Raw genomic sequence first — 57,671 nt, 5'->3', positions numbered from 1 at the left:
TCTCTGTTGACATCTTCTACATGAGCAAAAATGGCGGAATGTGGAGAAAGCTTTGACGGTTTTTCAAGATCAAGAAGACGGGGCAAAACCCTTCCGTAACCACTGGAATCAATTACAAATTTGGCATGGATCTCTTTGGTTTCTCCGTTTTTATTTTTTACGGTAGTGACAGAATCTGTTCCATTAAAATTAATACCAATAACTTCAGTTTCAAATTCAAGGTCAATACCTTTATTAATGACTTCATTAGCTAAAGTATTATCAAAATCAGCTCTGGGAACCTGCCACGTCCAATCCCATCCTTCACCGAATTTATCACTGAAATCAAAAATGCAAACCTCGTCGCCTCTTAAAAAACGTGCACCCAGCTTTTTTTCAAAACCCATTTTATCCAGCGCGGGAAAAAGCCCGGCTTCATCAAAATGGTCCATCACACGGGGAATCAGGCTTTCACCGACAACAAGTCTTGGGAATTTTGTTTTTTCAACAACTTTTACGTTGATGTTGTTCTTCTTTAAATATGAGGAAGATACGCAGCCGGAAGGTCCGGCACCGATTACAAGAACATCAACAAATTCTTTGCTCATCTTTGATTTTTTATTTTAATAATAACTTCTATCTTTGCCGCAAAATTAGTGACAAATAATCAATATTTTATAAAATTATCTATTATTACTTTTAATTGATGAAAATAAATAGCTTTTTAGAACTGAAAGATTTTCAGAATATCGTCGTAAATAATGAAAAAATAGAACTGGATGATACACTTTTAACCAGAGTGGATGCGAGTTTTCAGTTTTTGAAAGAATTTTCAAAGAATAAGGTAATATATGGTGTGAATACCGGCTTCGGTCCGATGGCACAATTCAAAATCAGCGATGAAGACACGCATCAACTCCAATATAACTTGATAAGAAGCCATTCTTCAGGAATAGGAAACCCTTTACCGGCACAGGAAGTAAAAGCCTGTATGCTGGCAAGACTGAATACCTTATCATTAGGAAATTCAGGGGTGCATCATTCTGTAATTAATTTACTTAAAGAATTAATTAACAGAGATATTACACCATTGATCTTCGAGCACGGAGGAGTTGGAGCAAGCGGCGATTTAGTTCAGCTGGCTCACCTTGCCTTGGTTTTAATCGGCGAAGGAGAAGTGTTCCATAAAGGAGAAAGAAAATCTACAAAAGTGGTTTTTGAAGCGGAAGGTTTAGAACCGATAAAAGTAGAGATCCGTGAAGGGCTTGCTTTAATGAACGGAACTTCCGTGATGTCCGGAATCGGGATTGTAAATGCTTATAAAGCCAATCAGTTAACCGAAATATCCATTCAGCTTTCCTGTGCAATCAATGAAATCGTTCAGGCTTATGATGACCATTTATCAGAAGCATTGAACGGAACCAAAAAACATTACGGCCAACAGAAAATTGCAGAAAGAATGCGTACGCATCTATCTGACAGCAAGCTGATCAGAAAAAGAGAAGATCACCTTTACACTCATTTTGAAGAACAGGAAAAAGTATTCAAGGAAAAAGTTCAGGAATATTATTCATTAAGATGCGTTCCGCAGATTCTGGGACCTGTTCTGGATACGTTGGAATACACCGAAAAAGTCCTTGAAAATGAGATCAATTCTGCCAATGATAACCCGATCATCAATGTAGAAGATCAGCATGTTTATCACGGCGGGAATTTCCACGGAGATTACATCTCATTAGAAATGGATAAGCTGAAAATTGTTGTTACCAAGCTGACCATGTTGGCAGAAAGACAGCTGAATTACCTTTTGAATGCTAAAATCAATGAAATCTTGCCTCCTTTTGTAAATTTAGGTAAATTAGGATTCAATTTCGGAATGCAGGGAGTTCAGTTTACAGCGACTTCTACAACAGCGGAAAGCCAGATGCTTTCTAATTCAATGTATGTACACAGTATTCCTAATAATAATGATAATCAGGATATTGTGAGCATGGGAGCGAATGCTGCCGTAATCTGCCGAAAGGTAATTGAAAATGCTTTTGAAGTATTGGCAATTGAAGCCATTACCATTGTTCAGGCTATTGAATATCTTGAATTTAAAGATAAAGTTTCATCTTCCACAAGAGAATTGTATGATGAAATAAGAAAAATTATTCCTGCGTTCTCCAATGATATGGTAATGTATCCTTATCTGGAGGAAGTGAAAAAATATTTAAAAACAGTGTAATTATTATCTGTAATTAATTGTCAATAAATAAAGAGGAAAACGATAGACTAAAAAAACTAACACTAAGACATGAAATGTGCAATTGTAACAGGAGGTTCAAGAGGAATAGGAAGAGCAATCTGTATAAAACTGGCCGAAGAGAAAAACTATCACATACTCATCAACTACACTTCAAACGAAGCTGCAGCCAAAGAAACGCTGGCTAAAGTTCAGGAACTTGGATCTACCGGGGAAATCCTGAAATTTGACGTTGGAAATGCCGAAGAAACCAAAGCCGTTTTAACAGAATGGCAGGAAAAAAATGAGGATTCAATCGTAGAGGTAATTGTGAATAATGCCGGAATTACAAGAGACGGCTTATTTATGTGGATGCAGAGTGAAGACTGGAACAGCGTGATCAATACAAGTTTAAACGGGTTTTTCAACGTAACGAATTTCTTTATTCAGAAATTGTTGCGTAACAAATACGGCAGAATCATCAATATGGTTTCGGTTTCCGGAGTGAAGGGAACTGCCGGACAAACCAATTATTCAGCGGCAAAAGGAGCTGTAGTAGGTGCTACAAAAGCATTGGCACAGGAAGTTGCTAAAAGAAATATTACGGTAAACGCCGTAGCTCCGGGATTCATCAGAACAGATATGACCCAGGAGTTTAATGAAGATGAATTGAAAGCCATGATTCCTGCCAACAGATTCGGGGAAGCAGAAGAAGTCGCGGATTTAGTTGCGTTTTTAGCATCTAAAAAATCTTCTTACATTACAGGTGAAGTAATCAATATTAACGGTGGAATTTACTCTTAAAATAATATAGCAGTATATCAATGTACCAGTGTAACAATGCTGGTTTAGTTTTAATACTATTGTTACATTGTTAAACTGATACATTGTTAAATTAATAAAAAATGGAAAATAGGGTAGTAATTACCGGAATGGGAATTTATTCCTGCATCGGAACCTCTCTGGAAGAGGTAAAAGATTCCCTGTATCAAGGAAAATCCGGGATTGTTCTGGATCAGAACAGAAAAGAATTCGGTTACAGATCAGGTTTAACGGGGCGTGTGCCAAAACCTGATTTAAAAGGTCTGCTCAACAGAAGACAACGTGTAAGTATGGGTGAGGAAAGCGAATATGCTTACCTTGCTACCGTAGATGCATTGAAGCAGGCCCAGATCGGACAGGATTTTCTGGAAGCCCATGAAGTGGGTATTTTATATGGAAATGACAGTGTTTCTCAGGCGGTAGTTGAAGCAATTGACATCGCCAGAGAAAAGAAAGATACAACCTTAATGGGTTCGGGCGCGATTTTTAAATCGATGAACTCTACGGTTACCATGAACCTTTCAACCATATTCAGCCTGAAAGGGATCAATCTTACCATCAGTGCAGCATGTGCTAGCGGATCCCATTCTTTAGGATTGGCTCATATGATGATCAAGAGCGGTCTGCAGGATATGATTATCTGTGGTGGTGCTCAGGAAACCAATAAATTTTCTATGGCAAGCTTCGACGGGCTCGGCGTTTTTTCAGTAAGAGAAGACCAACCTGAAAAAGCTTCGAGGCCATTTGACTCCGGAAGAGACGGTTTGATCCCAAGTGGGGGAGCAGCAACCTTAATCGTTGAAAGCCTGGAATCTGCACAAAGAAGAGGAGCACCAATTTTAGCGGAAATTATTGGCTACGGCTTTTCTTCCAACGGCGGGCATATTTCCACACCGAATGTTGACGGGCCGGCTTTAGCGATGGACAGAGCTTTGAAACAATCCGGCTTAACCGCAAAAGATGTAGATTATATTAATGCCCATGCGACTTCCACACCGATTGGTGATGCGAATGAAGCCAAAGCTATTTTTGAAATCTTTGGCAGTGAAATTCCGGTGAGTTCTACGAAATCAATGACAGGGCATGAATGCTGGATGGCAGGAGCAAGTGAAGTGATTTACTCTATTCTGATGATGCAAAACGATTTTGTAGCCCCGAATATCAACCTGGAAAATCCTGACGATGAGGCGAAAAGGATAAATTTGGTCGCCGAAACAAAAAGTCAAAAAATTGACGTATTTTTGTCGAATTCTTTCGGATTTGGGGGTACCAATTCCGCATTAATTGTTAAAAAGTTTGATTAAAAACATGGAAAGAGAAAAAATTGTTGCCATTGTTAATGATTTTTTAGTTAACGAATTTGAAGTGGATGGTGATGAAATAAGCAATGAAGCCAACCTTAAAACCACTTTAGGATTAGATAGCCTGGATTATATTGACATGGTTGTAATTATTGAATCTAATTTCGGCGTGAAATTAGGAGAAGCTGATTTTAAAAAAATGATCACATTTGATGATTTTTACACAACGATTGAAAATAAAATTGCTAACAAAAACGCATAATTATTGATTAAAACTTTATTCTTTTAATAATGTAACAATAGAACAATGTACCAGTGTAACAATGAATTTAAATTATTGTTGCACTGGTACACTGATAAATTGGTAAACTGCAATTATGAACAAGTGGAAAGGTAAGTCTAAAGGGACCATATCAGGATATAAAATATTTGTCTGGTGCATTAGAAATATCGGGATCAGAAGTTCTTACTTTGTATTGTATTTTGTAGCAAGCTATTATTTTTTATTCCTGAAAAAAAGCAATCAGTACATCTTCTATTATTTCCGCAAAAGATTAAATTATGGCTTCTGGAAAGCGAAAATTTCGGTATTCAGGAGTTATTTCGGCTTTGGAAAAGTACTGATTGATAAAACAGCAATTTCGGTAGGGCTGAGAAACCGTTTTACCTATGAATTCGATGGGGTTGAAAATCTGAAAAACCTGTTGGCAGAAAAGAAAGGCGGTGTCTTAATCAGTGCCCATATCGGAAACTTTGAAATTGCAGAACATTTTTTTGCCGATATCGATTTCGACTGTCAGATCAATCTGGTAACAACAGACCAGGAAGTCACCGTAATTAAAGAATACCTTGACAGTGTCGCTGTTAAAAAAAGTAATATCAAATTCATCTACGTAAAAGAAGATATGTCGCATATTTTCGATATTAATAAAGCTTTATCCGATAACGAGCTGATCTGCTTTACCGGTGACCGCTATTTTGAAGGCTCAAAATATCTGGAAACAGAGCTGTTGGGAAAAAATGCCAAATTTCCTGCAGGCCCTTTCCTTATTGCTTCCAGGCTTGGTGTTCCTGTAGTATATGTTTACGTAATGAAAGAAAACAACCTTCATTATCATTTATACGCAAGAGTTGCCCAAAACGTAAAAAAACGTGATGCACAGGGACTTCTTAATTCTTATGTACAGAACCTGGAATCCATGCTGAAAAAATATCCCCTTCAATGGTTCAATTATTTCGATTTTTGGGACGATATTGATTAATTTTTCTAATTTTACCCCGAAAACAAATAACAAACTCAAACCATCAAGATGTATCAAAGTTAAGATCATTAGATTTTATTTTGCTAAATGGCGTGTCTTTACACATAAAAACATTTGGTATTTGAAAAATCTTTGCTGCTTTTGCTTTAAAATTATATCTTAATCTCTAATATCTATTTCTCCTTTGAAAAAAGAATACGACATACTTGTAATCGGCAGCGGATTGGGAGGCCTTGTTTCAGCTCTGATTTTGGCTAAGGAAGGCTTAAAAGTATGCGTTCTGGAGAAAAATAATCAGTATGGTGGCAATTTACAGACCTTTTCACGGGATAAACTGATTTTTGATACCGGAGTTCATTATCTCGGCGGACTTTCAAAAGGCCAGAACCTGCATCAGTATTTTTCTTACCTGGAAATCATGGATGACCTGGAAATTGAGAAAATGGATGAAAGCGGCTTTGACAGAATTTCGTTTGATGAAGATGAAACGGAATATCCTCACGCCCAGGGTTATGAAAATTTTGTTTCACAGCTTACCCGGTTTTTTCCTGCTGAAAAAGACAATCTGGAACGGTATTGTGAAGAAATCCAATACGTATGCAGCCAGTTTCCGAGATACAACCTGATTGGAAAGGATAATTATAACGAAGAAATTTTACACCTCAATACCAGAAGATTTATAGAATCCGTTACTTCAGATAAAAAATTGCAGTCGGTTTTATTAGGCTCGAACTTTTTGTATGGCGGAGATTCTGAAAATATTCCTTTTTATGTGCATGCACTGACGGTGAATTCCTATATTCAGAGTGCGTATAAATGTGTAAAAGGTGGAAGTCAGATTTCAAAACTGCTGATCCGGAAATTAAGGGAATACGGAGCAGATGTGCACAAGCATTCCGAGGTTTCCGAAATGATTTTTAATGAAAATGAAATACTCACATCCGTTAAAACAAAATCCGGGAAAGAATACGCTGCAAAGCAATTTATTTCCAATATTGAGATTCGTTCCGTCGTTCAGCTGATAGGAGAAGAGAGACTGAAAAAATCTTTTCTCAACAGGGTTTTGAGCTGGGAACCTGTTTCATCCTGTTTTAGTGTTTATCTGGTTTTAAAACCGGGTAGCATCGTGGGATTCAATTATAATATCTATCATTATTCATCTGAAAACCTGGTATGGAATGCTCACCGTTATCAGAAAGAAAACTGGCCGGAAACATATATGCTTTCTTCTGCTCCTTCAAAACATCATCCCGGATTCGCAGAAAGCCTGACCGCGATTTCTTATATGGATTTTGATGAGGTTAATACCTGGAAAGACACGGTGAATACTGTTGCTGATGAGCATGAAAGAGGGAAGGAATATGAAAGGTTTAAACAGGAAAAAGCGGATAAAATGATTGATGCTTTAGAAAAGAAAATTCCGGATCTAAGAAAATCGATCAGGAGCGTATATACCTCTTCACCATTATCTTACCGTGATTATATCGGAAGCTTTGAAGGAAATATGTACGGTTACAACAAGAGCTCTGAAAATCCTTTGAAAACAATGGTTTCTCCAAAAACTAAAATCAATAATCTGTTTCTGACAGGACAATCAGTTAATATGCATGGAATTCTGGGCTGCACTATCGGTGCCTTCAGTACATGTGCGGAGATTTTGGGAAAAGAGCTGATCAATGAGCGTCTGGCAGAAATGATTAAAAAGAACAATGAAGAAAAATAGAAACCCTTTTGCCATTCAAAATGAAGCAAAACATAGCAGAGAATCCCGATTATTAAAAAAAGATTTGTTTTTCTGTCTGAAAAACAGGGGATTCGCCTTGATTTTCTTCAGCCTTTTTCTCATTCTTAGCCTTATATCTTGTGGAGTCAGAAAATCCATTCATCATATCCCGGATGTAAAACAATATTCTTTAGAGATCCCAAAAGTTAATACGATCAATGATTCAACCTTTACTTATAAACAAAATTATTTAACCAAAAATAAGCAGAAGCTCTGGGAGCTTTACATTAAAGGAAACCCGCTTCAGTTAGGATATAACAACGGCGCACTTACACAGGATTTAATGCAGAAACAGGAAGAAATTTTCTTTTCCAAAGTGGAAGGCTTTGTTCCGTCAAAGTTTAAGCAAAAACTATTGCGTGGATTTTTGAAATGGTATAACCGGAAAATGTATCTCAATATAAGAGAAGATTACCAGGCTGAATTATATGGCCTGTCACAATATTCATCGGATAAATATAATTTCATCGCCCCGAAATATTTAAGAAGTTTATATCTGCACGGGGCTCATGATATCGGTCACGCGATGCAGGATCTTGCGATGGTAGGATGTACCTCATTGGCAGTCTGGAGTGAAAATACGGAAGACGGGGATTTATTGATCGGGAGAAATTTTGATTTTTATGTAGGAGATGAGTTTGCAAAAAATAAGTTGGTTGAATTTATAGAACCGGAGCAGGGAATTCCTTACATGTCGGTGAGTTGGCCGGGAATGATAGGGGTGGTTTCGGGGATGAACAAAGAAGGAATCACAGTAACCATCAATGCCGGGAAATCTAAAATCCCATTGACTGCAAAAACGCCGATTTCTCTGGTAACAAGGGAAATCCTGCAATACGCGAAAAACATTGATGAGGCCATTGCCATCGCAAAAAAACGGAAAGTTTTTGTTTCGGAATCGATTCTGGTGGGAAGTGCCAATGATAAGAATGCTGTTATTATTGAAGTTTCTCCAAAGAATTTCGGAGTTTATAAAGTACAGAATTCAAGCCGGGTTTTTTGTACTAATCATTTTCAGTCGGAGGCTTATAAAGATGATAAAAAAAACCAGAAACATATTCTGGAAAGCCACTCTGAATACCGTTACGAAAAACTTCAGGAGCTTTTGGAAACAAATAAAAAACTGAATCCTGAAAAAATGGCAGTCGTTTTAAGAGACCGGTCAGGGTTGAAGGGCAAAAAAATAGGCAATGGAAATGAGAAAGCGATCAATCAGCTTTTAGCGCATCACGCGGTCATCTTCTCACCTGAAAAAAGACTGGTCTGGGTATCTTCCAATCCTTATCAGCTCGGTGAATTCGTATGCTATGATTTAAATAAAATTTTCTCTGACCAGCGATTGAAAACCGGTGAACTGGCCACATCACCGCTGAATATTGCCAAAGATCCTTTCGTAAACTCTGAAGAATTTGAAAATTACGAGCAGTATAAAACGATGAGCTCAGAAATAAATGAAGCCATTGACAATGTAAAAGGGATGGCCTTTACGGATGATTTTATACCTTATTACCAGTCCCTGAATCCTGATTTCTGGTTGGTATATTATCAGGCCGGAAAATATTATTTCAGCAGAAAAGAATATCAGAAGGCCGAAGCAGAGTTTAAAAAAGCTCTGACTAAAGAAATTACAACGGTTCCTGATCAGAAGGCCGTTGAGAAGTATCTGAAAAAAACACAGAAACATATAGATTAATAAGGCGTCCTGCCTTTTTTTTATTTTGACTCTGAAAATTTTTATTCCTGATAATAAACCTGAAAATTGCTATTTTGATGATCAATTTTCAGGTGATTTTAATTTGTGGTTTTTGAATGGTTTCTCGTGTTTGTTTATTGCATTTACATTGATATGTTTTATTTGTTTTTGTATTTTTAATGATTTAATCTATTCTTTGTTAAAATATTTTGTCAGGTATTGAATAATTATTTATATTCGTTCCGCTAATACCATTGAATGATAAAAATCTATTTTTTAACTGCTTTATGTTTTTTATTACTGTTTTCCTGTAAAGATGACGAGAAAATAGAAGGTGTAAAAGTTGAAAGTTCTTTCGTTAATTTTGACATTAACGCTGTTCCTTACGCTAAATTATCCACGTATTCTTTTTTTACGGGAGAATTAAAAAACTTAAATCCATCAAGCAAAGTGATTCCCTATGAACCTGCAAGTTCATTATTTACAGATTACGCTTCTAAAAAAAGGTTTGTCTGGATGCCGGAAGGTACCAAGGCAACTTACGATGCAGATGATAAAACATTGAATTTTCCTGTCGGGACTGTTTTAATAAAAAGCTTTTATTATACAACCATACAGCCGAATAATACCACTAAAATTATTGAAACCCGGCTGATGATCAGAAAATCCAGCGGATGGGTATTTGCAGAATACCTGTGGAATGACGATCAGACGGAAGCAAACCTGATAACGGGAGCTGATTTCACAAGTGGAAGTTCCAAGAATATTACTTTCAAAAAAGACAATAATAATGTGATTACAACAGATTACAGGATACCATCAGAATCAGAATGCTTTGCCTGCCATAAACTGGATAATAAACCTGTACCCATCGGTGTAAAACCTCAAAACCTGAATACGGGTTATGCTTATTCGGGAGGAATCAAAAATCAGCTGCAAAAATTAGTGGATGAAGGTTATCTGGTAAGCTATCCTTCCAATATAGTTTCCACTGTAAACTATAAAGATACGAGCAAACCTGTAGACATCAGATTGCGATCTTATCTGGATATCAACTGTGCCCATTGTCATCAGCAAAATGCACGCTGCGATTACCGGGCAATAAGATTAAGCTTTAGCCAGACGACGAGTCTTAGCAATATGGGAGTTTGCGTTAATGCAGATGAGCCTATCGATCAATCATTAGAAAAAATTATAACCCCGGGAAACCATAATAAATCCGTCATGAACTTCAGGCTTAATTCCGTAGATGAAAGCAACAGAATGCCTTTATTGGGAAGAACAGTCGTGCATGATGAAGGAGTTGCCCTGCTGCAACAATGGATTAATTCTCTGAATCAGTCCTGTCCGTAAATTTATATAATCAAATTGAAGAAAACATGAGAAAAAATTTATCCTTTTTTGTTGTATTGTTTAATATGACATGGGGATTTGCCCAATTGACGTGTGCTTCTGCTATAGATCTCACACAAGGACCTCATACCGCGCCGCCGGTTACGGGTACTGCACCCACTGCGACATGTGGTTTAGGAACTGCCGGCTCAGCCGGATTATGGTACAAATATACCGCTGTTCAAAACGCAAATATTACCATTTCCACGGTTGTCGGAGGACAAAACGTTGATACACGTGTCATGGTATACAAAGGAACCTGTGGCGCATTAAACTGTCTTGCTTCCAATGATGATTTTTCGGGAACTTCCGCACTGGTTACCTTTGCAGGAACCGCCGGAACTACTTATTACATAGCCTTTGACAACAGATGGTCAAGTTCAGGGTTTAATTTTACAGTGACTGAAACGGTAGCTGCACCCGACAGGCTTTCGTTTACTCCAACACCGGTTGCTGCGGCCGGAAATATGAATCATTGTGTGGTAGATATGAACGGGGATTATCTGGATGATATCGTCTCTGTAGTAAGTGCGACGCAGATCGTTATTTCATATCAACAGTCAGGGGGCGGATTTAATAATGTGACCTATACAGTACCCAATACGGTAATAACACCAAGCTGGAGCATTGCGGCCGGGGATTACGATAATAACGGCTTTAATGACCTTATCTACGGCTCAAGCAGTGGAGTGACTTTTGTAAAAGCCAATGCCAACGGAACAGGTTTTACATCCGACAGAAAACCCCAGTCATACCTTACCCAGCGTACCAATTTTATCGATATTAATAATGACGGAAAGCTGGATGCTTTTGTGTGTGATGACAATGCTCCAAACAGATTTTACATCAATGACGGAACCAATATGAACCATAACCAGGGCGGATTGGGAGATTTCCCTTCCGGAGGAAATTACGGCTCGATCTGGATGGATTATGATAACGACGGAGACCTGGATATGTTTATTTCCAAGTGTAGCGGCGGAGGTTCTGGGCCAGGAGGAAATATTGATGAGCTCCACCGGAATAATGGTAACGGAACTTTTACCAATGTAGCTTCTACAACCAATATGGCAAACCCGGTTCAGACATGGTCTGCTGCATGGGGGGATTTTAACAACGACGGCTGGATGGATGCCGTAGTTGGAATCAATTCTGTTTCTAACGGATTGAGCAAGGTAATGAAAAACAACGGCGACGGAACTTTCACCGATGTGAGCACAGGTTCGGGGTATGATACAACGAATAGCTTAAGCAGGGAATACGTGGCTTACGACTTTGATAATGACGGATTCCTTGATGTATTGGGAGCCGGAAATACAATTATGTTTGGTGACGGAACCTTTAAATTCACACCGAATGCCAATACCTATACTTTGCATTTCAACAACAGACCGATCGGGGATCTGAATAATGATGGTTTCCTGGATATTCAGAATGGAAATACCGTCCTGATGAATAACGGGAATACCAATAAATGGCTGAAAGTAACCCTGCAGGGAACCCAGAGCAACAGAAACGGAATCGGGGCAAGAGTGGAAATCTACGGGCCTTGGGGCAAGCAGATCCGTGATGTACAGAGTGGTGTGGGATTCAGAAATATGAATACGCTAAATGCCCATTTCGGAATAGGACAGGCTACAGAAATCACCAAAGTCATTGTAAAATGGCCTTCCGGAGTGGTGGATGTTATTAATAATGTAACCCCGAATACAACGGTATTTGTTTTGGAAGGTTCAACATTGGGAGTACATGATGTTCAAACCCCTAAAGAATTATTTACGATCTATCCGAATCCGGTGAATGACGTAATCAATTTTAAGCCGATTCAGGATTTTATACCTGTTGATGCAAAACTGTACGAAACAAGCGGAAGACTGGCATTACAGGCTAAAGTTGAGAGAAATTCAATTTCTGTTAAATCATTAAATTCCGGAATATATGTTTTGGTGGTAACCGATAAAAACGGAAAAATATATTCTCAGAAAATAACTAAAAAATAAAGTCTATAACCTATTGATATTACCATTGCTGCAAAGTCGAAAGGCTTTGCAGTTTTTTTGTTTTCTTAAGATAAAGATTAATTATTCTCAGGGTTAAACTTGCTCAGAAAAAGAAAAGCAGCCACCCCTGAAAGGACAGACATAGCACTGGCCAGAATAGCACTTCCGATAACATACTGAAGAAGATTGTTTTTAATCAGTTCAAAGTTCAGTTCCTGACTGAGAATATCACTGTTTCCATGCACGAAAGGTGCTCCCAGAAACAATGCCGCAGCAATGATAAAAGGAATAAAGGGTGGTAAACTCACATTGGAAGCAACAAAGGCCAATACCTTATTCAGTTTGAAAAGAACAGCCAGCGAAATCACCAGTAAGGTATGGAACCCCCAAAACGGAGACAGGCCGATAAAAACTCCTAAAGCAATAGAGAAAGCTTTCGTGCGGTTGCTCCCGTCACTTTCCAGAACATCTTCCTTTAAAAATCTCTTAAAGCTTTTTTTTTTGAAATTATTCACAAAATTTCTCGGAATAATATAAAACAAAGTGATCGTAACCAAAATCGTATTCAGAATGCTGATTCTTGTAAAATCTTTAAATGGCCTGAAGTGGGAAACCCTTTCAGAAGGGTCATATAAAACTTTTACCGGAACATTTTTCACCGGGATATGCCTCCATGCTGATCTTACAATTATCTCGATCTCAAATTCAAATTTCGGGGTAAAATATTTTTTAGGAATTCTAAGTAAAGGATAAAGACGATATCCGGATTGAGTATCTTCCAGCTTAATCCCGGTTTCAAACCAGAACCAGAAGTTGGAAAAACGGTTTCCGAAACTGCTTTTTTTAGGAATCCCATCCTGGGACATATTACGGTTTCCGATCAGTAAAACATCTTCCTTTTCCTGCAGTAATGCTTCTACAAAAACAGGAATGTCATCCGGATAATGCTGACCGTCCGAATCAATCGTGACAGCAAAATGATAACCCAGTTCTTTTGCCTTTCTGAACCCGGTTTTAAGACCGTTTCCTTTTCCTTTGTTTTCAGGTAAATTGATTACCGTAATTCCAGTATATTCATTTAAAATCTGAAGAGTCGAATCTGTAGAACCATCGTTTACCACAATAATGCCTGAGGTATAATCCAGAACACCATCAATTACCCTTTTCAGGGTTTTTTCGTTATTGTAGGTAGGTATTAGAATGCAGATTTTCTTTTCGATTATTGCATTCTGTACTTCAGGAAGAGTCATTGTTTTATTTTAATGAAGCTTTATCTGTTACCGTAAAGGTCTTGGACTGTGCCGCAAATTTTTTGATATAATTTTTTAAGGCAGTACTTTGCTTGCTGTAATTGTTAAGGATAAATGCCTTATCCTCTTTTAAACCACCTCTGTATCCTACAATTTTGGGGATATTTTCCTGAACACTTAATCTGATCACCCTCAGTTCTATATTATTAGGATTGCTTTTGACCAGGTTTTCAAGAGTAGTGGCACCGGTTTTTACAAAAGATTTCCGCTTGCCTTTTTCGGTCGTGATCTTAGCTTCCATGATCTGGGCAGCTGCTTTATAACCGGTTGTCACAGCATCAGATCCAGATTGTTTTTCAGCAGTACTGATGAAACTCCGGGTATTTTCATTAGACTGATTCGCTTTTGCATAGCTGTTTCTTAAAGTTTCCAGATCGGTCTGAAAGAAAAAAATAAAAGCAGTTAAGAATGACAGGATAAGTTTCATAATGTCAATTTTTTATAGTTCACTGACATTTTCAATGCAATAGTCTCGCCAAATGAAGTGGTGTTTTTTACCTTCACTTCATCTTCATTCTGATCAATATCCAATTGGAGTACTAAATCAGGGGTTTCAAACGGATTGATAATCGCCATAAATTTTACATTGGATGCTGACTTCAGAAATAATTTTAAACCGGTAAATTCTTCTGTAAGCTCCTTTACCATCTGCATCATACAAACTCCCGGAGTAACCGGATTTCCCGGAAAATGACCTTTAAAAATATCATGATCCTTATTCAGGGTGATATGGGCAATAAAGCTTCCGTTTTCCGTTTTATCGTGTGATTGTAAAGTGTAAAAATCCGTAAGAATAGACTGCATAATCCTATTTTTTCAAGTTAAATGTATAATAAACCCCAGCCTGAAGCAAAACATTGGTTCTGTTTTCACCATTGCTGTAAGCCACTTCTATAATTCCTTTTTTCACCCTTGCTTCAATTCCGAAATTAGGTGTAATATCATAGCCTGCACCCAGTAAAAAGCCTAAATCTACATTATTGGAAAGCTCAAAGCCTTTATTGTCAATGACGAAATCAATAGAAGGCCCTACATGGACATTGAATTTATTGAAATAAAACTTGTTAACCAGCTGAAATGACATATAAGACACCTTCGGGTCATAAGTTTCATTGCCAAGCTTTATTTTACTTCCCTGTCTTGAATAATTCAGTTCAGGCTGAAGCGCATAAAATTTTGTAAATCTGATGTTTCCAAAAACCCCGATGTAAAAATCTGCAATAAAATCTGTTTTTTCTTTCTGTAATCCGGATTCAAACGGATCATCATCGTCATCAAACCAGTTGTAAACACCTCTGTCAGATTCTGTAAATTTAGCAATATTAAGACCGGCTCTGATCCCGGGATTGAAGGTTACCTGCGCAAAAGACAGACCTGAGATGAACGTAATGAGTAAAAAGTATAGTTTTTTCATGAATAATTTTATTCGGTTTCGGTTATTTGAAATAGTTTTATATTGATTTTAAAATCTTTGTGCTGAAGATTTACACTATCCGCGAAGATATGTTTTTTTGCTTCAAAACTGAAATCGATTTTTTCCTTATTATTTTTGGTGTAAATCAGCTGATGAAGCAACCCGTTTTTCTTATTGAAGAACAGATAATATTTTCTTTTATCAATCTCTGAAAGATAAATTTTAGAATGGGTATTTTCAAAGCTTCCGGTCACAGGATATTTCTGCTTCAAAAGCTGTTGAAAATCGTTTCTTAAAAAATTGATAACGATTTTTTTATCCAGATCGGGAAGAACATAGTTAAGCTTAAAATCAGTATCGGAAATCTCAAAATCGATCAGCTTGTTTCCGAAATCAGAAGTTAATGCGACACGGTGCGTCGTATCATTCAGCTTTTTGATGATCAAAATTCCGCTTATATGATTTTTATAAATATCCATCTGGCATTTATAAACGTAATCTTCATCAGACGAAAAATAAAGGTTTTCAACGGTTTTCTCAGAGCTTGAAACTGGCGTTGCCTCCGTGAGCTGATAAGTTTTACAGGAAACCAGACTCAAAAGAAGAAAACTATAAAGAAAACTCTGAAGCAGGGATGGGCGCATTGATCTTTGTATTTTTGAAAACAATATTGGTAGTGTCTCCGGATGCCTCCGTCATATTGACTTGTGAAACCGTAGACTGGCCTTTAGGAAAACTCAGTTCGATCTGTTTGATATATTTTAATAATTGGGAAGATTTCGGGATAAACTTAGCGATGTTATAACCCGAACTTTTAAAATAAGTTACGGTAAATTCAGGATCATTAAACATTTTCCCGTTTGAGCTTCCTACAATCAGCTTATTGATCTTTTCAAATGTTTTGCTCTTGGCATCCACAGAAGATTTTTTCCCCTGATCGTTAATGAAAATCTTATTCTCTTTAAAAACAATGCTGTACTGATAAGGTTTTGTGTACCTCCAGCTTAATGTATTGGGTGATTTTAAAGACATTTTCCCGTAAGTAACAATACTTTTATCCAGAAAATCCAGTTTTTTGGTTTGGGTAAAATCACTTTGCAGGGTTTTGATCTCTTTGGTTTCCGAAGAAACTTTAGTTACAAAAGCCTTTGCTTCCGCTCCGCTCATTGCCGTATTTTGTGCAAAAAAGAAACCGGAAACCAGTAAAAATGCTCCGAGAGCTATATGTTTAATCATTTTTTCTTTAAATTTATAATTGAATCGATGGTAAAAGTCGAGTAATTTTTATCCTTCAAAAATAGCAATAAATCTACCAACACTTGGTACGTCTTTTCTGAAGTGTCATGCAGAAGAATGATGCCTCCGGGTTTTATTTTTCCGGTCACTCTTTTGTAGATCTTCTTTTCATCGTCGATTACGGTATCCAGCGAACGGATATTCCAGCCGATACTTTTTTTATCCGTTTTTCTGATGGCTTTTGCAATATTTGGATTGGTAACACCGAAAGGCGGCCTGTATAAATCAGTTTTAATATTTCCGGTTTTGAATATTATTTCGTCACATTTTTCAATTTCCGCAATCATTTTCGGAGTAGATAAAAATCCGGTATTGTTTGAATGAGAAAATGTATGGTTTCCAATGGTATGGCCTTCTTTAATGATCCTTGCAAAAGTTTCAGGGTATTTTTCAATCTGTTTTCCGATGCAGAAAAACGTTGCTTTGATCTCGTGTTCCCGAAGCAGATCTAAAAATTTCGGTGTAAATTCATTCGGGCCGTCATCAAAAGTAAGGGCGACTTCTTTAGTCTTCGTTCTTTTATGGGTAACGCTGTTGACAAAATATCCGAGTTCAATATCAAAAGACCCCCAGACCACAACAGCTGAAAAAGCCAGAAAACAAAATACATAAACCCAAAGACTCCCCTGAAACGCATAAATAAATACGTTGCAGAAAAGATAGAAGAAAATGAATGGATAATGTTTCATCTTTTTATGATTTGAATTTGAAAAAACAAAGTATAACGTAGAGTCTAATCTTAATATTCTTAACTTCTAAAGTGATTCTTAATGTTTTAAAAAGCTAACCATTAAGTTTCTTTTAAGCTATTAAGATAATTAAGGCCGTCCTCTTTTGTCAAAATACTAGACAAACTTTGGTCTGCAATTTAGCGATTTATGGAACCTGATCTTAATATTCTTAACTTCTAAAATGATTCTTAATGTTTAAAAATCTAGTCATTAATTTTTTAAGCGATTTTACAGTTTTACAAATCAGCGATTTCGCCTTTCAGCCGTTCTATTTAACTTTCCCTAACAACACCAAACTGTGATCATTTCCCAACAGGTGATTATAAAGAAGCACATTTTTAATGTTTTCTTTCTTTGTTGAATTGATCATCATGACTTCAGGAATCTGTTGACTTTTAAGGATATGACAAGCCATAAAAGTTGAAAAACCGCTTGCCGTATTAAATTCACCACTCAGATGTTTATAATACAATAAAGCTGAATCCGGAAATACATCCATTGCTTTTTTATAATAACCATCAGATTCTGAATCTCCACTGAAACCCAGAATTACGGCGTCAATATCATGGGATGTAAGATTGTTTTTCGCCAGAAAATCTTCAATAAAACTTTGAACTTTTTCTGTTTCCAATCTGTTACTGATTCGGATATCATTTAATTGGGCATAGGAATCTTCTGTTTTATTTTTTCCTAAAACGAAGAAGCTTGAGCCTTCACCCCAGATAACACCTTCTGTTTTTGAATTCAGAAAGTCACAAGGTAGATCTTCTGTTTTTTTGATGGTGTTGTTCAGCTGATAAAGCTCCATTGTTCTATCGGTCTGCTCATCGGTAGAGCCTACCAGAACATTCTCAGACTCTTCATCGTTGATCTGAAGCTTTGCATCCAGCATGGAAAATTCCAGTGAGGATGAGGTATTTACGTAAGTGAAATTATAAGCATGACATTGAAGACCTAAAGCGATCTGCCCGGCAACGGTATTATGGGTAGATTGAATAAAATAAGTCGGAGTCAGAAACTCTTCACTATTATCAATCACATTTTTTAAAAACTTTTCAGAATCTTGCGAACAGCCCATTCCGGTGCCTACGATAATCGCATCCGGCTTTTCAATTCCGGCTTCTTTTAAAGCATACTGGGACGCTACGGAGCTCATTTTTACGGTTTTAGACATTCTCCTGATCATCGCAGGCGGAATGAATTCCTTGTAATTGGGATCAATAGCTTTTATAATCGAAATCCCGTTTTGAGGTTTCAGATTCTGGAACAGATTTTCATTTAAAGTGTCCTGAGCGGAAATGCAGGATGCACTGTTGATGTAGACTGCATTCATGATTTAGAGAAAATTAATGTTGAACAATTCCCTCCAAATCCAAATGAGTTGGAAAGCACATGATGGATATTTTTCTCTTTCAGTTCTGTAACAGGTATCAGATCAAATTCTTCCATCCGGGTTTTAAAATTCAGATTCGGGAAAATGATATTATGTTGCAGGGCCAGGATTGAGTAAACAGCTTCAATTCCTGCAGCCGCAGCCAGAGTATGACCTGTAAATGCCTTTGTAGAGCTGAATTCCGGGACTTTATTTTCTCCAAAGATCCTGATCATCGCAATTCCTTCAGAAAGATCATTATTAGGAGTTGCCGTTCCGTGAACATTAATATAATCAATATCTTCTTTTTGAAGCCCGGAAATTTTTAAAGCCTGTTGCATCGCTAAGTAAGCTCCTTGCCCGTTTTCTGAGGAAGCCGTCTGATGATGGGCATCATTGGCATTTCCATATCCGGAAAGGTAACCTAAAACTTTTTTATTTTCTTTCTTTACCACCTCATCAGATTCAAGTACTAAGAAAGCGGCAGCTTCACCTAAGTTTAATCCTTTTCTGTTATTGTCAAAAGGAGTATTGTAAGAATCTGTGAGGATCATCAGGGTATTAAAGCCATTCAAAGTAAATTTTGAAAGCGAATCTGTACCACCCACGATCACACGGTCTAAAACTCCGTTTTTAATCAGTTTTGCGCCAATCATAATGGCATTGGCAGCGGATGAGCAGGCTGTGCTGATGGTAGAAACCATTCCTTTTAACCCCAGAAAATCTGCAATGGCTAAGGATGAGTTTCCGGCATCATGAGCGTCAATATATTTTTGCTTTTCAGGAAAGTCTTCGTAAGAGTAGAAATACTTTTCAGTGACATCCATTCCACCTACGCTGGTCGAGGAAATCAATCCGGTTTTGTATTCGTTGATATCCGAAATCCCGGCATTTTCCAGGGCTTCTTTTGCGGCAACCATTCCCAATAAAGTGGTTCTTGTGACATTGTTGTCTTCATCAAGCTGAAGCTGTTGTACAAGTTCTTCATTAGATTTTTTTATCTCACCTGTTTTTATTGTTCCTGCATGGCGGGTCTCAAACATCTGAATATCTGAAATACCGTGTTTGCCGGATTTAAGCGAAATAAAATTTTCCTCCACATTGTTTCCAATGGAAGAAATGATGCCCATTCCTGTTATGGCAATTTTTTGACCCATTTTATTTTATAATGTAACGATGCAGTAATCTGACAGTTTACCAATTGCCAGACTGTTAGATTACTACATTGGTATATTAATTTATTTTGTTCTGTTTTCTTCAATGAATTTCGCCATGGTATCGATTGATGCGAAAATTTCTTTTCCTTTTTTAGGATCGGATAATTTGATTCCATAATCTTTATCAAGAAGAACGATCAGTTCTAAAGCGTCAATAGAATCTAAACCTAATCCACCACCAAATAAAGGATCCGTATCTTTAATTTCATCAGCAGAAACATCCTCAAGATTAAGGACTTCAATAATTTTGTGTTTTAATTCGGTTTTTAAGTTTTCCATAAATATTAATTTCTTTAATAATGTACCAGTGTATCAGTATAACAATGTAACAATAATTGAAATGCTTTTATAATTGATAAACCGGGACATTGATATATAGTGTTACATTTTTTATAAGGTTAGCAAATATACAAAAGCTTTATAACTTTCCTGATAGAGTTCTACCCAGCCGCATAATACCTTTTCGGCTTTTCTGGACTGTAAAATCTGTTGGGAATAGTCGTTTAAAAATTTCTCATCAAACTCATCCAGAACAAAAAAGGCATTTTCTGTCTGCATCTGATGCCTGATGCTGATCTCACCTACGCAGATATTGGGTAAAGTGTACACGAAAACTGCCGGGCTCGGAAAAAAACTTTCCAGGGAATTAATACTTTCCTGATATCTGAAATCCGTGTCCAGACTGGATGATTTGTTGGCGAATACCAATGCCGTTCCGTTGTTGTCCTTATCTTTCAGAAGCATTTCTGCAGCAAGAAAAGCCAACTTACTCAGGTTATCCATTTTATGAAATTTAGGATAATTAAGTTCTAAAGCTTTATAGGCTTCTTTTGCAAAATCTGAGAAGGATTCTGTTTGGCTTTCAAAAATAACCTCTTCATTGACTGTTATTTTTGAATTTTCTATGGTGCAAAGGTCTGTTTTCTTCATGATTCCATTTTAACATTTTCCAAAACAATTGCCGCATTACACCCACCAAAGCCTGAAGCAGTCTTCAAAATATATTTGATTTCCGCAGGTTGGTTTTCTTTTATAATATTTAAAGGTTGGGAGGTTCCCGTTTCTTTAAAGTTTTTAGATGGAATCAAGGTGTTGTTTAAAGCAGATTCCATAGAAATAATACTTTCTAATAATCCTGAAGCTCCTAAACAATGGCCGTAATATCCTTTCATGCTGTTTAAAGGTACATTTTGAAGCTCCATTCTGTTGAAAGCAATTGCTTCCATTTCGTCATTATATAAAGTTGCCGTTCCGTGGGCAGAAATAAAATCGATCTGCTCTGCTGAAACACGGGCTTCTGTCATCGCGTTTTTAATACTTGCATACAATCCGTCGCCGGTTCTTGACGGGCCGGAAATATGATTGGCATCGTTGATGGCCGAGTCGCCTGAAACTTTAAACCTGAATTTTTCATTTTCAGGTGTTGAAGTAATATATACTGCTGCTGCTGCTTCACCAATATTAATTCCGTTACGGTTTTTGTCGTAAGGTTTGCATGGCTCGCTGCCGATAGCCTGAAATGAATTGAATCCGGAAATGACAAACTCTGATATTTCATCTCCGGCGATAACAAAGGCATCTTTATATTTCCCTGCCTGAATCATGTTTTTTGCAACCGAAATTGCCATTACTCCTGAAACACAGGCATTGGAAACTACAATAGGTTTTGTTTTAAATCCGAAAAAATCACCAATTTTTTGAGCAAGGGAAGAAAGATAAACGCCTTCCGGTAATGCGGTTTGATTTTTCAGCAGACTGATATTCCCTTTTGTAGTCGAAAGAATGAATGCTGTCTCATCTGTGATGTTATGTTTTTCCACTAAAGGTTTTAAACTTAACAGCAGCATTTTTTCCAGACGGGTAAAATCCTGATGATTAAAATTCCGGCTGAATTCTTTTTCCAGTTGTTCAGTATCAATCACAGATGTGTAAAAAGCATTCTGATTTTCAATGATTTTATGTTTTGCTACACCGGATTCACCTTTTAATAATGCATTCCAATTGGAAGTAACATCAAATCCTAAAGGAGTGACGCAGTTATAATCTGTAATATAAATTTCCTGCTTCATTATAATCCCATTTTATCTTTCCAGGTTTGAAAAAACTCAGGATTATACAGACATAAGTTTCCGTTGGAATCTAAAAATACCTGGATGGTTTCTCCACTGCAGACCAACTTGTTATCCTGATTGAAAATCTCGTATTTATAGATCAGCTTGGCAGAGGTTGAGTTGACAAAAGTCGTTACAATTCTGAAGGTTTCGCCATATTTTAAAGGCAGAAAATGTTCACAGGTGCTTTTTACGATCGGGGTTACAAATCCGGCATTCTGAATATCGAGATAAGTAAGCCCGTGCTGTCTTCCGAAAGCTTCTCTTCCGTCTTCAAAATAGACAATATAATGTCCGTGCCAGACAATTCCCAAAGGATCTGTTTCATTAAATCTTACCCTGACTTCTTCAGAACATTGTATTATTTTCTTTTTAGACTGCATTTTGTTTTCTTCTGATGTGTATTTTACTTGTTAGGTTAAATATTATGGAGTTTTCTTTCGTAAAAAATGGAAATGGTTACCATAACAAGATAAAATAAAAATAATAAAGCCAGTTCTTTGGCTATTCCTCCAATTCCACTGTCTCTGAGGATGATATCGTAATAAGCATTCAGACCCCAGTTCATTGGGGAGAATTTGGCAACATGCTGCATAAATTCGGGCATTAGGAATACCGGAACCCAAATTCCTCCGATCGCTGCAAGAACAACAACGGAAGTCGCTCCAAAAGGGGCAGACTGTTCCTGGGTATCTGCTAAAGTTCCCAATAAAACCCCAAAACCGATTGCTGCCAATCCGGCAAAAACAGTAACTACAATTAAATGGAACATTTTTCCGGTAACATCAAACTGCGGTAAATCCATATAAGGAAAAAGGTAGATTCCTACGGCAACCATCAATAAAAACTGAATGATGCAGATGATAAGATAAGTAAATGTTTTTCCCAGAATATGAATATAATATGGTGTAGGACTTATTCTGACCCTTACACTGGTGCCCTGGCTTTTTTCTTTCACCAGATTAATGGAAAGCGGAACAACAATAAAGAAGATGGCAAAAAGTGCCCATGCCGGAACATTATGCTGCACTGAATTCGGCATGATTTCGGCGGCTCCTTTTTTAGGGGTGATTTCTTTAAAGCTGATTAAATTTTTATTTTCTTCAAGATTGTCTGTAGTCCCAAGCTGATCCTGGAAAGCTTTGTAAATCTTTTTGTTTTCAATTTCAAAGACCATTTTATTCACGGAATTCATTACAGAATTTTTGAATCCGGCATTGGTTGCAGGGTCAAAATACAAATGAATTTCCTTGGTTTTTGAAACTGTTTTCTTAACTGCTGCAGAGTCGGTTTCTATTCCAAACGAGCTCACAATCGTCTGTACTTTGGAATCGATATTGGAATTGAGATCTTTCGTTAAGTTTTCGGGAATCACAATAGCCATCTGATAATCTCCTGAAAAAACGGCATCTTGAGCCGATTTTTCATTGAAATTCGTCAGTAACTGGAATGTTTTGCTGTTTTCCAGTTCTTTTTTTATGCTTTTTGCCACTTCAGACTTATCCTTATCAATAAAAATGATCGGAATTTTTGATCCTTCAAGGTTTTTGAATGTGGAATCCTGAATTAAAGTAATCGTTACAATCAGCAGTAAAGGCATTACGAAAATAATGACGATCCCACCGATATCTCTTTTTAATAAAAGGATTTCCTTGATAAAGCTTCTCCACAATTTATACAACAACATCTCTTAATTCTTTTCCGGTTAATGAAATGAAAACGTCTTCCAGGTTTTCTGCACTGGCAATCTGAGAAACAAGTTCTTCAGGTGTACCTACCGCATGGATTTTTCCTTTATCGATAATGGCAATTTTGGTACAGAATTCTTCCGCTTCCGAAAGATGGTGGGAAGTATAAATAATACACGTTCCGTTTTTATTGAGCTCCTGCAGGAAATCAATGATCACTTTTTTAGACTGTACGTCAACGCCTACGGTTGGCTCATCCAGGAAAAGGACTTTAGGATTGTGCAATGTTCCTGCGATAAGATTACAGCGGCGTTTCATTCCGCCAGAAAACTGTTCCACTTTTTTATCTGCAAATTTTGACAGGCCCATGATTTCCAGCGATTCGTTAATGGTTTTATGGAGGTTTTTATGTTTTAAACCATATAAGCTTCCGAAAAACAGCAGATTTTCTTTAGCAGTAAGAGTCGGATAAAGTGCGTATTCCTGTGGAACAATTCCGATGATCTGCTTTATTTTAAAGCTGTGCTTCTGTGGAGATAATCCGTTGATTTTGAATTGGCCGGAAGTGGGTTTTATCAGTCCCGAAAGCATGGAAATCAAAGTGGTTTTTCCGGCGCCGTTGGGTCCCAGAATTCCATAGATTTCATTTTTTTCAATATTCAACGAGATATCATTGACAGAAAATTCTTCTGCGTTCTTGTATTTTTTATACAGGTTTTTTATTTCAATGATATGATCCACCTTAAATCGCTTTTTTAAGTTTTTTATAGAAAGCTTCTTCCAGATCGGCAAGATGAAGCATCGATTTTGACAGTTCCTGGTAAATATTACTTTTTGAATTTCTGTTTTTATAAACTCTGGCAATATCTACGGCAAAGTCTCTCCAAAGGTCACCGATTGATGTGATTTCTTTGGATAGTTCTTTGAGTTGGTCATTCTTAAGGATTTCTGCGGCTTCCTGTAAAAAGGCTCCATAAATAAATCTGAAACCGCCACCGCCGGTTCCGATCTCCTCCTGCATTCTTATGAGTTGTCCTAAATAGTGATTGGTCACTTTGGTTCCTTTTTTCTCAGCCCATTTCGGGATGCTTTTTGCGACCCAACGCATTGCTTTCACTCCGATAAGAGGAACGGGAGCCAGCATATTTTTGCAGGTATCATGGATTCCTTTTTTAATGGCCCCTTCCAGGTCTACGTTTTCGGGAACATAGATAGGATAGTACATATGTCCTTTAGGAGGCAGGGCACCTTTGGCATATCGCACTTTTTCCAGTTCTGCTTCGGAAAGAGAGGTCACATAATCCATCACAGGATCACTGATCAGGAATCTGCCGTCTTCTTTTCCGTACACCACAAGATTGTGGGCATTGAAGTGGAATTTGTATTCTTCAGGAAAGTAAGTAAGGTTAAAAACGCCTACCTGCAAACCCGTTGGTATATTATTTTCCAGATTTCTTTCTAATGCGGTCTGCGCATCTTTAGGATTTGAAAATTTTTGTCTTTTGATTTTAATTCCCAATCTTTTGGCTGCTTTACTGAAAATAGCGCCGGGCATCGGGCGATAGCTGAATCCGGGAGCGAAATTCACTTTCAGAAAAGGAAGGTATACGAAAAATAGTCCGGAACCGATTCCGAAGATCATAGGTTCACTTAATTTTAAACCCTTATAGCGTAATAAATTGGAGGCAACACCATTTTCACAATGTGCGGTCTGGTGATGTTCAAAGTTCAGTTTCATCGGTACATTTTTGTTTTTCCGGGGAGCGAGGAATGCTGCATGGATGTATGCTTCATTTCATCATTTTCCGTCGAAATTTTTTAATTCTGTCACTGTGATTCCAAATGCATCGGCATATTTTTTCAGCACAGTATCGCTCAGTGTTTTAAATATTTTTGGTTTGGTGTGTCTTTTTACCCGCCATTGCCACATTCCTACGTAAGAGGCAAGCACACTTAGGTCCATTTTATTCAGTTCCATAAAATAGATAACAGGACTTACGGTGTGGTTGGCAACATTTTGTCTGGCTTCTTCTATTCTTTCATTGATGAGCTCCATCGATTCATCCAGAGCTGCTTTTTTAGCGTCCCATCCGATGCTGTTTGCTGTGGTGTAGTTGTCGTTTTCATCAGTAACATACAGTATTTCTGTCATGTTTGCTGATTTCAGATTGCTTTCATCCTGAGGAAGGTTTTGCTTTTTCATCTGTATTATTGTTTTATTTCCTGAATAAACAAATTAATTTCAGCTCTGATTAATAATTCATCCCGGTTGAAGGTTTCACAAAAGATATGACAGATATTTTCGTATTGAGAGATCAGGGATGCTTTTGAAATGATCTTATCGCCCGCTTTCGGTAACGAAAAAATTTCAATCTTCTTGATGTTGGTAATGAACCCAATCACCTTGGTGTCGGCTTCAGGATTTTCAAAGAAACTTTGCCCGAGAATTGACGAGCAGGTCTGGGCTAAATTTTCGATCAAACCTGCTTCAGCAAATTCATTCTGGTGAACAAAAATATTATCCTGAAGGATTTCAAAGGAAGTAACAACTTTTTCTTTGGTGAGTTCCAATATATAATCTGTCATCAGCATCGGAGCGCGATGGGGTAAAAACTGATGTATATTGATGATATTGTCTTCCTTAATTTCCATTAAAATTATTTTACAACGGTTTTCATCTGGGAACTTGCAATGGTTTCATCATTCATTTTAGTAATGATGTTCACCAGGGTAACTCCCATTACTTCATTGATAATGGTAACTTCCGATTTCAACTGGTCTCCTGCTTTCGGCAGGGTTTCCGTCTCAAAAGATTTAATGGCACCAATATATCCGGTAGGAGCTTCCTTACCCAGCAGATAATATTTGTATCCGGTGTGTAAAGCTACACTCTGAGCCTGATGCTCGATTAATCCGGAAGCCTGAAAAATTCCGTTATGAACAAAAATATTATCTTCCTGTATTTTGAATCCTGATATCAGGTGATTTTCAGAATAATCTGAAACTTCATCTACCATTACAAAAGGAAATCTTTGCGGAATAAGGCTTTCTACAAAATTTTTGTCTGATGTAGGGAGTTTAATTTCCATTAGCAAACAGTTAGTAATGCACAAGAATACGCAAATCTTCCACTTTCGGGAACGCAAAGAAGTACTTTTTCTCCTTTTTTCAGCTTCCCTGAATTCATTAATTGCTCCAAGGCAATGAAGATAGATCCGGCACCAATGTTTCCGACCTCCGAAAGATTGTAGAACCATTTTTCCCAAGGGAAATCCATTCCTTTTTTGGCAAATTCGTCTTTTAAACCTTCTTTAAAGTAACCTGAAGAAATATGTGCCAAAACATGATCTATTTTTTCAGGGTCTAAATTGTGCTTATCAAAAGATGCTCTTAAGCTTTCGGCACCTTTTACCAGAATATATTTATCTAAAAGTTTTGTATCTTGTTTTAAAGCAAAGATAGATTGCTTTAGCCACTCGTCAGACGGATAATCTGCCCATGATTGTAAACTTCCGTCTTCCTGTTTCTCACAACCGGCATACATACAGGCTTCAATTTCGTGAGAATAAGAGTAGAAATCAATGAATTCAATCTTTAAAGAAACTTCATTCTCTCTCGGTTTGTTTTCCAGTAAAAAAGCTCCTGCACCATCGGAAAGCATCCATCTCAGAAATTCTCTTTTGAAAGCGATAATAGGTCTTTCTTCCAGCAGGATTAAATTTTCTGCTTCATGGTTGAATTTATCGGCAGTCATCCAGGCAGACATTCTTTCAGATCCTGCACATACTGCATGCTTATGAACACCTGCTTTTACGGATAGAAACCCGTAATTCAACGCATTCATCCCTGAGTTACAAAGGCCGGTTGAGGTATTGATCGCTATGGATTTTCCAACGTTTAATTCACCGTGAACCATTGACGCATGGGAAGGCTGCATCTGATCCGGAGAAGTGGTTCCTACGGACAGTAATTCCATATCTTCTTTTCTGAAATTCTCATCAAAAAGTCCTTCTACAGCTTTAGCCGTGATCTGTGCGTTGGTATGGGTTGGTTTTCCTTCTTTGTCTAGAGCGTAATATCTCGTTGTAATCTTATTGTTTCTTAAAATTATAGCTTTAGCCTTTGACGGAGCGCCGTTTATATAACCAAGATACGTTTCCATTTCATCATTAGAAACCGGTTCATTGGGCAGGTATGTTGATGCTTTTGTTATAAATACGTCGTTCATTCTATTTTAAATTAATTCCTTGTAAATATTTTTCCTGTTTTTTTCTTTTAAACCAAAAAATTGGTGTTGTGAGCAAGTGTAGTACTAAAACTACGGGTGATATAATCCATATCGCTGCCATCAAATATACCTTAAAGAATTTTATCAGCAATGGTCGCTTCTCTTTTTTCTTGATAATCAGATTTGACCAAACTGTGAAAATTTTATTCCCTACTTTTTCCACTCTTACCAGGAAGGGCCTGATTTCAACAGCTCCGTTTTTTACCAGCTCCGGCTGAAGATTATTCAAATCATTATTACTGAAATGTTTTTCAATGATCGTACCATATTTTACGGATCCGGTGATTTCTTCATCGGATACTCCGGCAGCCGGCAGCATTCCTGATTTCTCTTTCTGCCCTGTTGTCATCCAGCGAAGGATGGTCAGTACACTTGTATAATTATCATGGCGGTCTACCAAAGCGATATTTCCAACCAGTTTTGCCTTAAGGTCTCTCAGATAAACTTTTAATTTTTCCTGAGAAAGCATCCACATATTTCTTGTTCCGGAAATGGTGACAACGGGAGTATCTTTCAAAATGCCTTCCGCATAGCTGCTCTTCAAAAATGAAATGATCGGAATAGATGGTGTTAAATACCAAACCTGATATCCGAATATAATCAGATCAAATTTTTTAATCAATACCTCCTCCGGTGGCGGAAGAATTTCACTTGGGATCTGAAGGTAAGATTCCGGAAATGTATTGAAAAAAACATCACTCGACCAGGGAAAAGCAAAGTCTTCCTTTAACTGAATATTGTAATAGGTAACGTCATATTCATCCTTTTTTGCTTCAAAAGGTTTAGCCACATTCTTCACAATATCTTCCAGCTGTCCGGTTTGTGAGTAATATATAACCAGTATGTTTTTTTTCATTACTATTTTTTAGCGTTTACAAAAATATGCTTTTCATATTTATTATGGAGTCTTAAATATTTTTAATGATTCTGAACTAAATTCTACTATATAATCATCATTGTTAAATGAATTATTTTTAATATTCATGAAAATGATGATTTCAGGAAGATCCGGTATTCTACTGATGTCGTAGCTTTCATCTGAGACCAGAAGCACATTGATTTCTTTGCCCGGCTCTGAAATATCTTTTATATAACTGATCTTTCTTCTTTTGACTATATAGCTTTGTGCTGCAATTTCTCTTTTTTCGGGATCAGCGATTAAGCTGAATATTTTTCTGCCGGCCTGTTGTAAGGTGAGTAAAACATCTGTCTGCCCGTAATCGTCTGCAATATGAAGAATGGTCGCATCTTTAGGAATATGCTTGTTCAGTTCAAAATAGACAGATTTATTGGTTTTGAAATCTTCTTTTACCTGTTGTACGACTTCAGTTTCTTTGTAAAGAAAGCTTAAGAAAAGTTTCTTCTTAAAATAATTCTCATCTTCTATCTCATTTCTGAGTTTTGCAAATTCTTCCCGGAAATATGCATTGATCTTTTTTGTCCTTTCGGAATATGTTTTCCCGAATTTAAGATCGTCTTTATGAATCCTGTCTCCTACTTTTACCGTAATGCTTCCGTCATAAATAACAAAATCTCCCTTCGGCAATACTTCTGAATTTCCGTGTATATAAACGGGAACCACATCAAGACCAAATTCTTCAGCAATATAAAAAGCGCCTTTATGGAATCTTTTGATATCGTTGCTGTAAGAACGCTCTGCTTCTGGAAATATCATTAAAGAATAGCCCTCATTTATTTTTTCTTTGAGTTGAGACATTCCGTTTTCTATGCCCTGGGAAACAGGGAAGAAACCTAAAGCTTTTACCAGTTTTCCGAATACCGGGGAATCATATACCCAGTCATTGACTAAATACACGATCTTATGGGTTGCCATGGCAAGAGCCAGAGTATCCAGGAAAGAGGTATGATTGGCAATAATCACAGAAGGTTTGCTGAAATCTTCTTCAGGGTTTCTAATAATGGTTTTCTTTACAAACGGAGTGATGTGCAAAACCGATTTTAAAAATAAAGCGATGCACTTTTTTATCGTATCCAAAGTTCTTCCTTTGGCCTTTCTTACAAAGAAATGTCCGAAAAAAGAAAAGAAAATTCCGCCTAAACCATAATATAAGAATGACAGGACAGAGCGAACAAATAATCTGAATGTAATGGGTGAAAGTCCTTTTTTTGCCCGGTTGGTAATTAAAAGCCTGAACCAGAAAGGATATAAGGTAGAGGTGATAATAATAACGGAGAACATTCCTATTAAAGCAACCAAAGCCAGGGAATGTAAAGCCGGGTGTTTGGCAAAAATTAAAGAGCCGATCGAAAGTATTGTTGTGAAAACCGCTAAAATAATCGAAATCCTGTAGGTAGGAAGTTCGTTTTTTCCTGTCGTATGCTCTTTCTGCATGGCTTTTGTAAGAAATATACTGAAATCGTCACCAACTCCGAAAATCAATGTACAGACCACTGTACTGAAAATATTTAATTCTAATCCTAAAAAATACAGAATACCTGCCGTTACAACTCCGGTTAAAACAATCGGGAACATGGTAAGGACAGTCAGTTCAAAATTTCTGAAAAAGATAATAATGGTAAGGATAATGGCCAGTAATGAATAGTTGATCAGCGTGTTGAAATCTCGTTTCAATAAGCCCAGGAAGTTTTCATTCATCTGCTGGCGGTCTATTGCCAGGGCATCATGTTTTTTCTCTACATCTTTTATGAAGGCATTTCTTTTATTTTCATCTACTTTTACAATATTTGAAACGGTGTAAAATCCTTTTTCATTACTTAAAAACTCCGAAACCTGAAGAGCTTTTACTTTTTCATAATCTTTAAGGCTCAGGGTAGAGTAATTTTTATTTAAAGTCTCGTTGAATTGGGCAAAGGCAGAACTGTTGAATCCAAACTGAGTTCCGATATCAATTAATTCGGAAATAGTCTGGTTTTTTTTCTGAGTATCCCAGAAATTTTTCCAGATTTCAATCTTTTTCTGCTGGTCCTTTTCTGATAAAACGACATTTCCCAGCGAATTGTAGCTTAAAATTTTTCCCTGCTGCTTTTCTCTTTCGAGAAACTGATTCAGTTGAGAATTTCGGGCTAAGGCTTCCTCTTCGGAATTACCGTAAGAAATGGTATAAATAGATTTTGAAGTGAGATCGGAAAGTTGCTGAAGTTTGGCTTCACTTACCTTTAAATCTTTCGGGATATAATTTAAATCTCCGATATCTTCATTGAAACCTACATGCCTGAAGCCAAATAAGCAGGCAATGATCACCAATGAACAACCTATGATCAGAGGTTTGTTTTTTTCGTAAGGATAAGAACCTATTTTATCAATAAAATTGGTGTTGGGTTTTCCCTCTTTCTCTTTAGGATGATAAAGCTGAGGTACGATAATTAAAGCCGATATGGAAGATAAAATAACGGTTATTGAAGCAAAAAGACCGAGATCCTTCAAAGCTTCCGAACGTACAAAAATCAGGCAGAGAAAAGATACTGCCGTGGTTGCACTGCTTAGAATAATAGGCTGCGTGATCTCTTTATAAAGCTCTTCAATATTGTTGTTGTGCTTGTAATGGGTAAGAATATGCAGGGCATAATCTATGGTGATTCCTATTAATATAGCGCCCACACTTAATGAAATGGCAGAAATTTTATCTTTAATAAAATACAGGATCAGCAATGCCAGCAAGACTGAAAAAACAGTAGGCAGGAAAATGATAAGCGGAGTAAAAATATTTCTGAAATAATAAATTAAAAGAATCAAAAGTACCGTCATTGAAATAATCACGGTATTCTGGATGTCTTTTTTGATCTGTTTGGCATTGGCTACGGCAATAACCGGTGATCCGAAATAGCTTAACTCTGTTTTTCCTTTAAACTGCTTGTTGATGCCGTCTTTTATCTCATTGAGTTTATCTACGAAAGCTTCATTGTTTTTGGTATCGTTACTTTTATTTTTAGGATCAATAAAGAGTAAAAGATGTTTGCCGTCTTTTGTAACGATATAATTGTCTTCAAGCCTGAAATCTTTACTGATATTGAGTGCGTTCAGTTTTTTTATCCCTAAAAAAGTAAACCCGAGCGGGTCTTTTTTTATAAATTCTTTTGTTACGAGGCTCGTTGGCGATACCAATGAAACATAGTTGTTTTCCACTTGCTTTGTAATGCTGTCTTTTTGGAGCTTCCTGCTGATTTCCTGATAATCATTTTCATCCAGAAATAAAGGCAGGTTTTGGTTGACAAAATCAAAAGTCTCAGAAATCTCGTTGTCATTTACTTTCCCCTGAACAGAACCGATGTATTTCTTAAGCGGCGAGATGTTCTCTAAAAAACGATCAGCCGTTTCAGAAAGCTGAAAATTGTTTTCTGCGGATTTGTTTTCTATAATAACGATGATTTTATCTGAAAAGTTAAGTTGTTTGAGAACTTTTGCTGTAAGATCGGATTTTTCGCTTTTAGGAATGATCTGATTGATATCTTCTTCGAAATTAATTTTTGAAGCAAAAAAAATGCATAACAGGGCAATTCCTGCTGCAGCAAGTACAGAAAGGAGCCTGTTTTTGGAAATCAGATAATATAAAAATATAAAAAAACGATGCATTACATTATAAAATCGAGTTTGCAAATTTAAATTTTTAAGAATTAGATCAAAACTTTTAAGGATAAGTTTAACTGAAAATCAATAAAATATTTCTAGGTGAAATGAAAAAAACTTCTACTTTTGCAAAAGTTCCCTATTAATAAAATACATTTTAAAACAAAAAACTCCTTAAGTGAGGAAACTTGGATTTTAGTATGTTTAAAATATTTGATGAAAAACTGAACGGATTTTTATTTGTAATAATTTTCCCTTTTCTGCTATTCTTTATGTCCTATTACGGGTTTGAATCTTCCTATGTAAGATTGAAATCAATGGAAAAGGCTCCGGACTTTATGTTCTCATCGGTGTATGCCTACAGGGTTATTCCCAATTACCTCAGTATTTATGTTACGGATGTTCTGAATTATATTATAGACCATTATCTGTATTCGCTTAAAAGTTTCCTGCTGAAAAACGGGACGGTATTTTATCACAGCATTTTCCTGATCAACAGCTTCTTTTTTATTCTGTCTTCCATTGTATTGAATTCTGTTTTAAAACTTAAGCCTGTTGAGATCCTTCTCGATACTAAGATAAGAAGGTTATTTCATCTGATTGCTGTTTTTATCATCGTTATTGTACAATATGTTCCTACCAACTGTGACTGTATTGCGATTTTCTTTTATCTGGCCGGTATTTTATTTACCCTGAAATATTATGAAGACAGAAAATCATCAGACCTTTTGATCCTGGGCCTTATTATTTTTATTTCAACATTTGTAAGGGAAACAGCCTGTTTGAATATCGCTTTTTTTGCAGCACTCTTTATTGATTTTGATCTGCTGAAAAAGAAAAATTTAATATATATAAAAGAATTGCTGATGCTTGTCGTTGCCTTTATTGTGCCCTACATTGGGTTGAGGTTGGCGATCCCTCAGGAAACATCTTTCTTTGAAGGAATTTATTTGATTAAAAACTTTACAAGCCCTTACAATCTGGCCGGGCTGATGTTTGGAATAATAGGATTGTATTTTATGTTTCTGTTATGCGATGAAAACGGAAAGGCAGTTTTTAAAAAATATCTTTTTTTCTCTTCGCCTTATCTTGTAATGATTACTTTAGTAGGTCTGTTTTGGGAGACAAGGCTTTTCCTGCCTTTGACTATTACGGGATTGATATTGGCTTCCTATCAGTTTAAAAACACCCACGTATCACAATGAGTTTATTACATCCGTACTATATAATTGCCATTATCTACATGCTTATTTTCAGCTTTCAGGAAGTGTATCGTGGAGGGGTAGATAAGAAATGGCTTTGGTTTTTAGGAGGCTATCTTATTGTTTTGGCCGGGCTGAGAGATAATGTGGGACCGGATTTCGGGAGTTATAAAGGGATTTATATATATTCTGATACCAAAGATTATATCTCTATTTTCTTTGCGGCACTCCATCTGGAACCTCCACAGCCAATGGAGCTTGAATGGCTCTTTGTACTGATCAATAAAATATTGCTTAATATATTCAATGCACCGTTTTACATGCTTACCCTTGTTATTGCGGCACTTGCAGTCTTTTTTAAAGTTGAATACATCAATGATAATACATTTTATCCGTTTACCTTTATTGCGCTCATGTTCATTCCCGGTTTCTTTATTGGTGAAAGCGGACAGATCAGACAGAATTTAGGCTCTTTCGTTGTTTATTTTGCCATCCGGTTTATCAAAGAGCGGAAACTGTTTTATTATCTCCTGTGCATCTATCTGGCGGGCGGGATTCATAATGTTTGTTATGTTTTTCTCCCGATGTACTGGCTCGTTCGTTTTCCTTTGAATAAAGCCTGGATGCTGGGATTGATCATTGCTTCCATTCTGGCTTCTCCATTTGAGGTCTACAGGGTTTTCGGAAATTTTTTAAATAATGTAGCTGCGGATAATATGCTTGTTGAAGGATTTAACGGATATGTGGATGAGACGGCAGAACGACTCAACGGAGGATTTGGAATCCCGGAAGCTATGATGGCAATTCTTACCTTTTTCCTGTTCACCTTCGATAACAAAATGGTTGAGAAATATCCCTACTACGAATATCACAGGATGTATGCGGTAATAGGAATCTGTTTTTATTTTATTTTCAGGAATAACCCTGTTTTTTCTTCAAGGCTTGCCGGCGCATTTATCGGGTTTGCCTATATATTGATCCCTAATGCAATGTATGTGGTGAATGTCGGAACGAAAAGACTGATCCACACATTTATTATTGCGCTCGTGGTTTTTAATTTCTTTGTATTTGCAAGTTTTAAAAATATTAAGGCAGGAAGGTTTACCATAGACCTTTACAAAAATCATATTCTACCTTAGTTTTTTAATTTAAGATATTAGGGCGGCTTTTTTAAGGCCGTCTTTTTTGTTGCTGATTTTATGATGAATAACCAGGATTTCTGTGTGTCTGAAAATTAATAATGCTATTTAAAATTAATAACGATAAAAGTGTACTTTTGTGTCGCCGTTAGCCGAAAGTTAATTTTTCATTCATATGATGTTTGCTTTGATTTATTTATATATTAATTTATTTATTGTGAAATTATTTATATAATTAATTGATAATTATTGGTGAGGGTTTAAAATTTGTAGTTGTGTTTAAACACCAAAATTTAAGGATATGAAAAAGAATGTAATCAAAAATGTGATGGCAGTTTTTTGCCTGGTATCGATCAATGCCTATTCCAGAAGTAATCTTGATTCTGAAGAAGGTCTGTCATTAAATAAACAATCAGAAAACAGATATTTATCAAAAACAGATTCCTTAATTAAAACCAAGAAAATCAATAGAGAAAAAACTATACTTTTTACTAAAAACCACATTAATTTACCCGATTCAAAAGATCTGGTAGCTGGTGAACTTGTTGTTCAGGACTGGACAAAAGCGCCCAACAGCTATATATTTGATCCTGCTCAGAACTATGGCGGATTGTATATCCCGGTACGGAAAGCTTATGCCATGTGGGATAATGATCAATACATCGGTGGAAGCGGGATTCCTGCAGGAAAAATAACTGCTGATGTGCTTTGGGAAGATGTTCCGGGGCTGATTACCTGCGGCGTAGATTACTCTTTGGAAGTTTTGGGCTCAGGAGAAGATGCTAAAATAAAAGTTCCTGTCAACAAAGCTAAAGAAGGAAATGCAGTGATTGCATTCAGGGTCGATGGCGAAGTTTTCTGGTCATGGCATGTATGGGTAACGGACGATCCTACCAATGGGTCCACTTATAAAAGCTTTGCAGGAGTAAAGAGAGAAAAAGATGACGGAACGGTAGAACTGATACCGGACTCCGACTGGCAATGGATGGACAGGAATTTAGGAGCAGTAAGCGGAACAATCACCGGTACGGAATGGAACAGAAACGGAGGGCTGTTGTATCAATGGGGAAGAAAAGATCCGATCCCGCCTCTTGTATATCGGGGCAACGACTTTTATGAAGTATCAGGTTCCATAGGGCATGTAAGGCACAGAGGAGCTAAAAACTTTACCAATGCGATCAGGATTGATGATCTCAGAAAATTTGTTCTGCTTTCCAATGCTGAGGTGACGGCTAACATTAAGCTGTCGGTGAAAAATCCATTAAGCCTTATCTACGTTAATAAAGATGATAATTCCGGTCCCGCCTACTATAATAACAATACCAATTTGATGGTTAACTGGTTTGGAAGGTCGATAAGCATGAAAGATAATCGCCTTCCGGAGCTTAATTTATGGTCTGACAATTCCAGAGGGATCATTGATGTAAATTACAATTCAGATAGCGGAGCCGAACCTTATAGGAATAAATCCTCCTATGATCCGTGCCCTAACGGGTGGAGGATACCATCAGTACTTGTCGCCAACCTTACTTCGGGGACATATGTAGATGACATCAGGATTGATTTTTCCCCTTATGGAGTAAGAACCGGTCTTTCTAAAAATACCTTTGAATTCAACAAGTATCATATTATAAAGCCTACAGACAGTAATACACCAAATTTCATGAAAGGATTTAAGGTATATTCAAATATAGGATTTGATCTGTCTGATGTAAACGGTTATAATATGGGAATATTTCCCGGAACCGGGCAACTGGCTCTGATTTCTCAGGCGGGACAGTACACTGATCAACATCATATAGGACTGTGGACGGCTACTATGGCCAGGATGTTTGATACTACACCTGCTACCACGGCAAGAGCATTGTTTATGCTTTCCGATAAATGGCAGGCAGATATCCCGGATGCTAATTTCCCTGCTGTAAAAGGAAGATTTCAGTATATGCCTTTAGCAGGAATGAATACTTCAGATGCCAACGGATGCCGATGTATAAAAGATCCTTTGTATATTGTAGATGACTATGATTTTCCTACCGAGTTTTTTAATGCTGATGTTGAATACAGAGACGGGATTGATCAGCCAAACACCTATCAGGTTGTGAAAAGCTCCTCGGCAACAACAATTGAAATCCCGGTAAGTAAAGCATTTTCGGTTCAGAGCGAATTACTCAATAATCAGGATATTCTGAACCCTTCGAGTTTTAATAATTTAAAAGCAAATGTACTCTGGACGACTAACGTGAGCCTGATCAACAAGGTTTTAATAGCCAATCCTGCACCATCCTCATTGGATGCGATTGCAGACTCTAAGATTCTGGTAACGGTAAATGCTAATCAAAGTGGAAACGCAGTCATTACACTCCATAATGGAAGCATCAGTAATCCGGTTTATTGGAGCTGGCATATCTGGGTAACAGATACACCGGTCAGTTCTTATGGCTATACTACTGAACTTCCGGCAGGAAATGTGACCAATTATATCAATTATACAGATAAAGCAGATGTCATCCTGCAGACCGAATTCATGGATAGAAATATAGGTGCTACAGATGCTTTTCCTGTGCCTGTCAACCCATTTACACCTACTGCTGCTGAGTTGGCGAAAATAAGGACTTCCACAGGCTTGCATTATCAATGGGGAAGGAAAGATCCTATTCCTGTTTTTCAGAATGCTGATAACAGAACTTCTTATAATGTGTTTTTAGGAAATGCAGCAGCTAACGGTTCCATAACGTATACCACGCTTTCTGCCACTACATACAACAATGCATCGGGAAGTTATATTATTCCCTATAATGCTTATACCGGCGCTGCCAATTCCAATATTCTGATTGGTGATAAAATTTCAGACAGAATTGCCAAAGTTTTATCCTATTCCGTAGAACATCCTCTGGTATATATGGTTCCCGGTACTTTTGCAGCGTTTAACGGTTCAACACCAAGTTATACAAATGGGACCGACTGGTTATCAACCGAGCCGAATTTAGCAGCTGACAGATGGGGCAGGGGTGGTAAAAAATCTCCGTTTGATCCATGCCCGGCCGGCTGGAGGATTCCTGATCTGTCCGGAGTTGCCATTATATCCGGCAAAGACTTCGGGATGACACCATGGTATAAAAAAGATAAAAATGTAGCCACTTCTTACAGTGTCATCAATGATTACTTAGGGGTAAGGGTGAAAAACAGTACAGGTACTACTATAGGATACACTTATAATAACCCTGCTTATCCGGTGGGAAATTATCCGAACTCAGGTACAAGAGGGTTTAGAAACGTAATGGGAAATCAGCCCGCTCAGGGAACCTACAATTCTATTAATTATCAGTATCCGGGTGTCTGGACCGGGGCTTTATTGTCAAACTATATCGGAAGGCCAATTAATATCTTATTTGATGCTGCCTCAAGCGCAAACCGGATGATTGCATTCCATGACAACAATGACCCGTATTTCGGGATGAGTTGCCGCTGTGTAAAAATAAAATATGACTCAGACGGAAATGAAGAAGGCGTAATCCCAAGATTGCAGGTATCAGACCTCGCTTCTGCAAAACCTGCAGATGTTTTCACTAAAGAAGTTATTGCAGAACGTGTAAAAGAAAATAAAATAACACTATTTCCCAACCCTGTAAAAAATGTTCTTTATATTGACGGATCGCCCGGTAAAGAATATTATTATCAGATTTACAGCAGTTCAGGACAGCTTGTAAAGTCAGGGAAGTTTTTGAACGGGCAGACCGACGTTTCTTCTTTAGTGGCTGGAGCTTATGTAGTACGGATTAATAATTCTGAAACCATTGTTAAAATTATAAAGCAGTAACGAAAACATAAATAAAAGAGTTAAAGAGAGACGGAATAGTCCAGAAATACTTTACAAATTCATATTTTTGAATGCACTAAAATTATGAATGTAGGTAAAAGACTGTTTTGCCTCTCTTTTTGTTTGGGTAATTAAAATGTAAAACACAATATGAGCGCGAAGAAAATTGCAAAAATTTTTAATGTCAAGGTTTTTATTTACTTACTGATTGCCGTTACGGCTCTTTATGCACTTGTTTTCACCCTGATCCATAACTTAAAATCAGATGGCTACATTCTCGGCGACTGGTTGATCAATTATCAGGACGGGGGTTTTAAAAGAAGAGGGCTGTCCGGAAGTTTTTTCTTTTTATTACAGGATATCACAGGGATAAAACTCAATTTTCTCGTGTATTTTTTTCAGGTGATTATCATTTCACTTTTTTTCTATTACTATTTTAAACTGATCAGATATAAAGAGACTACCTTGCTTTATCTGTCATTATTATTATCCTCAATAGGTTTTGTAGGGCTTTTCAACTGCGTAGATTATGTAGGGAAAAAAGAATTTATCGTATTCTTTCTGTTTGCCTGTTTTACCTATCTTCTGGATAATGATAAGCTTACGAAGTACAAAGAATATGCGGTGTGTGCAGGTCTTTTTGTAGCCATGTTTTTCCATGAGATCACCATCTTTTACACCTCTTATTTTATGATCGCCTTATATCTGAAGACCGGGAAATTCGAGCTTAAAAGATATCTGAAATATGCCATTGCTGTGCTGATTCCTGCAGTTTTGATTACAGTTTTCGGGAAAGAAATTAATGAAGGGTATTCACTGGAGATTTTAAAAGACAGAGGAGTTATTCTTACAAGAGGTATCTTTTTCTGGGATATTGATGAAAGAAAATATATAAGCCAACATTTTGATCAGTACAAGCTCTATTTTTTAAGTTTTGCTTTAAGTGTATTTCATCTGGGATTTTATTTAAAATATCTAAACAACCGAAAGATAATATCTATTTTACTGACAGGAGCATTTTTATTTTCACTTCCTTTATTTTATCTGGCCATAGATTGGGGAAGATGGATGTACATTCATATGATGTTTATTATTGTGCTTTTTGCGCTGCTGCTAAAGAGAGGAAGCTCTGCATATGCCTCTGAACCTATTGTGATTAATGCAAAATTTTACATCATTTTATTCATTATAATCGTTTCATTAATCTACAGAGTAGAGATGTCCGGAAGTGGATTTACGTTCGAAGGATTATTCTATAGGGTCTTCATTGCCCCTGTAGAATTGTTAAATAAAATGATATAACAAAAAGTATCTAATAAAAAAACTTTACTTTTGCAAAAATTTTAGAATGTCGAAAAATTTAGTAATCGTAGAGTCCCCGGCCAAAGCAAAAACTATTCAGAAGTATTTAGGAAAAGATTTCGAAGTGAAATCCAGTTTCGGACATATTCGTGATCTTCCTAAAAAAGGGATGGGAATCGATCTTAAGACATTCAGTCCGGATTACGAGGTTTCTGCCGATAAAAAGAAACTGGTAACGGAATTAAAGTCTGCCGTAAAAAAAGCTGAAATGGTTTGGCTGGCTTCCGATGAAGACCGTGAAGGAGAAGCTATTGCATGGCACCTTGCAGATGAATTAAAACTGAAGCCGGAAAACAGAAAAAGAATTGTTTTCCACGAGATTACTAAAAATGCCATTCTGAAAGCAATTGAAAACCCGAGGGATATAGATCAGAATCTGGTTAATGCCCAACAGGCAAGAAGGGTTTTAGACAGAATCGTAGGTTTTGAAATGTCGCCGGTTCTATGGAAAAAAGTAAAACCCGGATTATCCGCAGGAAGAGTGCAGTCAGTTGCAGTAAGACTGATTGTTGAAAGAGAAAAAGAGATCCGTGACTTTACTCCGAAAGCAAGTTTCAAGCTGGACGGAATTTTCTTAAACAAGACCGAGCAGGAAATCGCTGCCAAGCTTAAAAAAGATTTCGACAAAGAAGAAGATGCTGAAAAATTCCTGGAGCAGGCAAGAACTGCAGAGTTTAAAGTTCTGAATGTTGAAACCAAACCCGGAACACGTTCCGCATCAGCCCCTTTTACGACCTCTACCTTACAGCAGGAAGCTTCTTCAAGATTAGGATATAATGTGACCAATACGATGCGTCTGGCACAAAGGCTATATGAAGAAGGATATATTACCTATATGAGAACCGACTCGGTAAACCTTTCCCAGGAAGCCATTGAAGGAGCCAAAAAACAGATTACATCAGAATACGGAGCCGAATATTCTGCCCCGAGAAATTATACCACCAAATCAGCTTCTGCACAGGAAGCCCACGAAGCGATCCGCCCTACGGATTTTGGAGTGAAAAGCATTGGTGATGCCCAGTTAAACAGGCTGTATCAGTTAATTTACAGAAGAACTTTAGCTTCTCAGATGGCTAATGCCAAAATTGAGAAGACAGTGATCGAAATCGGAAATTCAAAACTGCCACAGCATTTTGAAGCACAGGGAGAAGTGATCATTTTTGACGGTTTCCTGAAAGCTTACGGAATCGTTAAAACTGAAGATGATGATGAAGAAAACAACGAAAAGCTGTTGCCAAAAGTAAGTGTAGGAGAAGTTTTAACGTATAAAACAATTACAGCTACTGAAAAATTTACAAGGCCAAGCGCAAGATATACCGAAGCAGGTTTGGTAAGAAAACTTGAAGAATTGGGAATCGGCAGACCATCTACTTATGCCCCGACGATTCAAACCATTCAGAATCGTGAATATGTAGACAAAAGAGAAATTGAGCCGCAAACCCGTGAGGTAGTGAAAATCTCTCTGGCAAAAGATAAAATTAAAAAAGTAGTCCTTGAAGAGAAATTCGGTGGGGATAAAAATAAATTCCTTCCTACTGATATCGGAGAAGTGGTCAATGATTTCCTTACTGATAACTTTAAAGAAATCCTTGATTACGGATTTACGGCAAGAGTAGAAGAAGGTTTCGATGAAATTGCAAACGGAGATCAGAAGTGGAAAGAAATGATGACGGATTTCTATTCCAAATTCCACCCGAGAATTGAAGATGTAGAAGAAAATGCAGACCGCGCCACAGGAGACAGATTATTGGGAGTTGACCCAAAGACCGGTAAAAATGTACATGCAAGGATCGGAAGATTCGGAGCGATGATTCAGATCGGGGAAACGGAAGATGAAGAAAAGCCTGTTTTCGCATCATTAATGACCGGTCAGAATATTGCGACCATTACTTTTGAAGAAGCTCTTGAACTTTTCAAATTACCTTTTGACCTGAATGAATTCGAAGGTCAGACAGTATCTGTAGGAGTCGGAAGATTCGGACCTTATGTAAAATGGGGTGAAACCTATATCAGCATTCCGAAAGGAGAAGATCCTCTGTCAGTAGATCAGAAGCGTGCAGAAGAAATTATTAAAGAAAAGAAACTGGCAGATGCTCCGATTGCGACTTATAAAGGAGAACCTGTAACCAAAGGAACCGGAAGATTCGGACCGTTTATCAAATACCAGAGTATTTTTGTCAACGTTCCTAAAAAATATGATTTCGAAAACCTTTCTCAAAGTGACATCAATGAACTGATTGATGCAAAACTGGAGAAAGAAGCCAACAGATATATCCAGCAGTGGGAGAAAGAAAAAATCTCTATTGAAAACGGAAGATGGGGACCTTTCATCAAATTTGGAAAAGCAATGTTCAAAATTCCGAAGAAAAAAGATGAAACGAAATACGAAGCTGAAGAACTGAAAACAGTATCTCTGGATGAGGTGAAAAAGTGGATTACTGCACAGGATAAAAATGCTTTTGCCGAGAAGAAGAAACCGGCAGCAAAGAAAAAAGCAGCTCCTGCAAAAAAGAAATAAATAGTATAAAAATATAAGCCATTAGCAATCTGTGTTAATGGCTTTTTTTATGACGCATAAATGATTTAATTTTGATAATTATATACCATTTACACTTATTTTTTCTCGCTTCTGATCGGTTTTTATTGTAAAGAAAATGAGGAGTCAGGTCTGTCAAAGATGAGCAAAGTTTTTAATCTGTTAAAAATAGATTTCAAAAGAATGCTTCATGGCAGCCTTGCTGTTTTTCTTTGCTTTTCTTAAAATATAACAGCAGGATTTTAAAAGCTTTGCGTTAATAAAAAAATGATGAGTGTAAAATAGTATATAGTTGCCTTAATTTTAATATTTTTGGTTTTTAAGACTTGATTAGAGAATGAATTTTGAAGATTTTATTATTTCACCACGAAATTTCAAAACTGAAAGTTGGCAGATTGGAAGCAAAATAACCAAGGAAATCAGGGAAGACAGTGTTGTGCTTCTTTTTGTTTCAGACTACAGAGGAGCAAACGGTGATGCGGAAGTACAGGATTTTACAGCAGTAAGAAAAGAATTTTATAAACTTTCCCAGCTTGATTTTGAGATTCCTGTTGTGGATCTGGGAGATCTGGTTTCGGGAAAATCGGTGCAGGATTCCCATTATATTTTACAGGAAGTCCTGTCAGCCTGTCATTATAAAAGAGCAATTCCCGTAATTATCGGCGGATCCAATGATTTTGCATTCTCATTATTTTCAGCATTAAATTTTCATCAGAAAAATATTAATTATACACAGATCAGTAATATCATCTCCCTGAAACAAGGCGAAGATATCAATGAACATACTTTTTTAAGCAAAATTTTAGGCGCTAAAAACTTTTCCATAAAAAACTATCATCACTTAGGATATCAGAAACATTTGAATGAAGTTGATTCCGTAAAGCTGATCAAAGAAGTGGAATTTGATATCATCCGTCTGGCGGAAATGATGAACTCTACAGAAAAAACAGAACCTTTTTTCAGGAAAACAGATCTGGTGACGGTAAACTGTGATGCAGTGGAAAGCTTCAGCGATCCTTTTTCCATGAATCCTCAGGTAAACGGATTAAACAGAAGAGAAATCTGTGCCTATATGAAAGAGATCGGACTAAGTGAAAATTTAAAATCGGTAGGAATTTTTAATTACAATATTTACTCTGAAAACCAGTTGAATCATCAGCTTTTAGCCCAGATGATCTGGTATCTGATCGAAGGAATCAATATTCAGAAGTCTCACCCGAAAGAAAGGCATTATGAAGTTTTTTATGTATTGATTGATGACCGGCAATATGCTTTCAAACGGGATACTTTCAGCAATCTGTGGTATTTCGGGGACGATGAAAATATAGACAACTGCATCCCATGTTCAAGGAAAGACTTTGATGAGGCCAAAAAAGGCTGGCTGAATGCAAGACTGATGAAAATATAATTATTTATGACAAACGTTCCCTCAAAAGTTTCCATAATAGTTCCTGTTTATAATGTCGAAAATTATCTGGCAAAATGCCTTGACTCCTTAGTTAACCAGTCTCTCGGGAATATTGAAATTCTGGTGGTGAATGACGGAAGTAAAGACAGTTCAGAACAGATTATCCAAAAATATGCTCTACAATATCCGGGTAAAATTCAGGCTTTTACTAAAGAAAACGGCGGGCTAAGTGATGCGCGTAATTTCGGTATTGATCGGGCTACCGGCGATTATATCGGTTTTGTGGATAGCGACGACTATATTACGGAAACGATGTTTGAAGAAATGCTGGATCTGGCAATAAAACATCAAGCAGAAATGGTCATCTGTAATATTCAGAAAGTAGATGAGCACGGAAACATTACTCAGAAACTCACCCAGATTCCCAATATGCCGGAGAAAATTGATCTTGAAACTCATTTCTCGGTTTTCTCGGATCTGAGTTATTTTGCCTGTAATAAGTTATTCAGAAAAGAACTTTTTGATCAGAAAAGATTTAAAAAAGGAGCCCATTTTGAAGATATCCAGCTTATCCCGCAGCTTTTACTGGAATGTAAAACAATCGCGCAAACCCAAAATTTCCATTATCAGTATCTTGAACGCAAAGATTCTATTACAAAAACCCATACAGAAAAGGGATTGGATATGCTGAATGCTGTGAAAGATGTAGAATCCGCTTTTGAAAAATCTCAGTACTCGGCAAAAAAAGAAGCCTTAAAAAATTTTCAGATCCTGGAAGGTGTTTATAGCTATCTTGCCTATCTTGCCTTTGTGAAAAATGAAGAAATTTTTTATAAAATGGCTGATAGATTGAAAATTTTCAGGATAGAAAGGGATATTAAAATTAAAGATATATTGAGCTATAGTCGTTTTGATAAAAATTATATTCTATCTTTGCCCCTGAAAAAAAAGATTTTTTATCTGTTATTTTTTGCAGGGCAAAAGAAACTGATAAGAAAGTTAATGTAAACACAAATGCAAGTGCTATTGTTTCGATACAGTAATAAACTGTCATATCGATAGGCTTTTATAAAGAATTTTGTAATAAATTTCTTGCCGGAAACAAATGGATGCTTAATTAGAAAAAAAATGAAGAATTTTGAATTGTTCTTAAGCGAGATAGGAATTTCTATTTTTTACGTAAAAATAGGATTAGGTTTTTTATTCTCTTTCTTAATCACTTTTTTCTCCATTCCCACAATTACCAAGATCTCCAGAAGAAAAAACCTAATGGATGAGCCTGGTGTAAGAAGTTCCCATCTGAGGAAAATCCCTAACCTTGGTGGAATTGCTATTTTTTATTCCATTGGAATTTGCGCTTCCATTTTTGCTTACGAACTTTTTGACCTCTATAAATTTTTATTTGCATCATTAGTCATTCTCTTATACGTTGGTGTAATGGATGATATTGTGGTGATGAGGGCCTATAAAAAACTCGTTGCACAGATTGTGGTATCTGCTTTCATTGTTACGGGATCTGATATAAGGATAAGAAGCTTATTCGGAATATTCGGTATTTATGAACTGGATTATGTAGTAAGCATCATATTCAGTATTGTCACATTTATTATTCTGATCAATGCTTTTAATCTGATTGACGGGATAGACGGCCTGGCCGGAGGATATTCTGTGATCTGCAGTGCTCTTTTCGGGATAAGCTATTATAGATTGGGCGAATATAATTATCCGCTGGTTGTCTTATCAGTAATCATTATTGGAGCGGTTCTGGCATTTTTATACTATAATTTATCAAATTACCGGGCCAATAAAATATTCATGGGCGATACAGGTTCCATGCTGCTGGGCTTTTTGCTGGCATTTACAAGTATTTGTTTCATGGATATTTTTATAGACAAGGAGTTGCCGAATGTACCGAGGTATCATCTGCAAACAGCACCTGCAATAGCGGTTGCCATATTGATTTTACCGATTGTAGATACCTTAAATGTAATTATTGTGAGGCTTTGCAATAAAAAATCCCCGTTTGATGCAGACAAAAATCATATTCACCATAAGCTCCTGAAACTAGACTTTACACACAGAAGATCCACTTTTTATATTATTACCTATTATCTTTTTATAGTAGCTGTAGCCTATTATCTGAGACATATAAGTGTAAATGTATTGTTGTTGATTATCGTTGCGTTAGGCTTTATAGGTGCTTATATCCCTGATTTTGTCTATTATTTAAGAAATAATAAAAAGTAACAATTAAATCTTTATTTTTACAAACAATATTGAAAATTATGATGAAGAATTTTAAATATTTATTACTGATATTACCCTTTTTTATTACCTCTTGTGTATCCAAGAAAGATGTGCGCTATATGCAGCCCAATGAGAGTCTAGTTATAAACGAAGAGGGCCTTGTTCCCTACAATATTCCTGTTTACAGGATTACTAAGAATGATATCTTAAACCTTAATATTGTCACGACCCCCAAAGGAGATGCCGCCCAGTTTTATTCTTCCCTGAATACATCAGGAAGTACAGTAACCCCGGCAACCAATAATACCGTTACTGCAGGACGTGCAGGAGCCGGCGGCGGGGCCAACACCGGTGGAAATATCAATTTCTATTTCAACGGGTTGAAAGTAGACAGCAACGGAGATGTAAATGTTTTTGGAATCGGATATATCAAAGCGGAAGGAAGAACGATTGAAGAAATTACCAAGGAAATCCAGGAAAAAGTAAATGAGAATTTTCAGGAAGGAAAATCACAGGTAAGATTAAATACAGACGGGATCACTTACTACATCCTTGGAGATGTTGAAACAACCGGGCTTACAGGTGAGAAAGTAGTACATAAAAATACCCTTACCATTACTGAAGCTTTAGCCATAAACGGAGGTTTAAACAGAACCATTGATAGAAAGAATATAGTTATTCACAGAAAATTACCGGAAGGAATCAAAATAGCAAAAATTGATCTTACACGTGAAGATGTGATGAATTCACCTTATTACTATGTACAGAACGGGGATGAGATTTATCTTAATACAAGAGCAAAAAACCTGAACGGATTTGGAAAAGACCCGGTACAGGCTATAACAACGGGAGTTTCATTACTTACTACAGCTTTGTCTCTTTATTTAATTCTAACAAGACTTTAATATCATGATTCCAGGAAAAGAAACTACTGTTGAGAAGAATGATTCTCAAAAAGAAAAATACGGCTCTTTTGCACTATTTGATATTGAGCATTTCCTTAGAAGAATATTGAAAAACTGGTACTGGTTTGTCCTTATGCTGTGCATCGGGTATGCTATTTCTTGGGTATACGGTAAATATTACGCACAGAATATTTATGCATCAAATCTGTCCTTAAGTGTCTCCAATAATACGGCAAGCTACTTTACTCCCAACCAGTCTATTAACTTTATCTGGGGCCAGGGAGGAAATCAGGACGGGATTTACCTGAAGAAAATGCTTTTATCCCGGTCTCATAATGAGTTTCTGGTAAAAGAATTAGGTCTTTATGTAAGTTATTCTACCAAAGGATCGATAAAATCTACCTATCTGGATAAAGATGACTCGCCGGTTTTTTTACAAATAGATAAAACACATTTACAGCAGATCAATTATCCCATTACGCTGATGCCTAAAAGTGGAGATACTTATGAAGTTGTTTTGCCGGAAGAAGGTGAATCGACCAATCTATATAACTATGAGGTTGAAGGGTTCCAGAATATTCAGAGATATGCAAGGCCTTCGAATAAAATTGTAAAAATAGGTGAATGGTATACCACACCCAATTTAAGATTCAGATTACTTAAAAATCCTGTAACCCCTAAAATAAAGCTTGATAATATTATTGTTAATCTTAATTCCGTAAATCAATCTGTTAATGATATTATTTCCACGATTGGAGTAGAATTTGATAAAGAGATCAACAGTATTATGATTATCAGTAAAACAGGATTTAACCTGAATGGTACTGTAAGTTTCTTAAACAGATCCGTAAGTCAGCTGCAGAAAAAAAGACTGGCAGACAGAATGACTGTTGATAAAAATACAGATCTGTATCTTCAGGAGAATCTTAACGGAATAAGAAAGAAGCTTGATTCCAGCGCTACAGTTCTCAATTATCTTAAAACCTCAGAGAAGCTATATGATATCAAAGACAGAGATGAAAAATCATTGACGAAGATCAAAGAGCTTGAAGGTAAAAAAGCAGATATTGAAAGTAAAATGAACTCATTGAATGAGATCAGAAATTCTCTTGAGACACAGAATTTTGATAAGATGATCGGTACCAATGCTGCCGGTTTTGAAGATGGAATGTTTACAGCTTCTGTGAGTGAGCTTAAAGCTTTATACACCAAAAGAAGAGAAATGGCTTCAATCTATACGCCAAATTCTGAGCCGATGAAGGAGATCAACAGATTGATCAGTGAAGCAAAGCTTGGGTCTTCCAACTCTTTAAGGAATTACTATACCAGATATTATACTGAAATTAATAAAATCAATCAGCAGGTTGCCGAAGCCAACGGAGATTTAGCTTCATATCCTGAAAAAGAAAGAAGATATCTGGATGCAGAGAGAGGGTACAATATGATTGAAGCGACTTACAACAGCTTACTCGGAAGACAGAATGAAACCAAGATGAGAATGGCTACCAACCAGTCTGACATTTCTGTAATTGACCCTGCGAAGAATGTAGGGCAGTCACCGATCGGGCCTAATGTAAAAGGAACCAAATTGGCTATTATCGGCGGTTTATTGTTACTGCCGCTATTATTTATCCTGGTTGGTGAATTGCTGGACAGCAAAATAAGAAATATCAAAGAATTACTGACTGCCACCAGAATTCCATTGCTGGGTGTAATCGGTAAAAATAATAATGATAATATGCTTACCGTTCTGGAGCAGCCGAAATCTTCTGTTTCAGAGGCATTCAGGGGAGTCAGGGCAAATGTGAGGTTCCTGTCCGGGGAGAACGAAAAAAGCAAGGTGATATTGGTTACTTCATCCATCGGGGGTGAAGGGAAAACCTATGTTTCAATCAACCTGGCTTCGGTACTTGGATTAAGTGACAAGAAAACCATATTGTTAGGAATGGATTTAAGAAAGCCAAAAATTTTCGGTGATTTTAAAATCGATAATAAATACGGGATATCCAATTATCTTACAGGAGAGGTTTCCATAGACCAGATCATCAATAAGACCAGAATCCCGAATCTTGATGTGGCCACTTCAGGGCCTATTCCTCCGAATCCATCAGAATTATTGATGAGTGACAAAAATATAAAATTCATTGAAGAGCTTAAGAATATTTATGATTTCATTATTATAGATTCTCCGCCTGTAGGGCTTGTAGCAGATTCTTATGAATTAATGAAGTATTCTGATGCCAATCTTTATGTCGTTCGTCATGAATACACGGAAAAATACATGCTGAAAATGATTACGGAAAAGTATCATAATGATGAAATTAACCGTTTAGGATTGGTTTATAATGATTATACCGTGAAGCAGGGGTATGGCTATGGATATGGTTACGGTTATGGATATGGCTACGGATATGGCTATTTTGATGAAGATAAAAATTATAAAGAGCCGTTATTTATTAAAATAAGAAATAGAATACAATCGATATTCAACAGAAAATAATATTTTTGGAAACCCTCATTTAATGGGGGTTTACTGTATAACTTCCATTTAGAATCTATTAAAAAAAGAATATTTTCGGCAGTTTGCCGTTTACTTTATAACAAATTATGTTTTTTTGTTTATTTTTAACGAAACATTAAGATTATCATTAATATAAAAATGTTTTATATTTGCAAAAATTAAATTTTAAAATAACCATAAATCCGTATTCTTCTATGAATAAAAAATTATTGTTTAGCTTCCTTGCCGTCCTAGGAACAATGGTGAGTGTTAAAGCACAAAGAAACGAATTAGGAATTCGTCTAGGTATGAGTAACCTAGTGGGTGATATAGGAAGAACGAATTATATTTTACAAAAACCGTTGGATTTAGATAGAGCTTCAGATTGGGGAGTTCCGTTTTATGGAGGTTTATTATATAGATTTAATTTTAATCCTTACCAAACCGTTAGATTGGATCTTGGATATAACCAGGTTCAGTTTAGCGATAAAGCTGCTAAAGAAGATTACAGAAGAAACAGAAACTCATACGGGAAAAATAATATTTATGAAGCGAGCTTAATGTTTGAATACAATTTCTTTCCGATAAATAATGAGCAGGTAAGTATGGTGAGTCCTTATATATTCGGGGGTATCGGAGCTTTGATGTTTGATGCGCCTAAAGCTACTTTAGTCAATGATTTCAAAAGAGATCAGGATGGGGTGGCAAGGGCTCCGATTAATGAATTGGATTTTACCACAAGAACGGAATATTCGCTTGGAACCAAAACAACCATGCAGATTCCTTTCGGTTTAGGGTTAAAATATAAATTCAACCACAGTTGGGCAATATTTGCGGAAGCAACATTTAGATATACATTGACAGATCAGCTGGATCATAGTAAAATCCTTACCAAAGATGTGAAATCTTCTTATAACGGTGATATCCTAGACCCGTCAACAGGAGGTTCTCTATTACAGACAGGAGCTTATTATATCGTTTCAAAAGAAAGAGAAGCTGCATTTATCAGAGAAAGAAATATAGGAGATACAAAATCCAAAGATTGGTTAAATACCTTTAGTTTAGGGCTTACCTATTCTTTCGGAAGACCTCCGTGTTATTGTGAATAATATGTCGTTGATAAAAGATAAAATAAATTCTGAGAATTTACCAAAGCATGTTGCCATTATTATGGATGGTAACGGAAGATGGGCAAAATCTCGTGGCGAAGAAAGAACCTTTGGTCACAAGAATGCCATAGATGCAGTAAGAAATGCCATAAATGCATGTAATGAGATTGATATTCCTTACCTGACACTTTACACATTTTCTTCTGAAAACTGGAACCGGCCTACAGATGAAGTAAATACTTTAATGAATTTACTCACAGAAACATTATTGCTGGAAGCCGATGAAATCTTCAGTAAAGGCTTAAGAATGCATGTCATTGGTAACTTAGATAAATTGCCGCCACTGGTAAAAGAGCAATTGCTTCGTGTGGTGGAACTAACAAAAGAAAACACAAAAGGGAATTTAGTATTGGCCATCAGCTATGGCTCTCAGAATGAGATACTGAATGCCGTGAAAAATATAAGTTCTGATGTAAAAGAAGGAAAGGTAGATGTAGAGAATATAGATGAAAAATTATTCGAAAGTTATCTTTATACAAAAGATTTCCCTCCTGTAGATTTGCTTATAAGAACCAGCGGTGAAATAAGAATAAGCAATTTTCTCCTTTGGCAGATCGCCTACGCAGAACTGCAGTTTTTAAATGTTCTTTGGCCGGATTTCACAAAAGATATTTTCTTTCAGTGTATTGTAAATTATCAAAACAAAGAAAGAAGATATGGTCTTACAGGTGAACAAATAAAAATTCAGTAAAATTTAAGAAAAGAAAGACTACGATAAAATGAAGTTTAGACTATTACCCATCATTATGTTTGTTGCTTCTGCACATTTTTATGGACAGGTAACTCCACAGGACAGCACAAAAGTAACCAGTCCCGTACATGCAGAAAACCAAACAGGATCCTACATACTAAAAGATATAGTTGTAGATGGGGTTAAAAAATATACACCTGCTCAAATCTTAAGATTTACAGGATTATCTAAAGGAGAAAGTGTTGACATTCCGGGGCAGAAAGTGAGCAATGCCATTAAAAAGCTTTGGGATACACAGTCATTCTCTGAAGTGGAGGTTTATGTTCAAAGTATTGAAGGAGAAACAGTAGTTTTGAAATTTTACTTACAGGATCTTAAAGAACTGGGAGAAGTTAAATTTTCCGGAAAAGGAATCGGGAAATCGAAAAGTGAGAAACTGGCCAAAGATAACAACCTGAAGCCGGGAACCAAAATTACCCAGAACCTGGTTTCAAGCCTTAAAACCAACATTCCTAAAGACTACATCAAAAAAGGATTTGCAGATGCTAAAATCTCAATTCAGGATAAAGTAAATGCCAATGATCCTGCTTTAGTTGACTGGACGATCAATGTTGATAAAGGGAAGAAGGTTAAAATCGATCACATCGAGTTCGAAGGAAACGAAAGTGTGACCGATGCTAAACTTAGAAAAAAAGCATTCAAAGAAACCAAACAAAAAAGATTTGGAATCGGGGGGATTTTAAAATCTTCAAAATTTATTGAAGAAAAATACCAGGAAGATAAACAAGGCTTAATAAGCTACTATAACTCTTTAGGATACAGGGACGCAGCGATCGTGTCTGATTCCGTATGGAGGAATAAAAGAAACAATTACGAGATTAACGTAAAACTTAAAGAAGGTAAAAAATACTATATCGGTGATGTTACTTTCACAGGAAATACCGTTTATGCTACAGAATACCTGCAAAGACTTCTCGGATACAAGAAAGGAGATATCTATGATGCAGTAGGATTCAACAAAAAAGTAGGAGAAGACGGGGGTAAAGAAGATGATTCCGATATCAAATCCGTTTATATGAACAACGGATACCTTTTCTCTAACGTTACACCGGTAGAAAAATCAGTTTCCGGAGATTCTATCAACCTTGAGATCAGAATTAACGAAGGCGAGCAGGCTACCTGGAACAGAGTGACATGGCAGGGAAATACAACTACCCATGACCACGTTATTCTTAGAGCTTTGAGAACAAAACCGGGAGAATTATTTAAAAAGACGGAAATCAAAAGAACTTACTTCGATTTAGCGGGTATGTCTTTCTTTGATCCTCAGCAGATCGGTCAGGATATTCAGCCTAACCAGCAGGATAATACCGTAGACATCAACTGGAAATTAGTAGAAAAAGGATCTTCTCAGGTGCAGCTACAGGCCGGTTACGGTGGAAACAGCTTTATCGGAACATTAGGATTAACGTTCAATAACTTCTCATTAAAGAATTTCCTTAGATTCAAAGATTTCAGACCGGTACCTCAGGGAGACGGGCAGGTATTGTCTATCCAGGCTCAGGCCGGACAATATTTCCAGAACTACGGAGTTTCCTTTACGGAACCTTGGCTATTCGGAACTAAGCCTACAGCGCTTTCTGTAAGTGTGAATAACTCAAGAGTGAAGTATTCTGATGTTAACGGAAGTTCTCAGAAATTAAATATCTTCTCTGCTTCCGTAGGATTAAACAGATTATTGAACTGGCCGGATGATTATTTCTCATTATACACGGGAATTCAATATCAGAAATATGACTTTAAAAACTATCCGTTTGACTTTGGAGGTACAACCGAATATTACGGAACAGCAAATAACTTAAGTCTTAACTTAGGATTGAGCAGAAACTCTGCAGGGATCGACCCGATATTCCCTACAATGGGATCCAATATCGAGCTTTCTGCAAAACTGACTCCACCATACTCACTGTTCAGTAACAAAGATTACTCTACAATGAGCCCTACAGATAAATATAAGTGGATGGAATTTTATAAAATTAAATTCAAAGCTGATGTTTATAACGAGATCGTAGGAAAATTGGTGTTGAGATCTTCCGCTGAAATGGGATTCATGGATGGATACAACAAACAGTTGGGAGCTCCGCCTTTTGAAAGATTCTATGTGGGAGGTACAGGACTTTTCGGTGGTAGATATGACGGTAGAGAACTTATTCCGTTAAGAGGGTATGAAAATGCTTCTACTTACGGTGGAGAATCTGAAGATATTACCCAGAGAGGTGGGGGAACAATCTACAACAGGTTTACCCTTGAATTGAGATACCCGATTTCATTAAACCAAACGGCTAAAATCTATGCATTAACTTTTGCTGAAGGTGGAAATGTCTGGAATTCATGGGGCAGCTATAACCCGTTCCAGTTAAAAAGATCAGTAGGTATTGGGGTAAGAGTATACATGGGTGCATTTGGATTAATCGGATTTGACTTTGCGTACGGATTTGATAAAACAGTACTCGGAACTGAACCTTCAGGCTGGAAGACACACTTCTTAATGAACCAATCATTATAATTCATAATATGAAGAATTTTAAAATAGTTTTCACTTTTGTATTATTTTTGCTTTTCAGCTTTAGCAACGCCCAGAAAATTGGAGTTGTAGATACAGAGTATATTTTAAATAAACTCCCGCAGTATAAAGAAGCTGAAGCAAGATTAAATGCACAGATTGATACGTGGCAGTCAGAACTTCAGAACTTACAGGCTGAATATGAAAAGAAAAGATCAGCTTTTGAAAATGAAAGAGTACTATTGGTAGGAGACCAGTTAAAACTGAGAGAAAAAGAAGTAATGGATTTAGATAAAAATATCAAAACCACTACAAGCTTACGTTTCGGCGCCAATGGAGAGATTACTAAATTAAGATCAAATTTGGTAGAGCCTTTTCAGGATGAAATATACAGTGCTATCAGGACTGTAGTAGATAAAAATGGTTTGGGCATAGTTCTTGATAAAAACAAAGACAATGTTATTTCCCATCTGCCAAGATATGATTATACCGACAAGGTATTGGATATTCTTTTAAAGGGGTCAGATAAAAAAGAAAAAACTAATAGCAAAGGTAAAAAGTAATCATTGGAATTAACTTTTACCGAATTTAAAAATCTAAAAACAAATTAAATTATTTATTTACCAATTATGAAAAAATTAAGTGTATTATTTGCAGCGGTAATGATGGTTGTATCTGTAGGTATGGCAAAAGCTCAAAAAATTGCTACTTTAGATGTTATGGGTGTCCTTAACGGTATGCCTGAAAAGAAAAAAGCAGATGCTGATTTAAAAACTTTCTTAGATGCTAAGCAGGCAGAAATAAAAAAGAAAGCAGATGCCGGACAAGCTAAACTAAAGCAATATACAGAAGAAGCTCCGAAAAAAACCGCTGATGAAAACAAAGCTAGAGAAGCTGAATTAGCTACTTTACAGCAAGAAATTCAACAGATGAATGACAAAGCTCAGAAAGATTTTGTTGCTAAACAAGATGCAGCTTACGAACCAATCGAGAAAAAATTAAACGATGTTGTAAGCAAAGTAGCTAAAGCAAACGGTTATGATTATATTATGGATGCTAATTCTTCTGCATTTGTTTTCAAAGCAGGACCAGACGCTACGCCGGCTGTTAAAAAAGAATTAGGAATTCAATAATTCAGGAAATTAACAAACATTTATAAAATAACCATCTCTTTTAGAGGTGGTTTTTTTATTTTTGCCAGATGGAAAAAGAAGTATCAACGACCGTAAAAGTCAGATTCAGTGATTGTGATCCGATAGGGCATTTAAATAATGTGAAATATCTGGATTATATGTTCAATGCCAGAGAAGATCATGTAGAAACATTCTACGGCTTTACCTATGAAGAATATACAAAGAAAACCGGCTGTACCTGGATTGCCATACAAAATGAAATAGCTTATCTCAAAGAAGTAAGATACAATACCCAGGTAGTGATCAGCAGCAAAACCATCGATATACAGGACCGTACTGCCAAAGTAGAAATATTAATGAAAAGTCTTGACGAACAGACAATTCATGCAGTATTATGGGTTACCGTAATTTATTTCAATATTAAAACAAGAAGATCGGAAGTTCATCCTGAAGATATAAAAGAAACATTCCATAAATTTTATGTTGATCTGGAACAAAAAGATTTTCAGCCAAGAGTAAAATTTTTAAGATCTCAAAACGCTAGAAATTCATAATGAAAGAAGCTGGAATATTAGATAATTAAATGTTCCTGAGAATTTCATCAGATAAGATTAATATAAAAAAGTAACAGATGAAAAAAATAGTTGTCATAGGAAGCAACGGGCAGTTGGGTAATTGCATAAGAAAGATCGCTCCGGATTTTGAACTTGATTATGAATTTATTTTCACAGACTCGCAAACATTAGATATTACAAACGAAGATCAGGTAAATACTTTCTTTACCAATGAAAAACCGGATTTTTGTATCAATGCATCTGCCTACACGGCGGTAGACCTTGCAGAAAAGGAAAAGGATAAAGCTTTTGCGATCAATGCGGATGGTGTTGGCTACCTGGCTCAGAAATGTGCAGACCTTAAAACGGTTCTTATTCATGTATCTACAGACTATGTTTTTGATGGTGAAACCAATCTGTGCTATTCTGAAGATGATTTTACCAATCCGATCGGAGTATATGGAGAATCAAAACTGAAAGGAGAAGAGATGGCTCTGGAAGCTAATCCTAAAACAATTATTCTGAGAACTTCCTGGCTGTATTCAGAATTTAATAAAAACTTTGTGAAAACAATGTTGAATTTATTCTCACAAAAAGATGAGCTGGGAATCGTTGCAGATCAGTTTGGGCAGCCGACCAATGCCAATGACCTTGCAGAAGCAATCATGAATATTATTGAAAACCCTCAAAAAACTTTTGGAATCTTCCATTTCTCAAACTATCCTGAAACAACATGGTTTGAGTTTGCACAGAAAATTGCTGAATTGTCAGAATCTCCGGTAAAATTAAACCCGTTAACTACAGAACAGTATCCTACGCCGGCAAAAAGACCGAAAAGAAGCACAATGTGTCTGGATAAAATCGAAGAAACATATAATATAGAACCGAAACACTGGGAAAACAGCCTGGAAGAATGTATAAAAATTCTTTCATAATAAATATACCATAGAATGAAAAATATAGGAATTGCCATATTTGTACTTTTAGTTCAGCTCTTCAATGCGCAAAATGTGTACCTGACTAAAGTTGAAAAAACAAATAATAATACGGATAAATTTTTGTACACCATCAATGAAGAAATAAAAGAAGCCGAATATCTGGGTGAAGTGGAAGTGCAGGGGTTTTCAAAAGATGATGCCGGAATTTTTTCTTTGGTCTATAAAAAAGCAAAAGAAATAGGAGCGAATACATTTTCATTACAGCCCTTTGAGAATATAGACGGGTCTCTCCAGGCTTTCAATCCTTCAAATTATAAATTAAACTTATATTACTTGCCAAAAGAAAAACTGGTTTCACAAACCGGGCATCTGTATTTATTTGCATCATCAGATAAAGAACAGAAAATAAGCATTAACAAAAAAGATTATTTGCTATCTCCAAGATCTTTTTTAGTCATCAATAGTGTACCCGGAGAATTGTATACCATTTCTACAAAAAAGCTTTTAGGCTCAACGATAAAAATTCAGCCAAAGGCCAATGAGATCAACCAGTATTTTCAGGTATCAGCTTTAAAAGTAAAATCAGATACTTCCGGAGTAGGCGGATTAAACCTAAAATCCGGAGATATCGTAGGACTCGAAAAATCTTTTGCGGAATTTTTAACTTTAATTTACTCTAAAAACAATCAACAGTAATTAAGTCATCAGATATATCGGTTTGTACCAAATATCTTTCACAGACATTTCTATACTCTAAGAATTACAGCTTATAGGTTTTAAAAACCTATAAGCTTTGAATGGATTCCCAATGATTTTTTACTTTCTTTCTCCTCCTTTCCCTAATTTTGAAAATTTACCTACACGGTTTAGCCCCTTCCGTCTCATTCTATCTCTAAAAAACAAACATTAGTTTAAGATTAATATTACAGAGAGCCAGTAACTTAAGCTTAAATATGAATTAAAAGTAAATTTTAAGTTAAATAAATTTGGATTGTAAAGGGTATAGGGTGTACTTTTGCCGCACTGAAAACGAGAGTATGTCAGTAGCGCAGGAGAGCTTTTGAGTAAGCATAATTAA

General features: G+C 36.6%; 50 protein-coding genes (1 of these 50 running past the window's edge). 27 read left to right on the top strand and 23 right to left on the bottom strand.

What is annotated here, in order from left to right; all coding sequences use genetic code 11:
• On the bottom strand, positions 1 to 587 hold the beginning of the coding sequence (locus AB8P06_RS18035; RefSeq protein WP_369843629.1) for an NAD(P)/FAD-dependent oxidoreductase. Its footprint begins 670 nt before the window's first position; 587 of the gene's 1,257 nt are visible here — the first part of the coding sequence; its start codon is at positions 585 to 587; its stop codon lies beyond the left edge, outside the window.
• Between the two features lie 98 nt (positions 588 to 685).
• Between AB8P06_RS18035 and flxA the strand changes: the two genes are divergently transcribed.
• From flxA to AB8P06_RS17990, 9 genes are all read left to right on the top strand, one after another.
• A complete protein-coding gene (gene flxA, locus AB8P06_RS18030) occupies positions 686 to 2,206 on the top strand; it encodes a flexirubin biosynthesis tyrosine ammonia-lyase FlxA (protein ID WP_369843628.1) in 1,521 nt (506 codons plus the stop codon).
• Between the two features lie 69 nt (positions 2,207 to 2,275).
• Positions 2,276 to 3,007 carry a flexirubin biosynthesis SDR family reductase FlxB gene (flxB, locus tag AB8P06_RS18025; protein ID WP_369843627.1) on the top strand — a complete coding sequence of 244 codons (732 nt, stop codon included), beginning with the start codon at positions 2,276 to 2,278 and terminating at the stop codon, positions 3,005 to 3,007.
• 101 nt (positions 3,008 to 3,108) lie between these two features.
• Positions 3,109 to 4,329 carry a beta-ketoacyl-[acyl-carrier-protein] synthase family protein gene (locus AB8P06_RS18020; RefSeq protein WP_369843626.1) on the top strand — a complete coding sequence of 407 codons (1,221 nt, stop codon included), beginning with the start codon at positions 3,109 to 3,111 and terminating at the stop codon, positions 4,327 to 4,329.
• Between the two features lie 4 nt (positions 4,330 to 4,333).
• The gene (locus AB8P06_RS18015; RefSeq protein ID WP_007844066.1) at positions 4,334 to 4,588 is read left to right on the top strand and encodes an acyl carrier protein; all 255 of its coding nucleotides are present in this window, start codon (positions 4,334 to 4,336) and stop codon (positions 4,586 to 4,588) included.
• A gap of 115 nt (positions 4,589 to 4,703) precedes the next feature.
• Entirely contained in the window at positions 4,704 to 5,588 is an 885-nt protein-coding gene (locus AB8P06_RS18010; protein ID WP_369843625.1) for a lysophospholipid acyltransferase family protein, read from the top strand.
• Positions 5,589 to 5,772: 184 nt separating this feature from the next.
• Positions 5,773 to 7,311, top strand: a complete 1,539-nt coding sequence (locus AB8P06_RS18005) for a phytoene desaturase family protein (protein ID WP_369843624.1) — start codon at positions 5,773 to 5,775, stop codon at positions 7,309 to 7,311.
• A complete protein-coding gene (locus AB8P06_RS18000) occupies positions 7,298 to 9,064 on the top strand; it encodes a C45 family autoproteolytic acyltransferase/hydrolase (RefSeq protein ID WP_369843623.1) in 1,767 nt (588 codons plus the stop codon). Before AB8P06_RS18005 ends, AB8P06_RS18000 begins: the two co-directional genes overlap by 14 nt.
• A 258-nt stretch (positions 9,065 to 9,322) precedes the next feature.
• The gene (locus tag AB8P06_RS17995; protein ID WP_369843622.1) at positions 9,323 to 10,417 is read left to right on the top strand and encodes a hypothetical protein; all 1,095 of its coding nucleotides are present in this window, start codon (positions 9,323 to 9,325) and stop codon (positions 10,415 to 10,417) included.
• A 26-nt stretch (positions 10,418 to 10,443) separates the two neighbouring features.
• The gene (locus AB8P06_RS17990) at positions 10,444 to 12,456 is read left to right on the top strand and encodes an FG-GAP-like repeat-containing protein (RefSeq protein ID WP_369843621.1); all 2,013 of its coding nucleotides are present in this window, start codon (positions 10,444 to 10,446) and stop codon (positions 12,454 to 12,456) included.
• A gap of 77 nt (positions 12,457 to 12,533) precedes the next feature.
• Here the strand turns inward: AB8P06_RS17990 and AB8P06_RS17985 are convergent, their stop codons facing one another.
• From AB8P06_RS17985 to AB8P06_RS17880, 22 genes are all read right to left on the bottom strand, one after another.
• Complete coding sequence (locus AB8P06_RS17985; RefSeq protein ID WP_369843620.1) at positions 12,534 to 13,706, bottom strand: DUF2062 domain-containing protein; 1,173 nt, start codon at positions 13,704 to 13,706, stop codon at positions 12,534 to 12,536.
• A gap of 4 nt (positions 13,707 to 13,710) precedes the next feature.
• The gene (locus AB8P06_RS17980) at positions 13,711 to 14,193 is read right to left on the bottom strand and encodes a hypothetical protein (RefSeq protein WP_369843619.1); all 483 of its coding nucleotides are present in this window, start codon (positions 14,191 to 14,193) and stop codon (positions 13,711 to 13,713) included.
• The gene (locus AB8P06_RS17975; RefSeq protein ID WP_369843618.1) at positions 14,190 to 14,570 is read right to left on the bottom strand and encodes an ApeI family dehydratase; all 381 of its coding nucleotides are present in this window, start codon (positions 14,568 to 14,570) and stop codon (positions 14,190 to 14,192) included. The genes AB8P06_RS17980 and AB8P06_RS17975 overlap by 4 nt, the downstream gene beginning before the upstream one ends.
• Positions 14,571 to 14,574: 4 nt before the next feature.
• On the bottom strand, positions 14,575 to 15,180 hold the full coding sequence (locus AB8P06_RS17970; protein WP_369843617.1) for an outer membrane beta-barrel protein: 606 nt from the start codon (positions 15,178 to 15,180) through the stop codon (positions 14,575 to 14,577).
• 8 nt (positions 15,181 to 15,188) lie between these two features.
• Positions 15,189 to 15,824, bottom strand: coding sequence for a flexirubin biosynthesis protein LolB2 (gene lolB2 / locus AB8P06_RS17965; protein ID WP_369843616.1), 636 nt, complete (start codon positions 15,822 to 15,824; stop codon positions 15,189 to 15,191).
• Entirely contained in the window at positions 15,790 to 16,416 is a 627-nt protein-coding gene (lolA2, locus tag AB8P06_RS17960; RefSeq protein ID WP_369843615.1) for a flexirubin biosynthesis/transport protein LolA2, read from the bottom strand. Before lolA2 ends, lolB2 begins: the two co-directional genes overlap by 35 nt.
• The gene (locus AB8P06_RS17955; RefSeq protein ID WP_369843614.1) at positions 16,413 to 17,165 is read right to left on the bottom strand and encodes a polysaccharide deacetylase family protein; all 753 of its coding nucleotides are present in this window, start codon (positions 17,163 to 17,165) and stop codon (positions 16,413 to 16,415) included. The genes lolA2 and AB8P06_RS17955 overlap by 4 nt, the downstream gene beginning before the upstream one ends.
• 310 nt (positions 17,166 to 17,475) lie before the next feature.
• Complete coding sequence (locus tag AB8P06_RS17950) at positions 17,476 to 18,540, bottom strand: beta-ketoacyl synthase N-terminal-like domain-containing protein (protein ID WP_369843613.1); 1,065 nt, start codon at positions 18,538 to 18,540, stop codon at positions 17,476 to 17,478.
• Positions 18,537 to 19,736: a beta-ketoacyl-[acyl-carrier-protein] synthase family protein gene (locus tag AB8P06_RS17945; protein WP_369843612.1), complete on the bottom strand. Its 1,200-nt coding sequence runs from the start codon at positions 19,734 to 19,736 to the stop codon at positions 18,537 to 18,539. Before AB8P06_RS17945 ends, AB8P06_RS17950 begins: the two co-directional genes overlap by 4 nt.
• 81 nt (positions 19,737 to 19,817) lie before the next feature.
• The gene (locus tag AB8P06_RS17940; protein WP_369843611.1) at positions 19,818 to 20,075 is read right to left on the bottom strand and encodes a phosphopantetheine-binding protein; all 258 of its coding nucleotides are present in this window, start codon (positions 20,073 to 20,075) and stop codon (positions 19,818 to 19,820) included.
• Positions 20,076 to 20,186: 111 nt separating this feature from the next.
• The gene (locus tag AB8P06_RS17935; RefSeq protein ID WP_369843610.1) at positions 20,187 to 20,726 is read right to left on the bottom strand and encodes a 3-oxoacyl-ACP synthase; all 540 of its coding nucleotides are present in this window, start codon (positions 20,724 to 20,726) and stop codon (positions 20,187 to 20,189) included.
• Complete coding sequence (locus AB8P06_RS17930; protein ID WP_369843609.1) at positions 20,723 to 21,865, bottom strand: beta-ketoacyl synthase N-terminal-like domain-containing protein; 1,143 nt, start codon at positions 21,863 to 21,865, stop codon at positions 20,723 to 20,725. Before AB8P06_RS17930 ends, AB8P06_RS17935 begins: the two co-directional genes overlap by 4 nt.
• Positions 21,865 to 22,290 carry an acyl-CoA thioesterase gene (locus AB8P06_RS17925; RefSeq protein ID WP_369843608.1) on the bottom strand — a complete coding sequence of 142 codons (426 nt, stop codon included), beginning with the start codon at positions 22,288 to 22,290 and terminating at the stop codon, positions 21,865 to 21,867. Before AB8P06_RS17925 ends, AB8P06_RS17930 begins: the two co-directional genes overlap by 1 nt.
• A 35-nt stretch (positions 22,291 to 22,325) precedes the next feature.
• On the bottom strand, positions 22,326 to 23,594 hold the full coding sequence (locus AB8P06_RS17920; RefSeq protein WP_369843607.1) for an ABC transporter permease: 1,269 nt from the start codon (positions 23,592 to 23,594) through the stop codon (positions 22,326 to 22,328).
• Positions 23,581 to 24,336: an ABC transporter ATP-binding protein gene (locus AB8P06_RS17915; RefSeq protein ID WP_369843606.1), complete on the bottom strand. Its 756-nt coding sequence runs from the start codon at positions 24,334 to 24,336 to the stop codon at positions 23,581 to 23,583. Before AB8P06_RS17915 ends, AB8P06_RS17920 begins: the two co-directional genes overlap by 14 nt.
• A 1-nt stretch (position 24,337) precedes the next feature.
• A complete protein-coding gene (gene darH, locus AB8P06_RS17910) occupies positions 24,338 to 25,333 on the bottom strand; it encodes a BtrH-related acyltransferase DarH (protein ID WP_369843605.1) in 996 nt (331 codons plus the stop codon).
• Between the two features lie 60 nt (positions 25,334 to 25,393).
• Positions 25,394 to 25,798, bottom strand: coding sequence for a flexirubin biosynthesis protein DarG (gene DarG, locus AB8P06_RS17905; protein ID WP_369843604.1), 405 nt, complete (start codon positions 25,796 to 25,798; stop codon positions 25,394 to 25,396).
• A 5-nt stretch (positions 25,799 to 25,803) separates the two neighbouring features.
• Positions 25,804 to 26,247 carry a hotdog family protein gene (locus AB8P06_RS17900; RefSeq protein ID WP_369843603.1) on the bottom strand — a complete coding sequence of 148 codons (444 nt, stop codon included), beginning with the start codon at positions 26,245 to 26,247 and terminating at the stop codon, positions 25,804 to 25,806.
• Positions 26,248 to 26,252: 5 nt separating this feature from the next.
• Positions 26,253 to 26,684 carry a hotdog family protein gene (locus AB8P06_RS17895; RefSeq protein WP_369843602.1) on the bottom strand — a complete coding sequence of 144 codons (432 nt, stop codon included), beginning with the start codon at positions 26,682 to 26,684 and terminating at the stop codon, positions 26,253 to 26,255.
• Positions 26,684 to 27,823 carry a dialkylresorcinol biosynthesis protein DarB gene (gene darB / locus AB8P06_RS17890; RefSeq protein WP_369843601.1) on the bottom strand — a complete coding sequence of 380 codons (1,140 nt, stop codon included), beginning with the start codon at positions 27,821 to 27,823 and terminating at the stop codon, positions 26,684 to 26,686. Before darB ends, AB8P06_RS17895 begins: the two co-directional genes overlap by 1 nt.
• 1 nt (position 27,824) lies before the next feature.
• Positions 27,825 to 28,739: a dialkylrecorsinol condensing enzyme DarA gene (locus AB8P06_RS17885; protein ID WP_369843600.1), complete on the bottom strand. Its 915-nt coding sequence runs from the start codon at positions 28,737 to 28,739 to the stop codon at positions 27,825 to 27,827.
• Positions 28,740 to 28,781: 42 nt separating this feature from the next.
• Positions 28,782 to 32,459 (bottom strand): MMPL family transporter, encoded by a 3,678-nt coding sequence (locus AB8P06_RS17880; protein WP_369843599.1) that lies wholly within the window; start codon positions 32,457 to 32,459, stop codon positions 28,782 to 28,784.
• 170 nt (positions 32,460 to 32,629) lie between these two features.
• Between AB8P06_RS17880 and AB8P06_RS17875 the strand changes: the two genes are divergently transcribed.
• From AB8P06_RS17875 to AB8P06_RS17790, 18 genes are all read left to right on the top strand, one after another.
• Positions 32,630 to 33,634 carry a hypothetical protein gene (locus AB8P06_RS17875; RefSeq protein ID WP_369843598.1) on the top strand — a complete coding sequence of 335 codons (1,005 nt, stop codon included), beginning with the start codon at positions 32,630 to 32,632 and terminating at the stop codon, positions 33,632 to 33,634.
• Entirely contained in the window at positions 33,631 to 34,770 is a 1,140-nt protein-coding gene (locus tag AB8P06_RS17870; protein WP_369843597.1) for an EpsG family protein, read from the top strand. Before AB8P06_RS17875 ends, AB8P06_RS17870 begins: the two co-directional genes overlap by 4 nt.
• A gap of 301 nt (positions 34,771 to 35,071) precedes the next feature.
• Complete coding sequence (locus AB8P06_RS17865; RefSeq protein ID WP_369843596.1) at positions 35,072 to 38,587, top strand: T9SS type A sorting domain-containing protein; 3,516 nt, start codon at positions 35,072 to 35,074, stop codon at positions 38,585 to 38,587.
• Positions 38,588 to 38,737: 150 nt separating this feature from the next.
• On the top strand, positions 38,738 to 39,889 hold the full coding sequence (locus AB8P06_RS17860; RefSeq protein WP_369843595.1) for a hypothetical protein: 1,152 nt from the start codon (positions 38,738 to 38,740) through the stop codon (positions 39,887 to 39,889).
• A 46-nt stretch (positions 39,890 to 39,935) separates the two neighbouring features.
• Positions 39,936 to 42,467: a type I DNA topoisomerase gene (gene topA / locus AB8P06_RS17855; RefSeq protein ID WP_369843594.1), complete on the top strand. Its 2,532-nt coding sequence runs from the start codon at positions 39,936 to 39,938 to the stop codon at positions 42,465 to 42,467.
• Positions 42,468 to 42,822: 355 nt separating this feature from the next.
• Entirely contained in the window at positions 42,823 to 43,893 is a 1,071-nt protein-coding gene (locus tag AB8P06_RS17850; RefSeq protein ID WP_369843593.1) for a formimidoylglutamase, read from the top strand.
• Positions 43,894 to 43,899: 6 nt separating this feature from the next.
• Positions 43,900 to 44,901 carry a glycosyltransferase family 2 protein gene (locus tag AB8P06_RS17845; protein WP_369843592.1) on the top strand — a complete coding sequence of 334 codons (1,002 nt, stop codon included), beginning with the start codon at positions 43,900 to 43,902 and terminating at the stop codon, positions 44,899 to 44,901.
• 120 nt (positions 44,902 to 45,021) lie between these two features.
• Positions 45,022 to 46,140 (top strand): glycosyltransferase family 4 protein, encoded by a 1,119-nt coding sequence (locus tag AB8P06_RS17840; RefSeq protein WP_369843591.1) that lies wholly within the window; start codon positions 45,022 to 45,024, stop codon positions 46,138 to 46,140.
• A 38-nt stretch (positions 46,141 to 46,178) separates the two neighbouring features.
• Positions 46,179 to 47,045 (top strand): polysaccharide biosynthesis/export family protein, encoded by an 867-nt coding sequence (locus tag AB8P06_RS17835; protein WP_369843590.1) that lies wholly within the window; start codon positions 46,179 to 46,181, stop codon positions 47,043 to 47,045.
• Positions 47,046 to 47,049: 4 nt separating this feature from the next.
• On the top strand, positions 47,050 to 49,545 hold the full coding sequence (locus tag AB8P06_RS17830) for an exopolysaccharide transport family protein (protein ID WP_369843589.1): 2,496 nt from the start codon (positions 47,050 to 47,052) through the stop codon (positions 49,543 to 49,545).
• 215 nt (positions 49,546 to 49,760) lie between these two features.
• Positions 49,761 to 50,654: a type IX secretion system protein PorG gene (porG, locus tag AB8P06_RS17825; protein ID WP_369843588.1), complete on the top strand. Its 894-nt coding sequence runs from the start codon at positions 49,761 to 49,763 to the stop codon at positions 50,652 to 50,654.
• 1 nt (position 50,655) lies between these two features.
• Positions 50,656 to 51,405 carry a polyprenyl diphosphate synthase gene (gene uppS / locus AB8P06_RS17820; protein WP_369843587.1) on the top strand — a complete coding sequence of 250 codons (750 nt, stop codon included), beginning with the start codon at positions 50,656 to 50,658 and terminating at the stop codon, positions 51,403 to 51,405.
• A gap of 28 nt (positions 51,406 to 51,433) precedes the next feature.
• Positions 51,434 to 53,971, top strand: coding sequence for an outer membrane protein assembly factor BamA (bamA, locus tag AB8P06_RS17815; RefSeq protein WP_369843586.1), 2,538 nt, complete (start codon positions 51,434 to 51,436; stop codon positions 53,969 to 53,971).
• A gap of 8 nt (positions 53,972 to 53,979) precedes the next feature.
• Positions 53,980 to 54,531, top strand: coding sequence for an OmpH/Skp family outer membrane protein (locus AB8P06_RS17810; RefSeq protein WP_369843585.1), 552 nt, complete (start codon positions 53,980 to 53,982; stop codon positions 54,529 to 54,531).
• A gap of 66 nt (positions 54,532 to 54,597) precedes the next feature.
• Positions 54,598 to 55,101: an OmpH/Skp family outer membrane protein gene (locus tag AB8P06_RS17805; protein WP_007844308.1), complete on the top strand. Its 504-nt coding sequence runs from the start codon at positions 54,598 to 54,600 to the stop codon at positions 55,099 to 55,101.
• A gap of 68 nt (positions 55,102 to 55,169) precedes the next feature.
• Entirely contained in the window at positions 55,170 to 55,655 is a 486-nt protein-coding gene (locus tag AB8P06_RS17800; protein WP_369843584.1) for an acyl-CoA thioesterase, read from the top strand.
• A 77-nt stretch (positions 55,656 to 55,732) separates the two neighbouring features.
• A complete protein-coding gene (gene rfbD / locus AB8P06_RS17795) occupies positions 55,733 to 56,590 on the top strand; it encodes a dTDP-4-dehydrorhamnose reductase (protein ID WP_369843583.1) in 858 nt (285 codons plus the stop codon).
• Positions 56,591 to 56,605: 15 nt separating this feature from the next.
• Positions 56,606 to 57,289, top strand: a complete 684-nt coding sequence (locus AB8P06_RS17790) for a hypothetical protein (RefSeq protein WP_369843582.1) — start codon at positions 56,606 to 56,608, stop codon at positions 57,287 to 57,289.
• The last annotated feature ends 382 nt before the right edge of the window (positions 57,290 to 57,671 follow it).

The sequence above is a fragment of the Chryseobacterium tongliaonense genome (assembly GCF_041224435.1).
Taxonomy (GTDB): domain Bacteria; phylum Bacteroidota; class Bacteroidia; order Flavobacteriales; family Weeksellaceae; genus Chryseobacterium; species Chryseobacterium tongliaoense.
The sequence above is the reverse complement of the archived record's forward strand: the minus strand, read 5'-3'. Positions and strand labels throughout refer to the sequence as shown.

Excerpts from the sequence above, each read along its gene's own strand:
- flxB (WP_369843627.1), top strand. The coding sequence starts at position 2,276 with ATGAAATGTGCAATTGTAACAGGAGGTTCAAGAGGAATAGGAAGAGCA.
- AB8P06_RS17940 (WP_369843611.1), bottom strand. The coding sequence starts at position 20,075 with ATGGAAAACTTAAAAACCGAATTAAAACACAAAATTATTGAAGTCCTT.
- AB8P06_RS17930 (WP_369843609.1), bottom strand. The coding sequence starts at position 21,865 with ATGAAGCAGGAAATTTATATTACAGATTATAACTGCGTCACTCCTTTA.
- AB8P06_RS17885 (WP_369843600.1), bottom strand. The coding sequence starts at position 28,739 with ATGAAAAAAAACATACTGGTTATATATTACTCACAAACCGGACAGCTG.
- AB8P06_RS17835 (WP_369843590.1), top strand. The coding sequence starts at position 46,179 with ATGATGAAGAATTTTAAATATTTATTACTGATATTACCCTTTTTTATT.
- AB8P06_RS18020 (WP_369843626.1), top strand. The coding sequence starts at position 3,109 with ATGGAAAATAGGGTAGTAATTACCGGAATGGGAATTTATTCCTGCATC.
- AB8P06_RS17830 (WP_369843589.1), top strand. The coding sequence starts at position 47,050 with ATGATTCCAGGAAAAGAAACTACTGTTGAGAAGAATGATTCTCAAAAA.
- uppS (WP_369843587.1), top strand. The coding sequence starts at position 50,656 with ATGTCGTTGATAAAAGATAAAATAAATTCTGAGAATTTACCAAAGCAT.
- flxA (WP_369843628.1), top strand. The coding sequence starts at position 686 with ATGAAAATAAATAGCTTTTTAGAACTGAAAGATTTTCAGAATATCGTC.
- topA (WP_369843594.1), top strand. The coding sequence starts at position 39,936 with ATGTCGAAAAATTTAGTAATCGTAGAGTCCCCGGCCAAAGCAAAAACT.
- AB8P06_RS18000 (WP_369843623.1), top strand. The coding sequence starts at position 7,298 with ATGAAGAAAAATAGAAACCCTTTTGCCATTCAAAATGAAGCAAAACAT.
- AB8P06_RS17800 (WP_369843584.1), top strand. The coding sequence starts at position 55,170 with ATGGAAAAAGAAGTATCAACGACCGTAAAAGTCAGATTCAGTGATTGT.
- AB8P06_RS17895 (WP_369843602.1), bottom strand. The coding sequence starts at position 26,684 with ATGGAAATTAAACTCCCTACATCAGACAAAAATTTTGTAGAAAGCCTT.
- AB8P06_RS17995 (WP_369843622.1), top strand. The coding sequence starts at position 9,323 with ATGATAAAAATCTATTTTTTAACTGCTTTATGTTTTTTATTACTGTTT.
- AB8P06_RS17980 (WP_369843619.1), bottom strand. The coding sequence starts at position 14,193 with ATGAAACTTATCCTGTCATTCTTAACTGCTTTTATTTTTTTCTTTCAG.
- bamA (WP_369843586.1), top strand. The coding sequence starts at position 51,434 with ATGAAGTTTAGACTATTACCCATCATTATGTTTGTTGCTTCTGCACAT.
- AB8P06_RS17870 (WP_369843597.1), top strand. The coding sequence starts at position 33,631 with ATGAGTTTATTACATCCGTACTATATAATTGCCATTATCTACATGCTT.
- AB8P06_RS17850 (WP_369843593.1), top strand. The coding sequence starts at position 42,823 with ATGAATTTTGAAGATTTTATTATTTCACCACGAAATTTCAAAACTGAA.
- AB8P06_RS17975 (WP_369843618.1), bottom strand. The coding sequence starts at position 14,570 with ATGCAGTCTATTCTTACGGATTTTTACACTTTACAATCACACGATAAA.
- AB8P06_RS17865 (WP_369843596.1), top strand. The coding sequence starts at position 35,072 with ATGAAAAAGAATGTAATCAAAAATGTGATGGCAGTTTTTTGCCTGGTA.
- AB8P06_RS17845 (WP_369843592.1), top strand. The coding sequence starts at position 43,900 with ATGACAAACGTTCCCTCAAAAGTTTCCATAATAGTTCCTGTTTATAAT.
- AB8P06_RS17935 (WP_369843610.1), bottom strand. The coding sequence starts at position 20,726 with ATGAAGAAAACAGACCTTTGCACCATAGAAAATTCAAAAATAACAGTC.
- porG (WP_369843588.1), top strand. The coding sequence starts at position 49,761 with ATGAATAAAAAATTATTGTTTAGCTTCCTTGCCGTCCTAGGAACAATG.
- AB8P06_RS17900 (WP_369843603.1), bottom strand. The coding sequence starts at position 26,247 with ATGGAAATTAAGGAAGACAATATCATCAATATACATCAGTTTTTACCC.
- AB8P06_RS17990 (WP_369843621.1), top strand. The coding sequence starts at position 10,444 with ATGAGAAAAAATTTATCCTTTTTTGTTGTATTGTTTAATATGACATGG.
- AB8P06_RS18010 (WP_369843625.1), top strand. The coding sequence starts at position 4,704 with ATGAACAAGTGGAAAGGTAAGTCTAAAGGGACCATATCAGGATATAAA.
- AB8P06_RS17790 (WP_369843582.1), top strand. The coding sequence starts at position 56,606 with ATGAAAAATATAGGAATTGCCATATTTGTACTTTTAGTTCAGCTCTTC.
- AB8P06_RS17920 (WP_369843607.1), bottom strand. The coding sequence starts at position 23,594 with ATGTTGTTGTATAAATTGTGGAGAAGCTTTATCAAGGAAATCCTTTTA.
- DarG (WP_369843604.1), bottom strand. The coding sequence starts at position 25,798 with ATGAAAAAGCAAAACCTTCCTCAGGATGAAAGCAATCTGAAATCAGCA.
- AB8P06_RS17945 (WP_369843612.1), bottom strand. The coding sequence starts at position 19,736 with ATGGGTCAAAAAATTGCCATAACAGGAATGGGCATCATTTCTTCCATT.
- AB8P06_RS18015 (WP_007844066.1), top strand. The coding sequence starts at position 4,334 with ATGGAAAGAGAAAAAATTGTTGCCATTGTTAATGATTTTTTAGTTAAC.
- rfbD (WP_369843583.1), top strand. The coding sequence starts at position 55,733 with ATGAAAAAAATAGTTGTCATAGGAAGCAACGGGCAGTTGGGTAATTGC.
- AB8P06_RS17985 (WP_369843620.1), bottom strand. The coding sequence starts at position 13,706 with ATGACTCTTCCTGAAGTACAGAATGCAATAATCGAAAAGAAAATCTGC.
- lolA2 (WP_369843615.1), bottom strand. The coding sequence starts at position 16,416 with ATGATTAAACATATAGCTCTCGGAGCATTTTTACTGGTTTCCGGTTTC.
- AB8P06_RS17925 (WP_369843608.1), bottom strand. The coding sequence starts at position 22,290 with ATGCAGTCTAAAAAGAAAATAATACAATGTTCTGAAGAAGTCAGGGTA.
- AB8P06_RS17810 (WP_369843585.1), top strand. The coding sequence starts at position 53,980 with ATGAAGAATTTTAAAATAGTTTTCACTTTTGTATTATTTTTGCTTTTC.
- AB8P06_RS17970 (WP_369843617.1), bottom strand. The coding sequence starts at position 15,180 with ATGAAAAAACTATACTTTTTACTCATTACGTTCATCTCAGGTCTGTCT.
- AB8P06_RS17860 (WP_369843595.1), top strand. The coding sequence starts at position 38,738 with ATGAGCGCGAAGAAAATTGCAAAAATTTTTAATGTCAAGGTTTTTATT.
- AB8P06_RS17840 (WP_369843591.1), top strand. The coding sequence starts at position 45,022 with ATGAAGAATTTTGAATTGTTCTTAAGCGAGATAGGAATTTCTATTTTT.
- AB8P06_RS17805 (WP_007844308.1), top strand. The coding sequence starts at position 54,598 with ATGAAAAAATTAAGTGTATTATTTGCAGCGGTAATGATGGTTGTATCT.
- AB8P06_RS17950 (WP_369843613.1), bottom strand. The coding sequence starts at position 18,540 with ATGAATGCAGTCTACATCAACAGTGCATCCTGCATTTCCGCTCAGGAC.
- AB8P06_RS17955 (WP_369843614.1), bottom strand. The coding sequence starts at position 17,165 with ATGAAACATTATCCATTCATTTTCTTCTATCTTTTCTGCAACGTATTT.
- darB (WP_369843601.1), bottom strand. The coding sequence starts at position 27,823 with ATGAACGACGTATTTATAACAAAAGCATCAACATACCTGCCCAATGAA.
- darH (WP_369843605.1), bottom strand. The coding sequence starts at position 25,333 with ATGAAACTGAACTTTGAACATCACCAGACCGCACATTGTGAAAATGGT.
- AB8P06_RS17875 (WP_369843598.1), top strand. The coding sequence starts at position 32,630 with ATGTTTAAAATATTTGATGAAAAACTGAACGGATTTTTATTTGTAATA.
- lolB2 (WP_369843616.1), bottom strand. The coding sequence starts at position 15,824 with ATGCGCCCATCCCTGCTTCAGAGTTTTCTTTATAGTTTTCTTCTTTTG.